Annotated in this window: 61 protein-coding genes (2 of these 61 cut by a window edge); 38 read left to right on the top strand and 23 right to left on the bottom strand. The window is 60.2% G+C overall.

Features of this window, described 5'->3' with window-relative positions:
- A protein-coding gene (locus Q666_RS44295) for a hypothetical protein (RefSeq protein WP_023003176.1) crosses the window boundary here: on the bottom strand, positions 1-1,609 show its start. It extends 4,703 nt beyond the left edge of the window; the window shows 1,609 of its 6,312 coding nt (coding positions 1-1,609); its start codon is at positions 1,607-1,609; its stop codon lies off the left edge, out of view.
- A 411-nt stretch (positions 1,610-2,020) separates the two neighbouring features.
- On the opposite strand from Q666_RS44295, the gene Q666_RS44285 reads away from it, so the two are divergent.
- The 26 genes from Q666_RS44285 (at position 2,021) to Q666_RS44160 (ending at position 28,794) form a co-directional block, all read left to right on the top strand.
- Positions 2,021-2,980 (top strand): NAD-dependent epimerase/dehydratase family protein, encoded by a 960-nt coding sequence (locus Q666_RS44285; RefSeq protein ID WP_023003178.1) that lies wholly within the window; start codon positions 2,021-2,023, stop codon positions 2,978-2,980.
- Between the two features lie 343 nt (positions 2,981-3,323).
- Positions 3,324-4,352 carry a LacI family DNA-binding transcriptional regulator gene (locus Q666_RS44280; protein ID WP_023003179.1) on the top strand — a complete coding sequence of 343 codons (1,029 nt, stop codon included), beginning with the start codon at positions 3,324-3,326 and terminating at the stop codon, positions 4,350-4,352.
- A 225-nt stretch (positions 4,353-4,577) separates the two neighbouring features.
- Positions 4,578-5,897, top strand: a complete 1,320-nt coding sequence (locus Q666_RS44275) for an extracellular solute-binding protein (RefSeq protein ID WP_023003180.1) — start codon at positions 4,578-4,580, stop codon at positions 5,895-5,897.
- 201 nt (positions 5,898-6,098) lie between these two features.
- Positions 6,099-7,046, top strand: a complete 948-nt coding sequence (locus Q666_RS44270; RefSeq protein ID WP_031270370.1) for a sugar ABC transporter permease — start codon at positions 6,099-6,101, stop codon at positions 7,044-7,046.
- A complete protein-coding gene (locus tag Q666_RS44265) occupies positions 7,043-7,984 on the top strand; it encodes a carbohydrate ABC transporter permease (RefSeq protein ID WP_023003182.1) in 942 nt (313 codons plus the stop codon). Before Q666_RS44270 ends, Q666_RS44265 begins: the two co-directional genes overlap by 4 nt.
- Complete coding sequence (locus tag Q666_RS44260; RefSeq protein ID WP_035908047.1) at positions 7,984-8,172, top strand: hypothetical protein; 189 nt, start codon at positions 7,984-7,986, stop codon at positions 8,170-8,172. Before Q666_RS44265 ends, Q666_RS44260 begins: the two co-directional genes overlap by 1 nt.
- 5 nt (positions 8,173-8,177) lie before the next feature.
- On the top strand, positions 8,178-9,275 hold the full coding sequence (locus Q666_RS44255; RefSeq protein WP_023003184.1) for an ABC transporter ATP-binding protein: 1,098 nt from the start codon (positions 8,178-8,180) through the stop codon (positions 9,273-9,275).
- Complete coding sequence (locus Q666_RS44250) at positions 9,268-10,263, top strand: ABC transporter ATP-binding protein (protein ID WP_023003185.1); 996 nt, start codon at positions 9,268-9,270, stop codon at positions 10,261-10,263. The genes Q666_RS44255 and Q666_RS44250 overlap by 8 nt, the downstream gene beginning before the upstream one ends.
- 11 nt (positions 10,264-10,274) lie before the next feature.
- Positions 10,275-11,921, top strand: coding sequence for a dihydroxyacetone kinase subunit DhaK (locus Q666_RS44245; protein WP_023003186.1), 1,647 nt, complete (start codon positions 10,275-10,277; stop codon positions 11,919-11,921).
- Between the two features lie 563 nt (positions 11,922-12,484).
- On the top strand, positions 12,485-13,525 hold the full coding sequence (locus tag Q666_RS44240; RefSeq protein WP_023003188.1) for a TRAP transporter substrate-binding protein: 1,041 nt from the start codon (positions 12,485-12,487) through the stop codon (positions 13,523-13,525).
- Between the two features lie 66 nt (positions 13,526-13,591).
- On the top strand, positions 13,592-14,179 hold the full coding sequence (locus Q666_RS44235; RefSeq protein ID WP_023003189.1) for a TRAP transporter small permease: 588 nt from the start codon (positions 13,592-13,594) through the stop codon (positions 14,177-14,179).
- Positions 14,176-15,492: a TRAP transporter large permease gene (locus Q666_RS44230; protein ID WP_023003190.1), complete on the top strand. Its 1,317-nt coding sequence runs from the start codon at positions 14,176-14,178 to the stop codon at positions 15,490-15,492. Before Q666_RS44235 ends, Q666_RS44230 begins: the two co-directional genes overlap by 4 nt.
- 88 nt (positions 15,493-15,580) lie before the next feature.
- On the top strand, positions 15,581-16,345 hold the full coding sequence (locus tag Q666_RS44225) for an SDR family NAD(P)-dependent oxidoreductase (protein ID WP_023003191.1): 765 nt from the start codon (positions 15,581-15,583) through the stop codon (positions 16,343-16,345).
- A gap of 10 nt (positions 16,346-16,355) precedes the next feature.
- Positions 16,356-17,123 (top strand): crotonase/enoyl-CoA hydratase family protein, encoded by a 768-nt coding sequence (locus Q666_RS44220; RefSeq protein WP_031270371.1) that lies wholly within the window; start codon positions 16,356-16,358, stop codon positions 17,121-17,123.
- Between the two features lie 19 nt (positions 17,124-17,142).
- Positions 17,143-17,613 carry a MarR family transcriptional regulator gene (locus Q666_RS44215; RefSeq protein ID WP_208984233.1) on the top strand — a complete coding sequence of 157 codons (471 nt, stop codon included), beginning with the start codon at positions 17,143-17,145 and terminating at the stop codon, positions 17,611-17,613.
- Between the two features lie 25 nt (positions 17,614-17,638).
- A complete protein-coding gene (locus Q666_RS44210; protein ID WP_031270373.1) occupies positions 17,639-19,453 on the top strand; it encodes a feruloyl-CoA synthase in 1,815 nt (604 codons plus the stop codon).
- A 16-nt stretch (positions 19,454-19,469) separates the two neighbouring features.
- Complete coding sequence (locus Q666_RS44205) at positions 19,470-20,342, top strand: amidohydrolase family protein (protein WP_023003195.1); 873 nt, start codon at positions 19,470-19,472, stop codon at positions 20,340-20,342.
- The gene (locus tag Q666_RS44200) at positions 20,339-20,794 is read left to right on the top strand and encodes a DUF3237 domain-containing protein (RefSeq protein WP_023003196.1); all 456 of its coding nucleotides are present in this window, start codon (positions 20,339-20,341) and stop codon (positions 20,792-20,794) included. Before Q666_RS44205 ends, Q666_RS44200 begins: the two co-directional genes overlap by 4 nt.
- 214 nt (positions 20,795-21,008) lie before the next feature.
- Positions 21,009-22,583, top strand: coding sequence for an acyl-CoA dehydrogenase family protein (locus tag Q666_RS44195; RefSeq protein WP_023003197.1), 1,575 nt, complete (start codon positions 21,009-21,011; stop codon positions 22,581-22,583).
- Between the two features lie 193 nt (positions 22,584-22,776).
- The gene (locus Q666_RS44190; RefSeq protein ID WP_023003198.1) at positions 22,777-23,685 is read left to right on the top strand and encodes a LysR family transcriptional regulator; all 909 of its coding nucleotides are present in this window, start codon (positions 22,777-22,779) and stop codon (positions 23,683-23,685) included.
- Positions 23,686-23,758: 73 nt separating this feature from the next.
- Positions 23,759-24,580, top strand: coding sequence for a putative hydro-lyase (locus Q666_RS44185; RefSeq protein ID WP_023003199.1), 822 nt, complete (start codon positions 23,759-23,761; stop codon positions 24,578-24,580).
- A gap of 25 nt (positions 24,581-24,605) precedes the next feature.
- Positions 24,606-25,643, top strand: coding sequence for a TRAP transporter substrate-binding protein (locus Q666_RS44180; protein ID WP_023003200.1), 1,038 nt, complete (start codon positions 24,606-24,608; stop codon positions 25,641-25,643).
- A 17-nt stretch (positions 25,644-25,660) separates the two neighbouring features.
- Positions 25,661-26,209: a TRAP transporter small permease subunit gene (locus tag Q666_RS44175; RefSeq protein ID WP_023003201.1), complete on the top strand. Its 549-nt coding sequence runs from the start codon at positions 25,661-25,663 to the stop codon at positions 26,207-26,209.
- On the top strand, positions 26,209-27,492 hold the full coding sequence (locus Q666_RS44170) for a TRAP transporter large permease (protein ID WP_023003202.1): 1,284 nt from the start codon (positions 26,209-26,211) through the stop codon (positions 27,490-27,492). Before Q666_RS44175 ends, Q666_RS44170 begins: the two co-directional genes overlap by 1 nt.
- A gap of 108 nt (positions 27,493-27,600) precedes the next feature.
- Positions 27,601-28,086 carry a DUF992 domain-containing protein gene (locus Q666_RS44165; protein ID WP_031270375.1) on the top strand — a complete coding sequence of 162 codons (486 nt, stop codon included), beginning with the start codon at positions 27,601-27,603 and terminating at the stop codon, positions 28,084-28,086.
- A gap of 120 nt (positions 28,087-28,206) precedes the next feature.
- Complete coding sequence (locus Q666_RS44160; RefSeq protein WP_023003204.1) at positions 28,207-28,794, top strand: exopolysaccharide biosynthesis protein; 588 nt, start codon at positions 28,207-28,209, stop codon at positions 28,792-28,794.
- Positions 28,795-29,074: 280 nt separating this feature from the next.
- Here Q666_RS44160 and Q666_RS44155 read toward each other — a convergent pair whose 3' ends face one another.
- Positions 29,075-30,004 (bottom strand): PRC-barrel domain-containing protein, encoded by a 930-nt coding sequence (locus Q666_RS44155; protein ID WP_023003205.1) that lies wholly within the window; start codon positions 30,002-30,004, stop codon positions 29,075-29,077.
- A 126-nt stretch (positions 30,005-30,130) separates the two neighbouring features.
- Positions 30,131-30,316, bottom strand: coding sequence for a PLD nuclease N-terminal domain-containing protein (locus Q666_RS44150; RefSeq protein WP_023003206.1), 186 nt, complete (start codon positions 30,314-30,316; stop codon positions 30,131-30,133).
- Between the two features lie 158 nt (positions 30,317-30,474).
- Between Q666_RS44150 and Q666_RS65495 the strand changes: the two genes are divergently transcribed.
- Entirely contained in the window at positions 30,475-30,645 is a 171-nt protein-coding gene (locus tag Q666_RS65495; protein ID WP_023003207.1) for a DUF1328 domain-containing protein, read from the top strand.
- Between the two features lie 141 nt (positions 30,646-30,786).
- On the opposite strand, the gene Q666_RS44140 is transcribed toward Q666_RS65495, so the two are convergent.
- The 3 genes from Q666_RS44140 to Q666_RS44130 form a co-directional block, all read right to left on the bottom strand.
- Positions 30,787-32,097 carry a DUF2254 domain-containing protein gene (locus Q666_RS44140; protein WP_023003208.1) on the bottom strand — a complete coding sequence of 437 codons (1,311 nt, stop codon included), beginning with the start codon at positions 32,095-32,097 and terminating at the stop codon, positions 30,787-30,789.
- Positions 32,098-32,257: 160 nt separating this feature from the next.
- Positions 32,258-32,812 carry a sigma-70 family RNA polymerase sigma factor gene (locus Q666_RS44135; protein WP_023003209.1) on the bottom strand — a complete coding sequence of 185 codons (555 nt, stop codon included), beginning with the start codon at positions 32,810-32,812 and terminating at the stop codon, positions 32,258-32,260.
- Positions 32,809-33,015 carry a NepR family anti-sigma factor gene (locus tag Q666_RS44130; protein WP_023003210.1) on the bottom strand — a complete coding sequence of 69 codons (207 nt, stop codon included), beginning with the start codon at positions 33,013-33,015 and terminating at the stop codon, positions 32,809-32,811. The genes Q666_RS44135 and Q666_RS44130 overlap by 4 nt, the downstream gene beginning before the upstream one ends.
- Positions 33,016-33,200: 185 nt before the next feature.
- Here Q666_RS44130 and Q666_RS44125 point away from each other — a divergent pair, with 185 nt between their 5' ends.
- Positions 33,201-34,001 (top strand): response regulator, encoded by an 801-nt coding sequence (locus tag Q666_RS44125; protein ID WP_035908044.1) that lies wholly within the window; start codon positions 33,201-33,203, stop codon positions 33,999-34,001.
- Between the two features lie 155 nt (positions 34,002-34,156).
- Here Q666_RS44125 and Q666_RS44120 read toward each other — a convergent pair whose 3' ends face one another.
- Entirely contained in the window at positions 34,157-34,354 is a 198-nt protein-coding gene (locus Q666_RS44120) for a CsbD family protein (protein WP_023003212.1), read from the bottom strand.
- A gap of 179 nt (positions 34,355-34,533) precedes the next feature.
- Here Q666_RS44120 and Q666_RS44115 point away from each other — a divergent pair, with 179 nt between their 5' ends.
- The gene (locus Q666_RS44115; RefSeq protein ID WP_023003213.1) at positions 34,534-36,336 is read left to right on the top strand and encodes a PAS domain-containing protein; all 1,803 of its coding nucleotides are present in this window, start codon (positions 34,534-34,536) and stop codon (positions 36,334-36,336) included.
- Positions 36,337-36,401: 65 nt separating this feature from the next.
- Here the strand turns inward: Q666_RS44115 and Q666_RS44110 are convergent, their stop codons facing one another.
- Positions 36,402-36,638, bottom strand: coding sequence for a hypothetical protein (locus Q666_RS44110; RefSeq protein ID WP_023003214.1), 237 nt, complete (start codon positions 36,636-36,638; stop codon positions 36,402-36,404).
- A gap of 112 nt (positions 36,639-36,750) precedes the next feature.
- The gene (locus Q666_RS44105; protein WP_023003215.1) at positions 36,751-37,266 is read right to left on the bottom strand and encodes a DNA starvation/stationary phase protection protein; all 516 of its coding nucleotides are present in this window, start codon (positions 37,264-37,266) and stop codon (positions 36,751-36,753) included.
- Between the two features lie 357 nt (positions 37,267-37,623).
- On the opposite strand from Q666_RS44105, the gene Q666_RS44100 reads away from it, so the two are divergent.
- The 4 genes from Q666_RS44100 (at position 37,624) to Q666_RS44085 (ending at position 40,033) form a co-directional block, all read left to right on the top strand.
- Positions 37,624-37,884, top strand: coding sequence for a Rho termination factor N-terminal domain-containing protein (locus tag Q666_RS44100; RefSeq protein ID WP_023003217.1), 261 nt, complete (start codon positions 37,624-37,626; stop codon positions 37,882-37,884).
- Positions 37,885-38,084: 200 nt separating this feature from the next.
- Positions 38,085-38,429: a DUF883 family protein gene (locus tag Q666_RS44095; RefSeq protein WP_023003218.1), complete on the top strand. Its 345-nt coding sequence runs from the start codon at positions 38,085-38,087 to the stop codon at positions 38,427-38,429.
- Positions 38,429-38,857 (top strand): hypothetical protein, encoded by a 429-nt coding sequence (locus Q666_RS44090; RefSeq protein ID WP_023003219.1) that lies wholly within the window; start codon positions 38,429-38,431, stop codon positions 38,855-38,857. Before Q666_RS44095 ends, Q666_RS44090 begins: the two co-directional genes overlap by 1 nt.
- Before the next feature lie 42 nt (positions 38,858-38,899).
- Positions 38,900-40,033 (top strand): AI-2E family transporter, encoded by a 1,134-nt coding sequence (locus Q666_RS44085; RefSeq protein WP_051990102.1) that lies wholly within the window; start codon positions 38,900-38,902, stop codon positions 40,031-40,033.
- 320 nt (positions 40,034-40,353) lie between these two features.
- On the opposite strand, the gene Q666_RS44075 is transcribed toward Q666_RS44085, so the two are convergent.
- On the bottom strand, positions 40,354-40,659 hold the full coding sequence (locus Q666_RS44075) for a hypothetical protein (RefSeq protein WP_023003222.1): 306 nt from the start codon (positions 40,657-40,659) through the stop codon (positions 40,354-40,356).
- A 186-nt stretch (positions 40,660-40,845) separates the two neighbouring features.
- Here Q666_RS44075 and Q666_RS44070 point away from each other — a divergent pair, with 186 nt between their 5' ends.
- Positions 40,846-41,208, top strand: a complete 363-nt coding sequence (locus tag Q666_RS44070; protein ID WP_051990105.1) for a response regulator — start codon at positions 40,846-40,848, stop codon at positions 41,206-41,208.
- Positions 41,209-41,266: 58 nt separating this feature from the next.
- Here the strand turns inward: Q666_RS44070 and Q666_RS44065 are convergent, their stop codons facing one another.
- The 11 genes from Q666_RS44065 to Q666_RS44015 form a co-directional block, all read right to left on the bottom strand.
- Entirely contained in the window at positions 41,267-42,013 is a 747-nt protein-coding gene (locus Q666_RS44065; RefSeq protein ID WP_023003224.1) for a Crp/Fnr family transcriptional regulator, read from the bottom strand.
- Between the two features lie 251 nt (positions 42,014-42,264).
- The gene (locus Q666_RS44060; RefSeq protein ID WP_023014501.1) at positions 42,265-42,702 is read right to left on the bottom strand and encodes a DsrE family protein; all 438 of its coding nucleotides are present in this window, start codon (positions 42,700-42,702) and stop codon (positions 42,265-42,267) included.
- Between the two features lie 93 nt (positions 42,703-42,795).
- Entirely contained in the window at positions 42,796-43,917 is a 1,122-nt protein-coding gene (locus tag Q666_RS44055; RefSeq protein WP_031270385.1) for a c-type cytochrome, read from the bottom strand.
- Entirely contained in the window at positions 43,901-45,175 is a 1,275-nt protein-coding gene (soxC, locus tag Q666_RS44050; RefSeq protein ID WP_023003227.1) for a sulfite dehydrogenase, read from the bottom strand. Before soxC ends, Q666_RS44055 begins: the two co-directional genes overlap by 17 nt.
- 33 nt (positions 45,176-45,208) lie before the next feature.
- Positions 45,209-46,903 (bottom strand): thiosulfohydrolase SoxB, encoded by a 1,695-nt coding sequence (gene soxB / locus Q666_RS44045; RefSeq protein WP_023003228.1) that lies wholly within the window; start codon positions 46,901-46,903, stop codon positions 45,209-45,211.
- A 212-nt stretch (positions 46,904-47,115) separates the two neighbouring features.
- Positions 47,116-47,946, bottom strand: a complete 831-nt coding sequence (gene soxA, locus Q666_RS44040) for a sulfur oxidation c-type cytochrome SoxA (protein ID WP_023003229.1) — start codon at positions 47,944-47,946, stop codon at positions 47,116-47,118.
- 173 nt (positions 47,947-48,119) lie between these two features.
- On the bottom strand, positions 48,120-48,446 hold the full coding sequence (gene soxZ / locus Q666_RS44035; RefSeq protein WP_023003230.1) for a thiosulfate oxidation carrier complex protein SoxZ: 327 nt from the start codon (positions 48,444-48,446) through the stop codon (positions 48,120-48,122).
- Positions 48,447-48,543: 97 nt separating this feature from the next.
- Positions 48,544-48,993 carry a thiosulfate oxidation carrier protein SoxY gene (gene soxY / locus Q666_RS44030; RefSeq protein WP_023014500.1) on the bottom strand — a complete coding sequence of 150 codons (450 nt, stop codon included), beginning with the start codon at positions 48,991-48,993 and terminating at the stop codon, positions 48,544-48,546.
- Between the two features lie 23 nt (positions 48,994-49,016).
- Positions 49,017-49,496: a sulfur oxidation c-type cytochrome SoxX gene (soxX, locus tag Q666_RS44025; protein ID WP_023003232.1), complete on the bottom strand. Its 480-nt coding sequence runs from the start codon at positions 49,494-49,496 to the stop codon at positions 49,017-49,019.
- 177 nt (positions 49,497-49,673) lie between these two features.
- Entirely contained in the window at positions 49,674-50,267 is a 594-nt protein-coding gene (locus Q666_RS44020) for a thioredoxin family protein (RefSeq protein ID WP_023003233.1), read from the bottom strand.
- Between the two features lie 32 nt (positions 50,268-50,299).
- On the bottom strand, positions 50,300-51,034 hold the full coding sequence (locus Q666_RS44015; RefSeq protein ID WP_023003234.1) for a cytochrome c biogenesis protein CcdA: 735 nt from the start codon (positions 51,032-51,034) through the stop codon (positions 50,300-50,302).
- 92 nt (positions 51,035-51,126) lie between these two features.
- Between Q666_RS44015 and Q666_RS44010 the strand changes: the two genes are divergently transcribed.
- The 3 genes from Q666_RS44010 to Q666_RS44000 all read left to right on the top strand — a co-directional run bounded on the left by Q666_RS44010 (position 51,127) and on the right by Q666_RS44000 (position 53,194).
- Positions 51,127-51,501, top strand: a complete 375-nt coding sequence (locus tag Q666_RS44010; protein WP_023003235.1) for a regulatory protein SoxS — start codon at positions 51,127-51,129, stop codon at positions 51,499-51,501.
- Between the two features lie 91 nt (positions 51,502-51,592).
- Positions 51,593-51,943 (top strand): metalloregulator ArsR/SmtB family transcription factor, encoded by a 351-nt coding sequence (locus tag Q666_RS44005; RefSeq protein WP_023003236.1) that lies wholly within the window; start codon positions 51,593-51,595, stop codon positions 51,941-51,943.
- Positions 51,944-52,087: 144 nt separating this feature from the next.
- Entirely contained in the window at positions 52,088-53,194 is a 1,107-nt protein-coding gene (locus Q666_RS44000) for a YeeE/YedE family protein (protein ID WP_023003237.1), read from the top strand.
- A gap of 24 nt (positions 53,195-53,218) precedes the next feature.
- Here the strand turns inward: Q666_RS44000 and Q666_RS43995 are convergent, their stop codons facing one another.
- Positions 53,219-54,157, bottom strand: coding sequence for an MBL fold metallo-hydrolase (locus tag Q666_RS43995; RefSeq protein WP_023014499.1), 939 nt, complete (start codon positions 54,155-54,157; stop codon positions 53,219-53,221).
- A gap of 125 nt (positions 54,158-54,282) precedes the next feature.
- On the opposite strand from Q666_RS43995, the gene Q666_RS43990 reads away from it, so the two are divergent.
- Complete coding sequence (locus Q666_RS43990) at positions 54,283-55,389, top strand: YeeE/YedE family protein (protein ID WP_023003239.1); 1,107 nt, start codon at positions 54,283-54,285, stop codon at positions 55,387-55,389.
- Positions 55,390-55,441: 52 nt separating this feature from the next.
- On the opposite strand, the gene Q666_RS43985 is transcribed toward Q666_RS43990, so the two are convergent.
- Positions 55,442-55,670 carry the 3' end of an SH3 domain-containing protein gene (locus Q666_RS43985; RefSeq protein WP_023003240.1) on the bottom strand. It continues 1,271 nt past the right edge of the window, so 229 of the gene's 1,500 nt are visible here — the last part of the coding sequence; the start codon falls outside the window, past its right edge; its stop codon occupies positions 55,442-55,444.

Raw genomic sequence — 55,670 nt, 5'->3', positions numbered from 1 at the left:
GAACCTGCAGCGAGCCGAGAGCGCCGATCTGGGTTTCATCCAGTGCGGCGATCATCGTGGTGCCGATGCCGCGCACCTGGTTGACGCTCAAGGCGCCGATCTGGTCGGTCGACAGGGCGTCGAACTGGGTCTCGTTGAACCCTGCGATCACGAAACTGGACAGGGCGCTCAGGCGTGTACCGGTAAGAAGCGCGATCTGGGTTTCCTTCAGCGCCTTGCCCTGGGTTGCGGTGATCGAGGTCAGTTGGGTCTCGGTCAGCGCCTTGAACTGGTCTTCGGAAAACAGCGACAGGTCGCCGGCGGTCAGTCCCTGGAATTGTGTCGTGGTCAGACTGGCGATGCGGGTCTCGCTGAGGCCGGAAATGACCTCGTTGTTGAGCGAGGTGATCTGCGTTGCCGAGAAAGACGCGAACTGGTCTGCCGTCAGTGAGGCGACCTGCTGAGCCCCGAGGGCAGCCACCGCCGTCCGGGTCAATTGACCGATCTGTGAGAAGTTCAGCGCGCCGAGCTGGGTCTCGTTCAGGTACCGCGTCTGTGTCTGGGTAAGGCCCTGGATCTGTGCCTTGCTGAAATTTGCGATCTGGGGAGCCGTCAGCGCGCCGATCTGCGTGGTCGTCATGGCGCCGATGGAGGTTCCGGAAAAAAACCTGATCTGCCCGGGGCTGAAGGTCTGGATCTGGTCCTCGGAGAAGGACTGAACCTGCCTGGTCGACAGCACGGAGACCTGCTGGGCCGTGAGCCCGGCAAGCTGGGAGGACGTCAGCGCGGATATTTCCGGCAGCGTCAGTCCTTTTACCTGGGTGGTCGACAGCGTGCCGATATGGGTGGCGGTCAGGGCACCGAACTGGGTCGTCGTCAGTGCGGCGATGCTCTGGCTGCTGAGGGCCCGGAACTGGGTGCTGGCGAGCGACAGCAGTGTGTCGACGCTGATCGCCTTCACCTGCGGCATCGTCAGGCTGCCCATGTGGGTGGTCGTCAGCTGGCCGGATTGTTCCGCCGTCATTGCCGCAACCTGGTCCACGGTCAGATTGCGGAATTGCGACACGCTCAGCATGCCAAGCTGGGTGCTGGCCATGCCGGAAAACTGTTCCAGGCTCAGGCCCGCCACTCTCGCGGGTGAAAGAGCCTTCACCTGCAGGCTGGTCAGTGCTGAAATATCGTCAGAGCCGAAATGCGAAAACTGGCTGTCGGAGAACCCGGCAAGGACGGATGTCGCAAAGCTCTTGACCTGACCGGGCGAAAACGCCTCGATCTGTGTTCCGGAAAGATCCTGGATCTGGGTGGCGGAAAGGGCGGCGATCTGGGGTGCCGTCAGTGCCTGCAACTCGCTCGCGGAAAAGGCGGCAAGGTCTTCTGCCATCAGTTGCCGGATCTGGGTGGTGGTCAGCGCGCGGATATGGTCTGCGTCGTCCGAGCTGACTTCCTGGTAGGTGATCGCATCGTAACTGGCGAGCGTCTGGGACGAGGTAAGGGTGCTGGTTCCAGATCCCGTTGTCGTTTGTCCGGAAGTTGTATCGGAAGATGGCTCCTCCGTGGCCGGAGACACCGACGTGCTTGCAGGTGAGACGTAGAAGGTTGCCGCGCTGGGCGTGGCGTTGATTGTCGTCACTTAAGGAGGTTCCAGAAAGCCCCAAAGCGGGCCGCAGGCTGCTCAGCAACTTCCGTGCCAGTGCCTGTTTTTGCGAAAACCGCTGATTTCTCCTGTTGAATGGATGCTGGCTGTTGGTCGCACCGGACAAAGTCTGCCGCTGTCCCCAGGCAAAATTCGCCCGGTGCTGGTGGTGCGCTCGGCAGGAAATGCCCTGGCGCGGCCATGCCATGGGCCGGCATTGGCTGAGGGGCCTCCGAGCAAACGTTGCTTGATTGAGAAGCCGTCTGGCGGAATTGGCCGAGAGATTTTGATCCGCGGCAGCTTTGTGATGCTGCCGGGCATCTTTGGCACGGCGCGTGCTAGGCGCGATTTAACGGCCGAGCGGGTAGGCGGCCGGGCTTTCGCAGCTACCCCGGAACACACCACATCATGTCCCTTCCCATACTGATCACCGGAAGTGCCGGCCTCATCGGGTCCGCCCTTGTGGATACGCTGACGGCGCTGGGCCGTCCTGTCCGTACGTTTGATATTGCCGATGCTGGGCAGGACAGCCGCGACGGCGTTGCGGTTGAAGACGCAGTGCGGGGCTGTGGCGGCGTAATTCACCTGGCAGCAGTGTCACGGGTGCTTTGGGGTGAGCATAATCCCGTGCTGTGCCGGGAGGTGAATGTCGGGGGAACCCGCAACGTTCTTGCAGCTGCTGCAAGTAGCGGGAGCCGTCCCTGGGTTCTCTTCGGCAGCAGCCGGGAAGCCTATGGGCCGGTCACCCGATTTCCGGCAGATGAAGACACTGCACGCTGCCCGATGAATGTCTATGGACGGTCAAAACTGGCAGGCGAGAAGCTGGTGGAGGCAGCCCAGGAGGCCGGTGTCAAGGCCGCTATCCTGCGGTTCTCGAACGTCTATGGCCGGATTTCCGATCATGCGGACCGTGTTGTTCCCGCCTTCGCAAGAGCCGCCACCGAAGGGCACAGATTGCAGGTCGAGGGCCGCAATCATGTCTTCGACTTCAATTATCTGGATGATGTCGTTGACGGTATCCTGAAGATGGTCACTTTCATCGAGGCAGAACGGAAGGCGCCACCGCCTGTGCAATTCGTCTCCGGGGTCGGTACCAGCCTGACCGAACTTGCCGAAGCCAGCGTACGGCTTGCCGGAACGGCCGCCGAAATCCACCATGTCGGGCCGCGCAGCTTCGACGTCAACGGCTTCGTCGGGTCGGGGGAACGCGCCCGGCAATTGCTTGGCTGGCAAACGAAGACAAGCATAGAGGAAGGGCTTGCGCATATGGTTCGGGCCTTTGCGGATGCAAATGGCGAGGCGCAGCTTGCAGAGACTACATGTGCCTTCAGTGCAGGTGCTACTGACCCCGGTCTGTCCGCTGTTTGATTGCTGTTTCTTGAGCTGGTGCTGGTTGAAACGACCGCCCTGGCTTGCCCTGTTGCCATGAATCGGATTAGCTGCAGGAAAGCGTGGCCAATGGCGCCATATTGCTTCTGCAACGCTTGCCCGCGATTTGCAATTGCCTGATATCCTTGGGGAAATTTCTTCCGTCAATCGCCGTAAAGCGGATTTTTGATTGACGTATGTCAGAATGCTGCGCGACATTGTCTCCCTGTCGGTCAGCGGGTGTCCGGTCGATCCAGCGGGGGCGCCCGGACGCTGATCGGCGTTGAAGTGGTGGATCATCTTGTCTGCGTTCACGAGAACGCGGGATGGTCCGGGAGACGTAATGGTCAAGCCAACCGTACACGATATCGCCCGCGAGGCCGGGGTCAGCCTGTCGACCGTCGACCGGGTCTTGAACGGGCGTGCGGATGTGCGCCCGAAGAACGCGGAGCGGGTGAAGGAAGCTGTTCGCAAGCTCGGCTATGTGCGCGATACCAATGCGGCCAATCTCGCCAGGCAGCGCCAGTACAAATTCGTGTTCGTTCTTCCCGAAGGGCCCAATCATTTCGTCGAAACGCTGGTGGCTGCGGTCGAAGAAGCGTCCGGTGCGCAGGTGGCGGACCGGACAGACGTCAGCGTGTTGCTGGTCGACGCCGCCGATCCGCACGCGGTTGTCGACAAGCTGAAGACCCTGGACCTGTCCGAACTGGACGGCGTTGCCATGATGGTTCCGGAAACACCGCAGGTGCGCGATGCCATCGCGCATATCAAGAGTGCAGGTGTTTACGTCGTCGCGCTGGTGTCGGACCTGCCGAACTCGAAATGCCACTATTTTGCAGGTGTCGACAATTTCTCCGCCGGCAAGACCGCAGGGGCGCTGTTGGGCAAGTTTTTGCGCAACGAGACCGGCAGCATCCTGGTGGTGACCAATTCCATGGTGGCGCGTGACAGCATCGAGCGCCGCTTCGGTCTGGACGAAGTGCTGTCGCGGGACTTTCCGCAACTGAAAACCCTGCCGACGATCGAATTCTACGACGATCCGGACCGGATCCATGAAACCCTTGACCACGCGCTCAAGGCACATCCGGAGCTGAAGGCGGTTTATTCCATGGGGTCGGGCAATGCGGCCATGCTGGATGCATTGCGTGAGCATGGCGTTGCCGGACGGTTTGTGGTGATCGCTCACGATCTGACGCCGGTAACGCGGCAGGCTCTTGCCGATGGCGAACTTGACGCCGTCATTGCCCAGAATGTCGGGCATCTCGTGCGCAGTGCCCTGCGGGTCTTGCGGGCCAAATGCGACGGCACGGACATCTATGAGGCTCAGGAAAAGATCCGGATCGAGATCATCATGCGCGAAAACCTCTATTGAGGCTGGCCGCTCCAGCCAAGAGTTCTGTCCCTTAAAAATAAGCAATATCAATATCATGCCCTGTGCTGTCGGCATGGTTCAGGTCTGATTGACTTCGAAAAGAAAGACGTATGTCAGTTTTTTGATTGACGTGACATACGTATGTCAGATAGCGTGAGCCTGCACTTGGAGGAGTGCTGCGGTCCGGCATGCGCCGGCACGCGACCATTCGGGAGGACTTCACCCATGAAAACTGCGAAACTTCTCGCGGCAACCGCCATTGTTGCGGTTAGCGGACTATCTGTTTCCAATGCGCAGGCCGATGAGCTGACGCTGTGCTGGGCGGCCTGGGATCCGGCCAACGCGCTGGTCGAGCTGTCGAAGGAATTTGAAGCCGAATACGGCCACACCATGAATTTCGAATTCGTGCCCTGGCCGAACTTCGCCGACCGCATGCTGAACGAGCTGAACTCCGGCGGCAAACTGTGCGATCTGCTGATCGGCGACAGCCAGTGGATCGGCGGCGGCGCGGAAAACGGCCATTACGTCAAGCTGAATGACTTCTTCGAGAAGGAAGGCATCAGCATGGACGATTTCGCTCCGGCGACAGTCTATGCCTATTCCACCTGGCCCAAGGGCGAGCCGAACTACTATGCGCTGCCGGCCATGGGCGATGCCAACGGCTGGTTCTATCGCAAGGACTGGTTCGAAATGCCGGACATTCAGGCTGCCTTCAAGGAGAAGCACGGCCGTGACCTGGCTCCGCCCAAGACGCAAGCTGAGCTTCTGGAAGTCGCACAGTTCTTCCAGGGGCGCGAGATCGACGGTCAGACCCGGTACGGCGCGTCCATCTTCACCGAGCGCGGCTCGGAAGGCATCACCATGGGCGCGACCAGCGCGCTTTATCCGTTCGGCTTCAAATACGAGATGACGCCGGGCAAATACGACATGGAAGGTGCGGTTAACTCGCCCGAAGCCGTGGCGGGACTGGAGTTCTACAAGGAACTCTACAAGACCGGCACGCCCCCGGGCTACACCGACAGCTACATGGAACAGTCCCTCGATGCCTTCAAGTCGGGGCAGGTGGCCATGGCCATGAACTGGTTCGCCTTCTTCCCCGGTCTTTATGCCGACCCGGATGTGGGCGGGGACAAGATCGGCTTCTTCGTCAATCCCGGCCAGAACCGGGAAGCCTCGACGCTCGGCGGGCAGGGCATCTCCGTGGTGGCCTATTCCGACAAGCAGGATGCGGCGCTTGAGTACATCAAGTGGTTCGCGCAGCCGAGCGTTCAGAAGAAGTGGTGGGATCTCGGTGGCTATTCCTGCCATGTCAGCGTCCTCAGCGATCCGAGCTTCCCGGACAGTGCGCCGTTTGCGTCCGACTTCCTTCTGGCCATGGATAACGTGATGGATTTCTGGCAGGAGCCGGCTTACGCCGAACTGCTGCTGGCGATGCAAAAACGCCTTCATGACTATGTGGTTGCCGACCAGGGCACCGCACAGGAAGCGCTCGACAAGCTGATCGCCGACTGGACCGAAACCTTCGAGGACGAAGGCAAACTCTGACGGCTCCAGGTGAACCCTGACGATGCCAATGCGCTTGTCAGGGTTTGACCTGCCCTTGTCTCAGTGGATGGCCGGTCTTTTGGCGGCCATATCCTGATCCTGCCTCTGCGGACGGCCCGCCTTCTGGCGGGCTGTCTCACCCTGAAAGACCGGCCGTCCCGGCCCGTGCTTTCCGGAACCGTTTCTCAAGAAGAGCGTCTCATGTCCGACACCCCGATAGACCGAGTAGCAAAGGCAACGCCGCCCACCGTTGCCGCGAAAATCCGAGGGCTTTCCGACCGTACGATTGCCTGGCTTTTTGTCGCCCCGACAATTTTCCTGCTGCTTGCGGTCAATATCTTCCCGCTGATCTGGACGATCAATCTCAGTTTCACGAATTTCCGCGCCAATCGGCCCAACCGCGATGTCGAATACATCGGCCTGCGCAATTACGAGCGCATCCTGACCGATGGCGACATCTGGCTGACCATGCAGGCGACCGCGCATTTCCTGTTCTGGACCATCGTCCTGCAGGTGCTGATCGGTTTCACCCTGGCCTGGCTGATCAACCGGAAATTCAAGGGCAACGATCTGTGGACCACCCTGATCGTGCTGCCGATGATGTTGTCGCCGGCCGTTGTCGGCAATTTCTGGACCTTTCTCTACCAGCCGCAGATCGGTCTCTTCAATTACGGTGTGTCCTTCTTCACCGGGGTCGATCCGGCATCCTTCCAGATGATCGGCGACGTGGCGCTCGCGCCCTGGGCCATCGTGATTGTCGATACCTGGATGTGGACCCCCTTCGTGATGCTCATCTGTCTGGCAGGCCTGCGATCGATACCGGACTATATCTACGAGGCCGCGGAAATCGATCGGGCCAGCAAGTGGCGCCAGTTCTGGACGATCACTGTGCCCATGGTGCTGCCCTTCCTCATGCTGGCAGTCCTGTTCCGCGGCATCGAGAACTTCAAGATGTTCGATCTTGTGGTGCAGCTCACCGGCGGTGGCCCCGGCTCCGTGACCGAGCTCACCTCCATCAACCTGAAGCGTGAAGCCTTCGAGAAGTGGCGCACCGGCTATGCCTCCGCCTACGCGATCGTCCTGTTCGTGACTGTCTTCGGCCTCGCCTCGATCTACGTCAAAGCCCTGAACAAGGTGAAGGAAAGATGAGCAGCTATTCCATCACAGAACCGTCTTCGCGGCAGAAGTGGGTGGCCGGGTCGCTGGTCATCGCCTATGCGGTCATCACCCTGCTGCCGCTGGTCTGGATCCTGACGACAGGGTTCAAGTCTCCGGTCGATGCCATCGCCTATCCTCCGAAGGTGCTCTTCGAGCCGTCTCTGGAAGGCTACGTCAACCTCTTCACCACCCGCACCCGCGTATCGCCGGAACAGCTTCAGGCCCTGCCACCGCCCGCTACCTGGTACGAGGAAATCGTCCGCAACCGCGACATGGTGATCGCGGGCCCCTCCCGCTACGGCGAAAGGTTCCTGAATTCGGTCATCATCGGATTTGGCTCCACCTTCCTGTCGGTGTTCCTCGGAACGCTCGCCGCCTATGCCTTTTCAAGGTTCAAGGTGCCGCTGAAGGACGACCTGCTGTTCTTCATCCTGTCGACAAGAATGATGCCGCCGATCGCGGTCGCGATCCCGATCTTCCTGATGTTCCGCACCCTTGGGCTGTCGGATACGCACCTGGGCATGATCCTGCTCTATACGGCGGTCAATATCTCGCTTGCGGTCTGGCTGCTGAAGGGCTTCATCGACGAGATCCCGCGAGAATACGAGGAAGCGGCGCTGATCGACGGCTACACCCGCTTCCAGGCGTTCTACAAGGTGGTGTTGCCGCAGGCGGCAACGGGCATCGCCTCGACGGCCATCTTCTGCCTGATCTTCTCGTGGAACGAATATGCCTTCGCGGTGCTGCTGACCTCCGGTACGGCCCAGACGGCTCCTCCCTTCATTCCGACCATCATCGGCGTCGGCGGCCAGGACTGGCCGGCGGTCGCGGCAGGGGCAACCCTGTTCCTGGTGCCGGTCATGGTCTTCACCATCCTGCTTCGCAAACATCTCCTGCGCGGCATCACCTTCGGAGCGGTCCGCAAATGATCAGCGATTTCATGAGCGGCCTCGTCCGCCTGCGCCGCGGGTCCTGGGAAATGCTCGCATCCCTTCTGATCGCCATTGGTGTGATCATGCTGATGCAGCCGGTCTTCCTGTGGGCCTACACCTATTCCTTCATCGTCACGCTGACCGGAACAGTCATGTTCATCATCGTCAGCCACTTTCCGGAGTGACTGTCTTGGCAGAGATCGTAATCAGAAACCTTCGGAAGGAATTCGGCGACTTCACTGCCGTGCAGTCGTCTTCCTTCAAGATCGAGGACGGTGAGTTCTTCATGCTGCTCGGCCCGTCCGGCTGCGGCAAGACCACCACCTTGCGCATGATCGCCGGGCTGGAGCTGCCGACGTCGGGCGAGATCTATATCGACGGCGAGGAGGTCGGCCAACGGCCGGCGAGCCAGCGCGATATCGCCTTCGTCTTCCAGATGTTCGCCCTCTACCCGCACATGAATGTGCGCAAGAACATCTCCTATCCGCTGGTCAGCCAGGGCATGCCGAAACATCAGGTTGCCGAGAAGGTGGCGGAAGTTGCCCGCATTCTCGGGATCGAGAAGATCCTCGACCGGCCGGTGGGCGGGCTTTCCGGCGGCGATCGACAGCGTGTCGCGCTCGGCAGGGCCATCGTCCGGGATCCGAAAGCCTTCATGATGGACGAGCCGCTCGGTGCGCTCGATGCGGAGTTCCGCGAGCATATGGCCGAGGAGCTGCGGGCGCTGCATGACCGCATGGGCGCCACCACTGTCTATGTCACCCACGACCAGCTGGAGGCCATGCAGATGGGCGACAAGATCGTGGTCATGAACCATGGCGTCATCGAGCAGTTCGGCACGCCGCAGGATATCTACGACAAGCCGGCAACCATGTTCGTTGCCGACTTCATCGGCTCGCCGCCGATGAACTTCCTGCGCTTTCACGGCGAGATCCATGCGGGCGCGTCCAAGGTGATGATGCATCACGAGGAACTGGACGTGCCGCGGCTGATGGAACCCTTTGAAGGCGACATGGTCTTCGGCATCCGTCCGGAGCACATCACGCTCAACGACAGCGGATCCTACCGGGGCGAGGTTCTGGCCGCCGAATATCTCGGCACCACGCAGATCGTCACGTTGAAGACCGCCTCCGGTGAGCTGAAGGCCCGCATTCCCTCAGACCAGACTGTGCGTGCCGGGGAATTTGTCGGCCTCGAATTCAACGGGTCAACGGTGACGCTGTTCGACAATCAGTCGGGGCGGGCGCTGCGGTCGGAACTGAACGAGGGAGTGCTTGCTCATGGCTGAAGTCAGGCTGTCAGGCCTCACCAAGCGGTTCGGCGATACGCTCGCTGTCGATGAGGTGAGCATGAACATCCCCAACGGCGCCTTCGTGACGCTGCTGGGGCCGACAGGGGCCGGAAAGACCACCATCCTGCGTCTGATCGCGGGACTGGAACAGCCGGACGCGGGCGACGTCGTCATCGCGGGGCGGTCGGTGGTTGGCGACACGCCGGCGCAGCGCAACGTCGCCATGGTGTTCCAGCAGTATTCGCTCTATCCACACATGAGCGTGCGGGAGAACCTGGCATTTCCGCTTCGCTCGCCCTTGCTCAAGACGCCTGCGGACGAGATAGACCGCAAGGTTGCCGAAGTGGCCGAAGTCTTGCGCATTTCGCACAAGCTTGCCAACAAGGCGACCAACCTTTCCGGCGGCGAAATGCAGCGGGTGTCCATCGGCCGGGCACTGGTGCGCGATCCGTCCATCTATCTCATGGACGAACCGCTTTCCTCGCTCGACGCCAAGCTGCGTTCGGACCTGCGCATCGAGTTGAAGCGCATCCAGGAAAGCCTGGGGGCGACGTTGCTTTACGTGACCCATGACCAGATCGAGGCCATGACCATGGCAACGCACGTCGGCGTTCTCGATCATGGCCGCCTGGTGCAATTCGGATCTCCGCGCGAGATCTACGAGAACCCGGTCAATCTCTATGTCGCCGGGCGTCTCGGCCAGCCACGCATCAACGTGCTGCCGGCCGATCTTTTCGCCGGTGCGCCGAGCGGTGCCAAGACCATCGGTCTGCGTCCGGAGCATATCGCGCAAGGCGAAGGCAAGGTATCGGAAGTTCGCCGGGTCGAACATCTGGGTGATCAGACCCGGCTGCATCTATCTCTGGATGGACATTCCGTCGTAACGCTGTCAGACAGCCACACCGCCCTGGAACCGGGCGACACTCTCGCCATTCAACCAAGAAATCCGCTTTTCTTCGACGCCAGCGGCGCTCGCATTTCCTGAGGAGACGGGACATGAAGCAATTCATCAATACCAAGGAAACGCTCGTCACCGAAGCGATTGACGGCATGCTGCGCACGGCCGGTGGGCGGCTCGCCCGTCTCGACGGTTATCCGCATATCAAGGTGGTGGTGCGCACCGACTGGGACAAATCCAAGGTGGCGCTTGTCTCCGGCGGCGGCTCTGGTCATGAGCCAAGCCATGCAGGTTTCGTCGGCCAGGGCATGCTCACGGCGGCCGTCTGCGGCGAGGTGTTTGCCTCGCCCTCCGTGGATGCGGTACTGGCGGGAATTCTGGCCGTCACCGGCAAGGCCGGCTGCCTGCTGATCGTCAAGAACTACACCGGCGACCGGCTGAACTTCGGTCTGGCAGCCGAGCGGGCCCGCTCCTTCGGACTGAAGGTCAACATGGTGATTGTCGATGACGACGTTGCCTTGCCGGACCTGCCGCAGGCGCGCGGTGTCGCCGGTACGCTGTTCGTGCACAAGATCGCCGGAGCGCTCGCCGATCAGGGCGCTGATCTGGAGACGATTACCGAGGCGGCGAAGAAAACCATCGGCGGTGCGATCTCGATCGGCATGTCGCTGGACACCTGCACGGTGCCGGGCTCGCCCAAGGAAGACCGGATTGCCCATGGCAAGGCGGAACTCGGGCTTGGTATTCATGGCGAGGCGGGGATCGAGCAGGTTGATTATTCGAATGCCCGCGCCGCCATGGCCATGGTGGTGGACCGGCTTGCACCGAACCTCGCACCTGGACCTCATGTGGCGATCGTGAACAACCTGGGCAGCACGACACCTCTTGAAATGTCGGTGCTTCTGGAAGAGCTCACGGCCTCGCGCATCGGCAGCCAGATCCGCTGGGTCATCGGCCCCGCGGCGATGATGACCTCGCTCGACATGCATGGGTTCTCGGTGTCGCTGCTGCCGGTCGGCAAGACGGAAGAAGCCCTGCTGCAGGCGCCGGTCGCACCCTGGGCGTGGCCCGGCTGCCTTGCGCTTGGTGCTGTGTCGGTGCTGCCGCTGCCGGACGGTCTGACGCCGATCCAGCCGCTGCCGTCCAAGAACCCGGAGACGCGGAAGTTCATCGAACGCTGCTGCGACATCCTGATCGCGGCCGAGGACGATCTCAATGCGCTTGATGCCAAGTCGGGCGACGGCGATACGGGCAGCACGCTTGCCACCGCTGCACGGGCACTGGTGAAGGCACTCGACCGGTTGCCGCTGGCGGATCTCACCCAGCTTTATCGCGCCATCGGTCTGGAACTCAGCCAGACGATGGGCGGATCTTCCGGTGTCCTGCTGGCGATCTTCTTTGCCGCTGCCGGCGATGCGTCCTCCAGCGGCCGTGGGGCCATTGGAGCGCTGAAAGCGGGTCTTGACCGGATCATGCAGGTGGGCGGTGCCCAGCCGGGTGACCGCACCATGATCGACGCCCTGCTGCCGGCGCTCAATGCTCTGGAAAACGGTGTCGAGGCGGCTGCTGCCGAAGCCCGTCAGGGCGCGGACGCCACGTCGCGGATCACGCGGGCGCGCGCGGGCAGGGCATCCTATGTCTCGGAGGCGAGCCTTTCGGGTCACAACGATCCGGGTGCGGAGGCCGTCGCCCGGCTGTTCGAGCAACTGACCCTCTCACCGGCCCTTACCTCCAAGTCCGCGTAGGCCGGCACCTGACCGGCAGGCCGGGCTTCGAGCCCACGGCCTGCCGGTGCTTTCCCTGATTTTCCATTCTATTGAACCAGCCCCTGGTCGCGTGTCCTCGCCAATGGTGTTCCGGCGTTCGGATAACCGGCAAGGCCCGGGACATTGCGACCTCCGGCAGGCTTTCCACAAATTCCCGTTGGCTTGATGCTACCGCCTTGATGCCCTTGCGTTAGGTAAGGTGCCTGTCGGCATGCCGGCTGGCGGGTCTTCCTTTGCAGGAAGTGGCAGGGTTGATGATAAAGACGTTTTCTGTCCATTCTTCTCACGGAAACCCTTGCCTTCGGGATTGATCCATCACAAACTCCGGCAAATTTTACGGGATCTTGTGATGCTTTTGCGGCTGACCAGAATGTATAACTTTCCGATTGGTCGCCTGCATGCAAAGCTCAAGCCGAAGGGAGTGAACCAGGTCGCCAAATAGAGCTTGAAAAAAGTTATGTAATATAACTATTATAGATCATCATCTGATCGGAGGGAGGAATCCGGTCAGGTTTTGAAGTTGATCGAACAGGGAGGAAACCATGATCAACTTGCATAAGCAGTTTGCCAAACTGGCTGTGGCTGCGACTGTCTCCGCAATCGCACTTGGCGGGAGCATGTCGTCCACACTTGCGCAGGAAGTCACGCTGCGCCTGCACCAGTTCCTGCCGGCTCAGGCCAATGTACCCAAGAACGTTCTCGACCCCTGGGCCGACAAGATCGAAGCGGAATCCGGTGGGCGCATCAAGATCGAGCGTTATCCGGCCATGCAGCTGGGCGGTAAGCCGCCGGAGCTGATCGATCAGGTGGTCGATGGTGTCGTTGATATCGTCTGGACCGTTGCCGGTTATACCCCGGGCCGCTTCCCGCGCGCAGAAGTGTTTGAGCTTCCGTTCACGATGACGGATGCGGAGACCATGTCTCGCGCCTACTGGAAGCTTGCCGAAGAAACGATGATGGATGAGGACTTCGCGCGCTTCAAGCCGCTGGCCCTCTGGGTTCATGGACCCGGTGTCATCCACTCCAGCAAGCCGATCGTCGCACTGTCCGACCTGAACGGCGTCAAACTGCGTGCACCGACCCGTGTCACCAACAAGCTGTTCTCCAATCTGGGTGCAACGCCGATCGGCATGCCGGTTCCGGCCATACCGGAAGCGCTCAGCAAGGGTGTTGTCGATGCGACGGTTATTCCGTGGGAAGTCGTCGGCGCGCTGAAGGTGAACGAGCTGGTCAAGAACCACACCGAGTTCCCGGGCAAGGCGCTCTACACCACGTCCTTCATCTTCGGGATGAACAAGGACAAGTACGACAGCCTGCCGGACGACCTGAAGGCCATCATCGACGCAAACTCCGGTGAGGAATTCTCTGCCTTCGCCGGCAAGCAGATGCAGGCCGATGATGCCGGCCCGCGGGCCGCGGCCGTGGAGATGGGCAACAACATCATCACGCTGACGGACGAGCAGGCTGCCGAGTGGGAAGCCGCCGCTCAGGGCACCATCGACGAGTGGTATGCCGAAATGGATGCCAAGGGCATCGACGGCAAGGCGCTGCAGGCCCGTGCCGAAGCGCTGATGGCCAACTGACCGTCATGAAGCAGCCCTCCGGAACCTGGTGTTCCGGAGGGCATCCTTCGACAGGATACACGTAAAATGCTGCTCACTCTGGTGGAGCGTCTCGCGCGCTTCATGGCGATCCTTGGCGGTCTGGTTCTGACAGCGCTGATCGGGCTGACCTGTGTCAGCGTGCTTGGTCGCGGGCTGAATACATTCGGTCATTCCGAATTCATGACCTCGCTGTCCGAAAGCGCCGCCAACGCGCTGATCGCGACCGGTGTCGGTCCGGTTTCCGGCGATTTCGAGCTGGTCGAGGCGGGGATCAGCTTCACCATTTTCGCCTTTCTGCCTATCTGCCAGCTTAAGCGGGGGCACGCCACCGTGGACGTCTTCGCCGGCAGTTTTCCGCGCTGGATGAACCGGTGGCTGGAAGTCGTGTGGGAGGTTCTCCTCAGCTTGCTGATCTTCCTGATCACCTGGCGGCTGTTCGTCGGCATGGAAGACAAGATGCGCTACAACGAAACCACCTTCCTGCTGCAGTTTCCGATCTGGTGGGCCTTCGCGCTCAGCTTTGCCGCCGCCGCTGTTGCCTCCGTCGTCGCGCTCTACTGCGCCGTCGCCAAGGTGCTTGAACTAATCACCGGCCGGCGTTTCACGCCCGATGCCGAGGGAGGGGTCCATTGAGCCTGCTTGAACTCGGCTATCTGTCGTTTCCCGTTCTTCTGCTGCTTATCTTCCTGCGGGCGCCGATCGGCCTTGCCATGATGATTTGCGGTCTGGGTGGTCTCTATCTTGCGACCGGCAGTTCCAACATCATTCTCGCCAAGCTGAAGTCGGAGACCTATTCCACCTTCTCCAGCTACTCGCTGACGATCATTCCGATGTTCCTGCTGATGGGACAGTTCGCGACCCACTCGGGCATGTCGTCGTCTCTCTTCAAGGCCGCCGAAAGCTGGCTCGGCCACCGCAAGGGCGGTGTTGCCATGGCTGCGGTCGGGGCCTGCGCGGGCTTTGGCGCCATCTGCGGATCGTCGCTGGCAACCGCCGCCACCATGAGCCGTGTCGCGCTGCCGGAACTGCGCCGCTACGGCTATTCCGGCGGCTTTTCGACGGCAACGCTGGCCGCCGGCGGCACGCTCGGTATTCTCATTCCGCCGTCGGTCATCCTGGTGATCTATGCCATCCTGACCGAACAGAACATCGCCAAGCTGTTCCTGGCTGCCTTCATTCCGGGCATTCTGGCGGCCATCGGCTACATGATCACCATCTCGATCTATGTCCGCCTCAACCCCGGCTCCGCCGGAACGCGTGAGCCGGTGCCTTATGCGGAGCGCATGCGTGCGCTGATGGACGTCTGGCCTGTGCTTCTGGTGTTCGGGCTTGTGGTCGGTGGCATCTATCTGGGCTGGTTCACCCCAACCGAGGGTGCTGCCGTGGGTGCGGCCGGAACGGGCATCATCGCGCTCATTTCCGGTAACCTGACCTGGAAGGTCTTTGTCGACAGCATGATCCAGACGGCCATGAGTACGGCGATGATCTTCTTCATCGTGCTCGGTGCCGGCTTCTACAACAGCTTCCTGGCACTCAGCCAGCTGCCGCAGGAACTCTCCGGCTGGGTCGTTGGCCAGGGCTTCAGTCCGCTTGTCGTTCTGACACTGATCCTGCTGTTCTACCTGGTCTTCGGTTGTCTCATGGACAGCCTGTCGATGATCCTTCTGACCATCCCGATCTTCTTTCCGGTGATCAGCGTGCTCGACTTCGGCATGAGCCCGGAACACGTTGCCATCTGGTTCGGTATCCTGGTGCTGATCGTTGTCGAGGTGGGGCTGATAACACCGCCCGTCGGCATGAACCTTTTCATCATCAACGCGATGGATCGGTCGACGCCGATGAAGGAAACCTACAAGGCGGTTCTCTGGTTCGTAACGTCCGACATAGTCCGCGTGATCCTGTTGGTCCTCTTTCCGTCAATCACCCTGTTCCTTCTGGCTGGCTAACCCAGCCGGAAGGAGTGCGCCCTTTCGGCGTATCAAAATAGGTATGAGATATAACAATGATGACTAAAACCAATTCAGAGGCTGTGCCATGCTGATATCCGGACAAGCGGCTTTCGTGACAGGTGGCGGCAGTGGCCTCGGGGCCGCGACGGCCCGTCATTTTGCGAGCCAGGGCGCGAAAGTTGCGATCCTTGATTTTAATATCGACCGGGCCCGCACTGTGGCGGAAGAAATCGGCGGCTTCGCCGTTCAGGCCGACGTCAGCGACGAGGCAGCCGTAGGGACTGCACTGGACGAAGCCATCGGGTTGCTCGGTGAAACGCCGCGCGTTGTCGTCAACTGCGCCGGCGTCGGCTTTGCCGCGCGCATCGTCGGCCGGGAAGGCAAGCTCTCCTTCGATACCTTTGAAAAGACGCTGAAGGTCAATCTCTTCGGCACGTTCAATGTCATGAGCCATGCCGCAAGACGCCTCATGGACGTGGAGCCGCTGGAAAACGGCGAGCGTGGCGTGATCGTCAATACGGCATCGGTCGCCTTCGAGGACGGCCAGCTGGGCCAGGCTGCCTATTCGGCGTCCAAGGGCGGCATTGCCGCCATGTGTCTGCCGGCAGCGCGGGAGTTTGCCCAGCACGGCATCCGCGTGATGGCCATTGCGCCGGGCCTGTTCAGAACGCCGATGATGGAAGGCCTGCCGGAAGAGGTCTCAGCCAAGATCACTGCCAACATTCCGTTCCCGCCACGTCTTGGCGAGCCGGAGGAATTCGCCCTGCTTGCCGGGCACATCGTGACCAACCCGTTCCTGAACGGCACGACCATCCGCCTGGATGGCGCCGTGCGTCTGCCGCCGCGCTGAGGAGACACCGATGACAGAACCGATGCTGAAAATTGAGATTTCCGATAGCGTCGCGACCCTGACCATGAACCGTCCGGACAAGCGCAACGCCATGTGCGACGAGCTGCTTGGAGCCATTGACGGCTTTTTCCTGTCTCCGCCCGCCGAGGTGAAGGCGGTGGTCATCACCGGCACGGCCGGGCATTTCTGCTCGGGCCTTGATCTGTCCGAGCATGTGGCCCGCGACGCGGAAGGAACCATGCGCCATTCGCGTGGCTGGCACCAGGTGATGGACCGGATCCAGTTCGGCGGATTGCCTGTGGTATCCGCCATGTTTGGCGCCGTCATCGGCGGCGGTCTGGAACTGGCCAGTGCCACCCACGTGCGCGTTGCCGAAACCTCCGCGTTCTTCCAGCTGCCGGAAGGCCGTAGGGGCATCTTCGTCGGTGGTGGCGCTTCCGTGCGCGTGGGCCGCATTCTGGGAGCGGACCGGATGACCGAGATGATGCTGACCGGCCGCAAGTACAACGCGGACGAAGGCCTGGCTCTGGGTCTTGCTCATTACACCGTCGGCGAGGGAGAGGCGCTGGCCAAGGCACAGGACCTGGCAGGCCGGATCGCTTCCAACGCGCCGCTGTCCAACTACATCATGATCCAGGCGCTGGCGCGCATTGCGGACATGTCCAAGACGGACGGTCTCTTTACCGAGAGCCTGTGCGCCGCCATTACACAGACCAGCCCGGACGCGCTGGAAGGCCTTGCCGCCTTCCTGGAAAAGCGCAACCCGACCTTCAGGTGATCTCATGAGGAAAACCGCGATGGAACCGGAGACCGAGACCGGAATTGTCAACGTCAGCGACAGGACCCTGCGCGCGCTCTACGGCTATCAGATGAAGCGGACGTTCAACGTCATTCAGTCGGACCTGAGCCGCACCCTGAAGCCGTTCGACCTGCGCATGCTGACCTATACCGCCCTTGTGCTGATCGTCGACAACCCGGGCCTGCGACAATCCCAACTGGCCGAGGCCATGGATATCGAACGGCCCAACCTGGTCGTGATTGTCGACGAACTGGAGCGGCGTGACCTGATCATCCGGGACCGGTTGCCGAGTGATCGCAGGGCCTATGCGTTGAAGGCGACACTGGCCGGTCGCCGGTTGTGTGAAAAGGCAATCGCCGCGGTCATGGAGCACGAGAAGATGCTGCTCAACGGTATCAGCAAGGACGCGTTGAGTGTCGCCACCAAGGTGATGCAGATGATTGAAAGCAACCGCCAACGGGAAGACTGACATGAAGTTTCGGGAGGAGACGATCATGAAGCGCACCACGGAATTTCTGCGCCACTCGGTCGAGCGGGAAGATCGCCCGGATGGCAGCATTCTGCTGCGGTCCACCTATCCGCTGAGCCCGGTGGTCGAGCGGACGGGAGACTGGCTGCACCAATGGGCGGGGGAAGCTCCGGACAGGGTGTTTCTGGCCGAACGCAGCGGTGCCGGCTGGCGCGAGGAAAGCTATGCGGGCATCCTGGAAAAGGTTCGGGCGATCGGTGCCGCGCTCCTGGCAAGAGGCATGGGGGCAAATACGCCGATCCTGATCATGTCCGGCAACGGTGTCGATCACGGCATTCTTGCGCTTGCTGCCCAGTATGTCGGAGTGCCGGTGGTGCCGGTGGCCGAGCAGTATTCACTAATTCACGGTGCCCATGGCCGCCTGCGCGAGGCGATCAACCTCATCAAGCCGAAAATGGCCTATGTGGTCGATGCCGACCAATACGGCGAAGCGTTGAATCTGGAAGATCTTGCGTCGGTCGAGATTGTCGCCAGCCGCCCGGGAAGCCGGAACGTTACCGCCTTCGCAGATCTTCTGAAGGGAGACGGCAGCGTCGACGTCGACAGTGCTTTCGCGGCCGTCACGCCGGATACGGTCGGCAAGATCCTGATGACCTCCGGCTCGACCTCCAGCCCGAAGGGCGTTCTGACCACCCACCGGATGATGTGCGTGAACCAGGCCCAGCTTGCTGACTCCATGCCGTTCCTGCGCAAGCGTCCGCCGGTGATCGTCGACTGGCTGCCCTGGAACCACGTTTTCGGCGGCTCGCATAATTTCAACATGATGCTGGCCAACGGTGGCAGTCTCTACATTGACGACGGCAAGCCGGTGAAGGGCCTGTTCGAACGAACGGTGGAGAACCTGTCGTTGAAGACCGGTACGCTGGTGTTCAACGTGCCGCTTGGCTTCGGCATGCTGCTGAAGGCACTGGAGGCGGACGCGGATCTGCGTCAGCGCTTCTTCGAGGATCTGGACCTGATCTTCTATGCAGGGGCCTCCCTGCCGCAGGAGGTCTGGTCCGGATTTGAGCGCATGGCGATGGAGGTAAAGGGCGAGGTGCCCTTGATGACGTCTTCCTGGGGACTGACCGAAACAGCGCCCTCGGCCCTGATGCAGCAGGAACCTGCCCCCCACTCCGGCATTGTCGGTGTTCCGGTGAGCGGCGTCACCGTCAAGCTTTTACCCGATGCGGACATGCGCTGCGAAGTCCGCGTGAAGGGCCCCAACGTGATGCCCGGCTATCTCAACGATCCTGAAAAGACCGCCGCGGCCTTCGATGAAGAAGGGTTCTTCATCACCGGGGATGCGATGCTGTTTCTTGATCCGGCAGACGCAAACAAGGGCATGCGCTTTGACGGCCGGATATCGGAAGACTTCAAGCTGCAGTCCGGCACCTGGGTGCGGGCGGCGCAGCTGAAGCTGGACATGCTGTCCCGTCTCGCACCGCTTGCCGCAGACCTGATCATCACCGGCGCCGATCGGAACCAGATCGGAGTGATGATCTTCCCGAATGTCGCGGAGCTCACCCGGGAAGGCTTTGACCTCAACGATGATGACGGTGCTTTCCGCTGCAAGCTGCTGCAGGGCGAAATCCACCGCCGGCTTTCGGCGCGCGCCCGCGAGATCAGCGGCAGCTCGACACTGGTGTCCCGCGCCATCGTGCTGTCTCAGCCCGCTTCCATGCCCGAAGGCGAGATGACCGCCAAGGGCAATCTGAACATCCGAAAGGTTCTGGCGCGCCGCGAGGCCCTGCTGGAACGGCTTTACACCGACGATGACCCTGCTGTGGTCACTCTCTGATTGAGGAGCGCTTGAAATGGTCGATATCACCAAGGTTCGCGCCATCGACATCCACACTCACGCCGAAGAGCCCTGCGGCTGTCATTCCGACGATGGCTATGACGACCTGCAGGCCACGATGGCGAAATACTTCCGCGCGCCCTGGAGCCATCCGCCGACCGTACCGGAAACGGCAGCCCATTACCGCGAACAGAACATTGCGGCGGTAATCTTTCCGGTCGATGCCGAGCGCGAGACCGGCTACCGCCGCTACAAGAACGAGGAAGTGGCGGAGCTTGCCGCCGAAAACGACGATGTGCTGATCCCCTTCGCCTCCATCGATCCGCACAAGGGCAAGATGGGTGCGCGCGAGGCGCGGCGCCTGATGAGGGATTTCGGCATCAAGGGTTTCAAGTTCCACCCGACGATGCAGGGTTTTTACCCCAACGACCGCATGGCCTACGAGCTCTATGAAGCGATCGCGGAAGAAGGCTCCATTGCGCTGTTCCACACCGGCCAGACGGGCGTCGGCAGCGGCATGCGCGGCGGCAATGGCATGCGGCTGAAATACTCCAACCCGATGTATATGGACGATGTCGCGGTCGATTTTCCCGACATGAAGATCATCCTCGCGCATCCTTCCTTCCCCTGGCAGGAGGAAGCCCTGGCGGTCGCCCAGCACAAGCCCAATGTCTATATCGACCTCTCAGGTTGGTCGCCGAAGTATTTCCCGGAAATCCTGGTGAAATACTGCAATTCGATCCTGAAGAAGAAGGTGCTGTTCGGCTCCGACTGGCCGATGATCACGCCGGAGCGCTGGCTGGCGGATTTCGAGAAGATCGCCATCAAGGACGAGCTGCGGCCGGACATCATCAAGGGCAATGCGGCAAGGCTGCTGGGGCTGGCATGATCACTCCGCAGCTCTCCCATTTCTGCGACCTTGAGGTCGAACTTGGCCCTGTCCGGGAACTAGGCCAGGGCAGGGCGGGTGCGCGGCGGATCATCCCGATTGTCGGTGGCCGGGTGACAGGTCAGGTGTCCGGAACGGTGCTGGACATGGGCGCTGACTGGCAGACGATCCTGGCAAACGGTTCGGCCGACATCGACACCCGCTACGCCTTCGAGACAGACGACGGCGCGGTGATCGAGATCATCAACAAGGGTGTTCGCCATGGTCCGCCGGACGTGCTGAAAGCGCTTGCCCGCGGCGAGGATATCGACCCGACGCTCTATTACTTCCGCACGGCGGCGCGGCTGGAGACCGGAGACCCGCGTTATGTCTGGGTCAACAATACTCTCTTCGTCGGCACCGGCCGGCGGCTTGCCTCCGCCGTGCTTGTGTCCTTGTTTCGGGTGGGGTGAGGGAGCAACAACTTGGCCTTGGACGCCTCTTTGCCAGAAGCCTTTGTCCGGCTGCTTCCTCATCCTGAGGAGGGCGACAGCCCGTCTCGAAGGATGGGCGGCAATCTCCGGCGCAAGCGGCCCATCCTTCGAGACGGACCTGAAGGTCCTCCTCAGGATGAGGGGGAATACAAAGCGAATACCCGATTGAGTATCTGTTGAAAGCCTGGAACTGATGAAACCCTTCACCGCACCGCTTGACGATATCCTGTTCTGCCTGACCCATGTTGCCGGGGCAGCCGATCTGCCGGACTTCGATGCGGATCTTGCCGCCGAGATCGGCGGTCATTTTGCGGCCTTTGCAGAAGAGCAGTTGGCCCCGTTGAACGAACCGGGCGACAGCCAGGGTTGCCGGCTGGTGGAGGGGCGGGTGCGCATGCCGGACGGGTTCCGCGAAGCCTATGCCGCTTATGCGGAGCAGGGCTGGCCGGGATTGACGATCCCGGAAGCACTTGGCGGGCAGGGGCTCGATGCCGGCGTGCTTGCGATCACCTCGGAGATCTTCACCGGCGCCAACCACAGTTTGCAGATGGTGACGAGCCTTGCTGCGGGTGCCGCCCGCACCCTGCTGGCCTTTGGCACGGAAGATCAGCAGGCGCGCGTGATCCCGCAATTTGCCTCCGGCGAGGCCCTCGCCACCATGTGCCTGACCGAACCGGACGCGGGGTCCGATCTTTCCCGCATCCGTTGCCGGGCTGTGCAGGCTGGTGATGGTTGGTCAATCAGCGGTGAGAAGATCTTCATCTCCGGCGGCGATCAGGACATGAGCGAGAAGATCCATCACCTGGTGCTGGCCCGCACGTCAGACGATGGCGTGAAGGGCCTGTCGCTGTTTCTGTGCCCGTGCACCCGCGCGGACGGCAGCCGCAACGCGGTGACCGTGACCCGTATTGAGGAAAAGATGGGTCTGCATGCTTCGCCCACCTGCCAGCTTGCTTTCGACGGCGCCGACGCCGAACTGGTTGGCCGGGAAGGCGAAGGCCTGAAGGCGATGTTCACGATGATGAACCATGCCCGCGTGGATGTGGCCTTGCAGGGTGTTGCCCATGCCGCCCGCGCTGCGGATATCGCCAGCACCTATGCGGCGGAACGCAAGCAGGGCCGGGATGCCGCGGGCAATCCGGTGACGCTGGATGGTCATGCCGACGTACGTCGCATGCTGGACGAGATCGATGCCCTTGCCCTTGGCGGACGAGCAATCGCGCACCTTGCGCTCGTCACGGTCGAAGCAGGCGAGAACCGGGCACTGGCGGAATTCCTGACACCGATCGCCAAGGCTTACTGCACGCAAGCCGGCATGCAGGCAACGGAGCTTGGCATGCAGGTGCTCGGCGGATACGGCTATCTGAAGGAATACGTCCTGGAACAGTGCTACCGGGATGTGCGGATTACCGCGATTTATGAAGGTGCCAACGCCATTCATGAAAGAGCACTGGTCACGCGTCTGTTGCCGGGCAAGGAAAGCGAGGCATTCGAAGAATTCCTGCGGGCCGAATGTCTGCGGAACGACAAGGTTTACCCGCAATTGGGCGAGGTTGTCGCCAACTGGTGCCGGGTTAGGGATCGGGTGTTGCAGAGCGAGGACCCGACAGCCCTTGCCCATGACTTCATGAAACTGACGAGCAAGACCTTGTTGAAGGTCCTGTGGGCACGCATGGCGGAAAAGGCTGACCTTCATCCGGACCCTGAGCGGATCAGGCGGCTTGCGGTGAAAGTACTTGAAAGGCCGGAACTGGCGCTGAGCGCCTGAGCCTGCACAGTGGCGAAGTTCTTTTCCTCAAGGGGCAAGGGGCACGACCCCCTTGGGCAGCAATATCTCGCGAAAAAGGCCGGGGATGAGGTTCTCTCTCGTTCTGCTTTTGCACGCCGGTCTGTTCTCGAAAGCTTTTCAATGTCCGCAGCTTTGCGCAAAGTAGCCCAAACCGATCACGCCGGGACGTTTCATGCATCCGCTCAATCTCGATCAGCTGAGGGCCTTTCTGGCCGTTGTCCGCCATGGCGGCGTCAACAAGGCCGCGGGAAGTTTGAACCTGACGCAGCCGGCGGTGACGACGCGGATCAAGAGGCTTGAGGAAGCCCTGGGGACCGAGCTGTTTGAACGCTCGCCCGGCAGGCTGAAGCTGACCAAGCGCGGCGAGCTGCTGCAGACATTTGCCGAGCAGTTCGAGCGTCTGTCGGACAAGGTCGAGGAGACGGTGGTCTCCCGTGAGGGGATTGACCGGCATCTGCGTATTGGAGCCTCGGAAACCATTGCACAGTGTTGGCTGCCGGATCTGGTTGCCGCGCTGCGGGCCGACTTTCCCAATCTGATCGTGGAAATCAACGTCGATATCTCGGTGAACCTGCGCGCCGGTTTGCTCGACCGGGAAATCGATCTGGCCCTGTTGCTGGGGCCGATTTCGGAATATTCGGTCGACAATATCGAGCTGCCCGGTTTCGACCTCGGCTGGTATGTGGCGGCTGACAGTCCGGCCGAGGGCGCGCAAGCCGAGGCGCTTTTGCGGGAAAAACCCGTGATTACCTACGCCCGGCACACGCGGCCTTACCGCGAGCTGAAAACGCTGTTGTTCGAACGGGTTGCACCGGACGTGCAGATGTTCCCGTCATCGTCTCTGTCGGCCTGTTTCAGGCTGGTGGAAGCAGGGCTCGGGGTCGCGGCACTGCCGAGGGCGCTGGCACGGCCCTATGTCGAGGGAGGAAGCATCGTCGAGTTCGATCCGGGATGGGTACCGGATGCCCTGAGGTTTTCGGCGAGCTATCTCGGTGACCCGCGCAGCCACATCGTCGCGGCCGCTGCGAAGAAGGCGCTGGAGGTTGCGGTCGTCTATTCTGATTATAAAAATCATTTATAAGATCTGCTAAAATCATTCAATTTGAGTTTATAACCGCAATGCGGGAGCCTTTCTCCAATCGAGGAGAGCCCCGGTGCTGCAATCTTATGAAACCCTTCGACAGGAAAACATCGAGACGCTTCGGGCGCAGATAAGGTCCGGCAGCTATCGCTCGCACACGGCGGGGCTCGGCAAGAACCTGCTTCAGGCAAATCTGGCGATCATTCCGGAAGCCTTTGCGCTGGATTTCATGCGCTTCTGCCAGCGCAATCCCAAACCCTGTCCGTTGATCGGTGCTTCGGACACGGGAAATCCCCTCCTGTTCACCCTGGGACACTGCCTCGATATTCGTACCGACGTTCCGGCCTACAACATCTATCGCGATGGCCGGCTGGAAGGCTCCGTGACGGACATAAGCGCCATGTGGTCAGACGATCTCGTGGCCTTTGCGCTCGGCTGTTCCTTCACCTTCGAACATGCGCTGATCGAGGCGGGGATCGACCTCTGGCACATTTCTAACAATGTCACCGTGCCGATGTACCGCTCGAACATGGAAACGACACCGGCCGGGCCGTTCCGGGGAGCGATGGTGGTTTCCATGCGGATGATCCCGGATGAGCGGGTGCGGGACGCGGTTGCCATTTCGGCCCGCTTTCCGTTGGCGCACGGATCACCGGTCCATATCGGCGATCCGGTGGCCATCGGCATTTCCGATCTCGGCAATCCGGACTGGGGCGATGCGGTGCCGGTGGAGGCCGGTTACACACCCGTCTTCTGGGCTTGCGGAGTGACGCCCCAGGCCATCATCCAGAACGCTGCCCTGCCGCTGCTGATTACCCATAAACCGGGACACATGCTGATCACGGACATCCCGGATGACGCTGAAATTCCAATCATAACAAAAAAGACGCTGTAAGCTCGAACCTTCACGGAGTGGACACATGAAAAAGATTCTGACTTTCCTCATGGCCGGTGTCGCCATGTCCTCGGCCGCCGCCGCGGAAGACCTGTCGGTCGTCGGCAGCTGGTCCAGCCTGCCTCTGCACCAGGACTATGAGGCGCCGTTCTGGCAGACCGCCTTGCCTGAGGCATCCGGTGGCACCATCAACACAACCGTCACCACTCACAACCAGATGAACCTCGGCGTTGGCGAAGTGTTCCGCCTGCTTGGCCAGGGTGTTTTCGACGTCGGCATGACGGTGGGCGATTATGCAGTTGCCGATGCACCGGAACTGGAAGGCCTCGATGTGCCGCTGGTGGCCATGTCTGCCGACAAGGCCCATGCGGCGGTCGATGCTGCCCGGCCGATGGTCGAGGAGATCTTCGAAAAACGCTTCAATTCCAAGGTGCTCGCCATTGCGCCCTATCCGCCGCAGGTGGTGTTCTGCAACGCTGAAGTCGGTTCGCTGGACGACCTGAAGGGCAAGAAGATCCGCGCATCCGGCCGCATGACGGCCAAGTTCCTGGAAGCGCTCGGAGCAGAAGGCATTACGGTTGCCTTTTCCGAGGTGCCGGGCGCGCTGCAGAAGGGCGTCGTCGATTGTGCGGTGACCGGGGCAGGCTCCGGCTATAGCGCCGGGTGGTGGGAAGTCAGCACGCATCTTCTGCCGATCCCGCTTGGCGGCTGGGACCCGGTGGTGACAGCGATCAATCTCGACAAGTGGAACGCTCTGTCCGGCGAGACCCGGGCTTTGATCGAAAAGGAAATTGCCGAAAAGTTCGAAGCCCCTGCCTGGGCATCGGCGGAAGGTGCGCTGAGCAATGACATCGCCTGCCTGACCGGCAAGGGGGAATGCGCCTCGGGCGACGTGCGGGACATGGTTCTTGTCGAAGCCAGCGACGGTGACATCGAGCGGGCACGCCAGATCCTGGAAACGGATGTTCTGCCGGAATGGGCGGAGCGGGCCGGCGGTGACTGGGCTGCGCGCTGGAACGACAGCGTCGGCACCGTCGTCGGTGTGCAGATCAAGACCAACTAAGCCCGGGAGACATCGAGGTGGCGGAGAAACTCCTGTCAATCCTGTCGAGGATCAACCGGGCGATAGCGATTTCGGTCGGCGTTCTGTTCCTCACCTGTGCAGGTCTTGTTCTGATTGATATCTGTCTCCGCCGTGTCGGTGCCTCCTTCGGCGGCACCGACGAAATCTCCGGCTACGTGATGGCCATCGGAACGGCCTGGGGCATGGCTTTCGGATTGAGCGAACTTTCGCATATCCGGATCGATTTCCTGCGCCGCTCGGTTGGACTGCCAAAATGGCGAGCGGTGCTGGATCTTCTGTCGATCTTTGCCCTGTCCTCGACCGTCTCGATCGTCGCGCTGAAGTGCTGGCCGGTGGTGGAGACGACACTGCGCAATTCCTCAAGGGCGAACACACCCCTGGAAACTCCGCTCGCGCTGGTGCAATTGCCCTGGTTTGCCGGGTGGGTGTGGTTCGCGGTCACCGCATGGCTGACCTTTGTCGCCGGTGTGCTGCTGGTCCTGCGCGGTGAATTTGCAAAATCCGAGCAGGCGATCGGTGCCTTTCCGGAAGGGGAGACGGCCTGATGCTTTCCTTCGTTTCCGTAGGCCTTCTCGGGCTCCTCAGCCTTTCCATTCCCGTCGGCATCGTGCTGTTCCTGCTGGGGTTTGGTATCGACCAGTTCTTCAGCGCCTTTCCGTTGACACGCGGCCTCGGGTCGATGGTCTGGTCGACGTCGGAAAATGCGGCGCTGATCGCCATTCCGTTCTTTGTGCTGCTGGGCGAGATCCTGGTGCGCACCGGCATTGCCGCACGCACCTACTCGGCGCTCGACCGCTGGGTCTCCTGGCTGCCGGGCGGGCTGGTGCATGCCAATGTGGCAACCGCCACCATGTTCTCGGCCACGTCCGGATCTTCCGTGGCAACGGCTGCCACAGTGGCGACGGTGGCCATGCCGCAGGCTGATCGGCTGGGCTATGACCAGAAGCTCTTTTCCGGTGCGATCGCCGCCGGGGGTACGCTCGGCATCATGATCCCGCCGTCGATCAACCTGATCGTCTACGGTTTTCTGACACAGACCTCGATTCCGCAGCTTTTTCTGGCAGGGCTTCTGCCCGGCATCCTGCTGGCGATGGCCTTTCTGGCGGTGACTGCGCTTGTTTGCCTGGTCAATCCGAAGCTCGGCGGGGCACGGCGGACGTTCCCCTTGCGGGAAATGGCACTCGGGCTCGCGGATCTGCTGCCGATCATTCTTCTGTTCAGTGCCATCATCGGCTCGATCTACAAGGGCTGGGCAACACCAACCGAAGCAGCCTCTGTCGGGGTTGCCGGAGCGCTGGCGATTGCCGCGTTTTTCGGTGGGCTCAACACGCGCATGATCGGCGAAGCGCTGATCGGCACCGTGCGGGTCACGGCGATGATCATGCTGGTGGTTATCGGGGCGTCGTTTCTCAACTTCACGCTTTCGGCTGCCGGCTTGTCGCAGGAATTGCGCGGCTTTCTGGAGGGGCTCGGCTTCGGTCCCCTGCAGACGCTGCTGGTGATCGTCGCGATGTATATCGTGCTCGGTTTCTTCATCGAAACCCTGTCGCTGATGGTCATCACCATTCCCATCGTTGTGCCGATCGTCATCAGCCTGGGCTATGATCCGGTCTGGTTCGGCATCCTGATGATCGTGCTGATCGAGATGGCGCTGATCACACCGCCGGTGGGGCTCAATCTCTTTGTCGTCCAGAGTGCGCGGCGCGGCGGATCCATAGCCGAGGTGATGCTGGGAGCCATTCCCTACGTGTTGGCGATGCTGGCCATGGTCGCGGCGCTGGTCGCCCTGCCGCAGATTGCGCTTTATCTGCCGATGGCCATGCGCTGAGGGGACAAGAGCAGAATTATTTTGGAACTGACAGACCGGGCAGACGTTTCCACCGTGATGAAGGCGGACCGGAGCAATCCGGAGGCCACATACACGAAGGAGACATTGATGACACGGTTTACCAAACTCGCCCTGACCCTGACGGGAGCCACGCTTCTTGCGACCCCTGTGATGGCCCAGGACAAGCCTGCTGGCGTTGAAGTTGGCAAACTGACATGCGTTGTCGAGCAGGAAACCAATTTCATCGTCGGTTCCAAGGCCGTCATGAACTGCACCTTCGACCGGGTCGGTGACGGCCCTGCCAGCTACTACACGGCGACCGTAAGCGAGTACGGGCTTGATATCGGGACCACCGACTCGGCCACGCTGATATGGGGCGTCGTTGCACCGACTGCCGACCTGGAGGTGGGCGCTCTTGAAGGTGAATACGCTGGCGTGACCGCAGGTGCGAGCCTTGGTGCGGGTATCAAGGCCAATGCCCTTATTGGCGGCTTCGACAAGTCGATTGCGCTGAACCCGCTCAGTGTGGAAAGTCAGACGGGCACGAACATCACGGTTGGTGTCAGTCGGATGTCACTGGAAGCGATCAAGTGAACACTGTGACATAACGTCAAGAAGGGTCGGCTTTGCCGGCCCTTTTTGCATTTCCGGACGCGAATTCGGCTGAAAAGAGTGCGGACGTCCGACGATAATTCGAACTGGAGGGATACCTGGATGGCGACAGGTCAGTCGGAGACAATCAAGGAAGTTCTTACAAACTGGGAAGACGAAATTGAAAAGGAAGGCCGCGCCGATGTCGGCTCGCTGTTGAATGCTTCTGGCAGTCGTGCGGCGGGACCTCTTCTGTTTCTGCCGGCCCTTGTGATGATATCTCCCATCGGGGCCATACCAGGTGTGCCGATTGTTCTCACAACATTGACGCTTCTGGTGGCGGGACAGCTTGTGCTTGGCAGAACCTCGATCTGGTTACCGTCTTTCGTGCGCAATCGCGGTTTCCCCAAGCAGAAGGTGAAGTCGATCATCGACAAGCTCACCCCCTATGCCGAACGCGCCGACCGTTACCTCGGGCAACGCCTGGCCATGTTCGCCGGCGAAACCGCGAGCCGGATCGTCGCGGCGTTTTGCATCTTTCTGTCTCTTCTTGTCTATCCCGCCACCCTGCTGCCCTTTGCTGTCGCCTTGCCCGGCTCGGCAATACTTCTCCTGAGTCTTGGGTTGCTGGTGCGCGATGGCGTCGTGACTCTGGTGGGGTTGATGGTGGCCTTGGCAGCGGTCGCCACCGTCGTTTACTGGCTTGCCTGAGAGCTTCTCGTGACGACCTTGTCCATGAGTTCGCCCCGAAACCGGGAGGCCTCCTCGTGACGGACAACCGGGGGAGCGCGGATCAGGGCGGGCCGATGATCCGTTCACGGAACGAAAACAGCGCCAATGCGAGCCAGTTTTCCCGTGTCTTTCTGCCTTGAAGACAACCCATGCGCCATGAAGCCAGCTCCTCCTCGCAGGGAGAGCCACGACCTCTGGTCACGCAAAAAAAACGGGCCGCCGAAGCGACCCGTTTCCTTGATGTCTTTCAGACAGCCGTTCAGCCTTTCAGCAGAACCGCATCCGGATTGGCCTTGTAGGTGGCAGGCTCATAGGTCTGCGCATTCTCAAGCTGTTCCTTGGTGAAAGGGGCGGTGACCAGAAGGTCGCCGTTCTCCGTTTCGAACATCTTCAGGCTGTTGAAGGCAACGGCAACCGGATTTGCATTGAAGCCAAGGAAACCGCCGACATCGATGACAACTGCCTGGGCCTTGCCGTCCTTGCCGATCAGGACCTCGGCGACTTCACCGATGTTTGTGTCCTGGTTGGTGTAGACCGTTGAATCGATCAGCTCGTCCGTGGATACGCTGGCTGCATCGACCTCGGTCTTTTCTTCAGTCCAGCCGGTGGACATGGCTTCATCCAGCTGCTGCCTGGCCGGGTCTATGGCCTCCTTGCGCACGGTCTCATAGGTGGACCTGGCGTTTTCGGTGACCTTGTCCATTTGCTCACGCGCACCTTCCGTCGTCATCCAGTAGGGGATGTAATCCGGGCGCTCATAGGCGGTTGCCGCTTCCAGTTCCTGGCGCGAGACGTCACTGACGACGATGAGTCGCTTGTCCTCACCGGCCACGAAGTTGAGGCGGGCGAAATCGAGGGCGACTTCCTTTTCGCCGATGCCGAGGAAACCGCCGACACCGACAATCACCGCATGCACGGAGCCATCGCGGCCGAAGACCACGTCGTTGATGTCGCCGATTTCTTCCCCTTCAGCATTTCTGCTGGTCACCACAGGCTTGCCGACCATGTTGGTGGCGAGAATGCCGGTGGTCGTATCCGGTGCAAGGGTGTGGAGTTCGAATTCGTATACGCCGGTGTCATCACTTGCACCGGCCTGACCGCCGTCTTTCATCGCAGCGGTCTCACCGGCAACAGCCGCCGTTGAAATGGCAGCTACGATTGCGGTGGTGGCGAGTAGATGGCGAAGCATTTCAGCATCTCCCTTTCGTGTTCTGAAAAGTTGAAAGTGCAGTAGGTAAATGGTTGAACTTTCGGGAAGTTCCGGGAGAAGGCGTCACGGCTGCGCCTGGGGGGCGTTGAGCCGTGACGCGAAAAATCAGGCGAGTTTGCCTGCGCTTTTCGGACCGGCCAGCAGCCAGACAATGAAGCCGACGACCGGGAAAATCAGGATCCCGAGAACCCAAAGCAACTTTGCCCCGGTGGAGGAGCCGCTTCCGAGGACCTGAATGATCGCGTAGACGTCCAGGATGAGGATCAATAGGCCGACAATTCCATATTCCATGACAGATCTCCGATGCTGGTGACTGTGACGGAAACGGCCGGGCGCGAAGAAGGTTCCCTGCGGTGGTCTTGAAGTTATCGAGATAATTTTCAAAAATATTTGGAACGATTTCGAAAACGAAGCGTTTCATCTCCGTATCTCAAATATCGGAGGTTGCTATGCTTTCCTGGGCATTGTTGTTCTTGGTGGTTGCTATTGTTGCAGCCGTACTTGGTTTTGGCGGTATTGCCGGTACTGCGGTTTCCATTGCCAAACTGATCTTCTTTGTCGCCATTGCGCTGTTCCTGATTTCGGCAGTCGCACATGCCATCAGAGGCCGCAGGGTCTGACACGAGAACAAAACGGGCGCTTCGGCGCCCTTTTTTGTGCCTTCCCCAACAGGCATTCAGGCGACGTCAAACGCCTGACAAGAAAACACTTTCCTCGTTCAATGAAATAGGTGATTCAGTCGCCTTGCCGGTATCCGGTGGCTAGCGGGCCTCGGCCTGAATGCGCAGCGTATTGCGGGCAGTCCAGAGCCGTCGGGCGATTTGGTGTCTGTCCGGTCTGCTCTCGATCGAGAAAACGGCATCCTGGGCTATATTGAATAGCTGCTTCGAGACAAGGTGCAGGTGTTCCTTGCGGCAGACCAGGGACGCCTTTTCCAAAGCGCAAATGAGGTGGTCGAGCACCAGGATGTTGCCTCTTGACGCCTGCCTGAGCGGACTGATCGCCGTGTCCAGGAGATCGTGCACTTCCAGGATCGTCAACCACAGGCGAGGGGTCTCATCGTCATCCGTAATGAGCGAGCTGGGAGCGCCGCGCTGCAGGATCCGCGCGGCGGAGGCCGACAGGTGATCGATCGCGCTGATCGCGGTGTAGCTGTCGTTGACCCCAGGCGAGAGCGCACGCAGCGCGATCTCCACCATCAGGTGCACCGAAAACTGGATATCCCCTTCGGGAGCCCGGGCCTTTTCGATCTTGAAGGTACCGTTCAAGGGTTTCAGATCAGGGTCTTCGGCCTCCGTGCGCACCTTTGCGATCGGCATGCCTTCGATGACGTAGGTTCCAGGAATGACGGACACTTCGATAAAACCGTCGAGAGACTTCGCGATGTCTATCAGCCGTTCGCTGTCGATGAAGGTAATGTAGCCGCTGCGCGTGGCTTTGAAGGTGCAGACCGGCAGGTCGGGTATCTCCTCGCGGTCATTCGGCTTTTCACGCGGTTCGTGCGCCAGAAGCTCGTCGATCGAGGATCGCAACGCTGCATGAATGCGGCCGATTTCGGCGTCGACCCGGATACGGCCGGCAACGTCGTTGACGAAATAGACCAGCCAGAAAAAGCTGCTGGAGGCGAGGATTATCGAGAGGATGACGGAAAACCGGAGATCCTTGGTGTCGTCGACACCGAAAAGGACAAGCATGGAATAAAGGAAGGTCGCGCCCAGAAGGCCGATGGTAATCTGGGTGGTTCTGTTGCTGGCGAAGGTTTCCAGCAGGCGGGCCGAAATATTGCCTGCGGCGAGTGTGAATACGACCAGCGTCAGCGAATACACAAGGCTGATGACCGACATCATCGCGCCGGCAATGGTCGACAGGACCGAGCGGGCACCATCGATGCTGATGGAGCTGTAGCCGAAAAAGTCGAAGACACCGGTCAGGAGTTGCAGATCATCGATCAGGAAGGCTGCGAATGCGAGGACAGCCCCCAGAAGTGTGATGCAGACGGGGATGAACAGAAAGCCCTTGGCCAGACGGACGAGGGCTTGTTCGCGGGCGTTTTCCCGATAGGCCAGATCCATTCCCGTTCCCCCTCAAACCGGCAGGGTTCCATCGTCGATGGAACCCTGCCGGTCATTGTTAGCTGTCGTGCGCCAACCGACTTGCCTGATCACACCGGATGCAGTGCGCCGGCCTGTAACGGACGCAGAAGCGGAAAGGTTCCGGTGTAGAAGAGAATGATCAGACGGACAGAGCGTCCCTGATCAGGGAGGCGGATTCGGCGGCGGCGATTTCGGACCGTTCAAATTTCTCGGTCCCGTTCATGAGGTCATCCAGACGAAGGCGTGCACGGGAGACGCGGCTTTTGACCGTGCCGACCTTCACGCCGAGGATGTCGGCTGCTTCTTCATAGGAAAAGCCGCTGGCACCGATCAGGATAAGGGCTTCACGCTGGTCGTCCGGAAGAACCTGAAGGGCGCTCAGGAAATCCTTCAGTTCCAGATGGCCTGCCTGTTGCGGTTTGCTTTCCAGGCTGGCGGCGTGTTCACCGTCAGGGTCGGCGACCTCGCGCTGCATCTTCCGGCCAACAGAATAATACTGGTTACGGAGAATGGTAATCAGCCAGGCGGTGAGGTTGGTACCTTCGGTGAACTTGTCTTTGTTGGCGATCGCCTTTGCCAGTGTTTCCTGGACCAGATCGTCCGCACGGTCGCGGTCACCACTGATCGATCTGGCAAAGGCGCGCAATCGCGGTATGGCGTCGACCAGATCCTGCTTGAACTTTGCGACGTTCATTCGGCGGCCTCCTCGTCAGAGCCTCTGTCGTCCAAGGCGGACAGCAGGTCCATCATGTCATCCGGTATGTCTTCTGATAGGGCCTCGTCGTAAACCTTCTTGAGCTGGTTGCCGATCCAGTCTTCTTTGGACTTGGCTCCGGCGGCCGGTGTTATTACACCAAATCCGGCGTTGGGCCGACTTGGGTTAAGCTTGCTTGCCATGGCAGATTCCCGATATTTGCGTCTTCGACGATAGGCTGATTTGCGACGTAAACGCGGCGGCAAAAAAAAAGTTCCTCGAGTATGGAACTTTTTTTTGCCGAATGCATTTCCAACTTATGGGTGCGCTTGACGCGGGCCCGTCGACCGCTTTCAGGCGGCAACTATTGAGGAACTAATTTATGTCCGTGAGCCTTTCGGAAGAAATCGCGCCGCTCCTGCCGTATCTGCGTAGATATGCAAGAGCATTGGCGGGGAGTCAGAAAAGTGGCGATGCCTATGTCAGGGCCTGCCTGCAGGCGCTGGTGGCAGATCAGACCATTATCGATACATCTCATGGCGTGAAAATCGGTCTGTACCGGCTTTTCCATGTCCTTTGGAACGCGAGCGTCGTTCCGCCCATTGCGAATGACGGGACGGTTTCCATCTTCGAGCAGACCGCTCAGCAGCGGCTGGCGACCATGGCGGCCGAAAGCCGGCAGACCCTGTTGCTGTCCACACTGGAAGGGTTTTCGCTTCCCGAAACCGCCCTCATCATCGAGCGTAGCGAAAATGAAGTGACCCAGCTCGTCCAGGATGCGATCGCGGAAATTGACAGGCAGACCAAGACGGATGTGCTGATCATCGAGGACGAGCCGCTTATTTCCATGGATCTCATCCAGATCGTGGAGTCGCTCGGCCATGGCGTTACCAGCGTTGCCCGGACAGCGAGCGATGCCATCGCAGCGGCCAAGGCGCAGGCCCCGGGTCTTGTGCTTGCCGATATCCAGCTTGCCGACGGATCGTCCGGCATCGATGCGGTGAAGGATATCCTTGCCGAAATGTCCGTTCCGGTCATCTTCATCACGTCGTTCCCCGAGCGTCTTCTGACAGGCGAACGGCCGGAGCCGACGTTCCTTATCACCAAGCCGTTCAATCCGAATACGGTGAAGGCGGGGATCAGCCAGGCGCTGTTCTTCAAAGGGGCGGAAGAGGTGGCAGCTGCCTGAGGGCAGCGCTGCGCGATGAGCACGGGGGGCGTGTTCCACTGCTTTCGTTCTTCGAGAGCGAAGCAAGATGCCGTTTTCGGCGTCTGCCCTTCAGTGCGCGATAACGACAGATCCCGTAGCGGGAGGAAGAGGCGGGCACTGCCCGCCTTCTTCCATCAGTGCCGCGAGATCCAGGTATCGATTTCTCGCTCGGCTTCTTCACGGGTCTTGCCGTATTTCTGCTGGATCAGACCTGCGAGTTCGGTCCGTTTGCCGGCAACACGATCCACATCATCGTCGGTCAGCCTGCCCCATTGGGTGATGGCCTTGCCTTTGAATTCTTTCCAGTTTCCTTCAATCCGGTCCCAATTCATCGGTCGTTTTCTCCTTGTCTTTCTGACATCTGGAAAACGGTTCCTGAGGTCAAAGGTTCCGAATGAATTGCGGTTGCTGCCAGCTTCGAATGTTTGCTGGCGCACCGGCGCGGGGGCGGCTTTTCCGATGCGGGACGGCCGCGAAAGTTTATATGCCCGGATGACGGAGCAAATTCGAAATGTCTGAAATCGTGTCCTATCTGTTTGGTGCGGCCACCTTCATGCCGCATGGATACTGCCTGCTCTGGCGTCCGGATCTCGTGGCCATTCATGCAATCTCCGATGCCCTGATTGCGTTGGCCTATATTGCCATTCCCCTGATGATCTTCGGGTTTCTGCGCAAGCGCCCGGACATTCAAGGCAATTCCCGCAAGATCGGTTACCTGTTCATCGCCTTCATTCTGGCGTGTGCGCTGACCCATCTGACAGCCCTGGTAACGCTCTGGTGGCCGATCTACGGCGCACAAGGTCTGATCAAGCTGGTAACAGCCCTTGTCTCGGTGGCAACAGCCGTGGTTGTCTGGCGGGTGCGGCCGATGCTGCTGGCTATTCCCTCGCTCAAGGATCTGGAGCGGGCCAACGATATGCTGAAGGCTGAAAATCTCCAGCTTTCCGACAAGGTCGGCAGATCGCGGCGGGAGATAAGGCGGATCAACGAGCGGTTCGAGACCGCGTTGACCGGATCCAACATCTCCGTTTTCACACAGGACAAGGATCTGCGCTACACGTGGATCCACAATCCGCGGTTCGGCAAGGAAGCCGATGACGTCATCGGGTGTACCGATCAGGATCTGCTGCCGGAAGAGACCGCGGCGGAACTGGAACCGGTCAAGCGCCAGGTAATGGAAACCGGCGAGACCGCTTCCACCTATTTCGCGCTCGACAGCGAAGAAACGGGAACAGTTTCGCTGGACCTGATCGTGCATCCGACACGCGACAGCAGTGGTGAAATTGATGGTGTGCTGTGCACGGCCATCGATATGACCGAGAAGAATCTCTATGAGATCCGTCTCGCCTCGCTGGCAAGTCAGCTTGCGGAGGCAAACCGGCGTTTCGAAAAGGCGCTCGACGGCTCGCTTACAACTGTGTTCGAACAGGATCTGGACCTGAAATATATTCATGTCGTCAATCCGTCGCCCGGTTTCAAACCGGATTTCTTCATCGGCAAAAGCGATGATGAGCTGTTTCCGGAAGAAGATCAGCTGAAACTCATTCCGGTGAAGAAGAAGGTCCTCGAGACAGGTGAAAGCGCCGTCATCGAATTCGACATGGACATGAACGGGGTCAATCGCAGCTACAACATGCGCATGGAGCCTTCGCGCGACAAGGAAGGCCGGATTGCCGGCCTGATCGGCATCTCCATCGACCTGACCCACAAGCGGGAAAACGAACGTCAGATGCATCTCGTCATGCGGGAACTGACGCATCGCTCCAAGAACCTGCTTGCGGTCATTCAGGCGATGGCACGCCAGACAGCAGCGCGTTCGGACAACACCGAGGAATTTGTCGAAAGTTTTGCCGCACGACTCCAGGCGATGGCGGCCAGTCATGATCTTCTGGTGTCGCAGTCCTGGTACGGCGCTGACCTGAAAGAACTCGTGCTGGCGCATCTGGCGCAATCGATCGACCCGGGAAGCCCGCAGATCGAGATCGAGGGCGATCCGCATTCGATTACGGCGGATGCGGCGCAGAACCTTGGCCTTGCCCTGCATGAGCTGACGACCAATGCCGCCAAATATGGCGCCTTGTCAGTGCTCGGGGGCAAACTGTCGGTGTCGTGGACGACCGTAGATGGAAAGATCAGGCTGGTCTGGAAGGAACGTGGCGGTCCGGAAGTGGTGCCGCCAAGGCGCAACGGCTTCGGGCGGATGTTGCTTGAGCGTTTGGTGGGGCCGGCGCTCGACGGCGACGTTACCATCGACTTCGCTCCCGAAGGCGTGAGTTGCGTCATCGAGTTTCCGGTCAGGAAGACAACTTCTTAGACGCCCGTGCCGTTAACTGCAGGCAGGGCCGACAGAGGTGCGTTACTCCTGCGACGAGCGAAGCTTTATGACCCTTTGCCGAGCGAAGTCTTTTCGCGGCGAAGCGCCTTCAGGGCCTCGTCGATTTCTTCGATCAGTTCGGCTGGAGACCGGCCGTCCCGAGAAATTGCCCGAGGTGCCTTGCGCAGGCTGGCCCGCCAGGCCAGCAAGGCTGTCCGCTTTTGCTCATTCGACAGGTGCCGGTCTTCCAGGACGCTTGCAGGCGTCCGGAACCCGGCAAATCGTTTCGATACGCTGATCATGGTATCACACGGTTGAAACTGAGTTGGTGCATACGCCAAAGGCCGCCTGCCGTCTCGCGGCAGACGGACCTTTGTCGTCTTGCAAGTTATCCGGGATGCCGGTGAGGAACGGTCATTCGGTAATGACGGCCCTCAGCATCCAGGCTGCCTTGTCGTGGAATGTGATGCGCTGGGTCAGAAGATCCTCCGTCACCGGGTCGCTATTGTCGCCGGCGTAGGCTGCCATGTCGCGCATTTCGGCAGCGATCATTTCATGACTGCGAACCAGATCCTCGATCATTTCGAAGGCATTGGGCATGCCGCCGGCCGGCAGGCTGACGGTCAGGTTCAATTTGCCTTCGTCGACATTGACCGGCGCCCGGTGTCCAAGGGCACGAATGCGCTCGGCAAGGTCGTCTGTCGCGGCAAAGAGATTTTCATAGTGCTCTTCGGTGAGGTCATGGATCGACTTGAACAGCGGTCCAACGACGTTCCAGTGGTAAAGGTGCGATTTCACCGTGAGCATATAGGTTTCGGCCAGAATGACCGAGAGATGCTTCGCCAGTTGTTCGCGCACCTCGGCAGAAACACCCGTCTTGATCTGGTCGACCTTCGGGGTTTCGATGTTCAGAACCTGAGACGTCGACATAGTTCTTCCTTTCGTGCTTTCGATTGGCGATCGATGTGTCCGGGTGTGCTGCTGACAAGAGCGTGGCCCGGACGTTCGATAGGAAAAGTCTTCAGCTCGTCCTCAGTTCCATGTTTTTGAAAATATTTCGATTTTTGACAGTATGGAAAATGTGATCTGAAATTATTTCAAGAATAGCATTTGTATTTTTTATAAGTCTGAGCTTTCGGGCGGCATAGTTCATTTTTATCACTTCGATAAAAGGATCTATATCCAGTCCTTTCATCGAAGAGATATTGGAACGATCCTGCGCGAGACGGCGTTTTTCATTTGAGGTTGTTTTGAAAACAGCGGAACAACAAATGAAAGGACACGGCCATGGCTTCCAAAAACAGCTCCAGCATCAAGAAGGAAGACACCTACGACGCCCTGCGCGACAAGGGCTACAGCAAGGAAAAGTCGGCGAGAATTGCCAATGCGCAGGCAAACGACCACCAAGCGCCGTCGCGCAAGGGTGGCAAGGCCGCACCTTATGAAACCTGGACCAGGGATGCGCTTTATGAACGGGCACAGGAGCTCGACATCAGCGGCAGGTCTTCAATGAACAAATCCGATCTGATCGAGGCCTTGCGCGGCTGACGGGCAGCCGTGAAGACGCCGCTGCAACAATTCATGCTGTGTTGTCTGGAACCAAATGAGCGCAAGGCCGTTTACAAGCCAGACCGCGCAATTTGGTTCAGCGCGGTGTCCAAGTGTCCGAATTCCGGGCTTGATTCCATTCACGCGATGCGTGTCGCCCGTCATCAGGGCCTCACGCGATTGAAAACAGGAGCGACAAGATGGCAACTGCGAAGACTGCCACGGCATCGACCGCCAATCCTGCCAATGACACCGTTAGCGCTCGTGAGATCGAGGAAAACATCGAACGCATTCGCGGCGATATTGCCTCTCTCGCCGGCTCCTTGAAGAAGTACGGCGCGGGCAAGACGGATGAATACAAGACCAAGGCCGCCGAAGCAGGGCAGGATCTGACCAAATTGTCCCAGGACGCCTTGAGCGATCTGTCTGCTGAGCTGCAGAATTACGAACGCGCCTTCGTTGCTGAAGTGCGCCGTCGTCCGCTGCAGTCGATCGGAATTGCCGCCGGTGTCGGCTTCCTGATTGCAGCGCTGGTGCGCCGCTGATGCTCCTGCGCGCCCTACCGCTGGCCTTCGGGGCTGTTTCGCGAGACTTCAATGGCATGGTTCACCGTGCCAAGCGCAATGCCGTGTTGGGCGGCATTGCGGCAGTCTGTTTCGCAACAGCCTATGTGGCCGGCGTGGTGGCAGCCGGCGCCTTTCTGGCGCCGGTGTTCGGCCCTGCGATGGCGGCTTTGCTGATTGCCGTCTTCATGGCCGTAACGGGACTGGTCTTCGTGGCGGTGCTCAGCTTCCTGAAGCACAAGGACCGAAGACGCAAGGCGCATAGTCAGGCCGCGCAGCGACTGGGCCTGGCCGCTGCCATTTCCGTTCTGCCACAGCTCACAAAATCAAAAGGCCTGATGATCACCGCCGCTTTGGGCGGTCTGGCCTTTCTGGCAGCGCAGGCACGAGGTGACGAAGAGCGCGGCTAACCCATTGCCGCGCCTTCTTGCCGGCCACCGGAGCAAACAGTGATGACAGCGCAGCCAGACCGACCCGCAGTAACAGGACTCGTTCCCCCCGTAACAGTGGGCGAGGCTGTCAGATCGGACCCGGTTGTCCGCTACTCCGCGGCCATCCTGTGTGGCATCGTGGTGATTGCTTCCCTTGATCTTGCACAAGTGTTTTTCGCACCGGTTTTCCTGTCGGTGGTTGTCGGCACGATCTTCGGACTTCCCATGGAAAGATTGTCTCGCCTGGGCGTGCCGAGCTGGCTCTCGGCAGGGGGGATGGTGCTCGTCTTTATCGCTCTGATCCTGACCGCCGGGGCGGCTTTCGTCGTACCGCTGTCGGACTGGCTCGACAGGCTTCCGCTCATCTGGTCACGGCTGCAGGCGCAACTGGTCAGTTGGCAGGGGTTCTTTTCGTCTGTCGCGAGCCTGCAGGAAGACCTTCGCAGTGCCATGGGCCAGAAGGGCGGCATGCAGGTGAGTGTCGATGACAACTCCGCGGTAGAAAGCGTTTTCTATTTCGCACCGGCCTTCATGGCCCAGGTGGTCCTGTTCCTGGCAAGTCTCTATTTCTTTCTGCTGACCCGCCCGCATCTGCGCAGGGCAGCGCTCCAGCTGTCTCCCGACAGTGAAGGCAGACGTTGCATCGTGACCGCGTTTCGGACGATCGAAGCGCGTCTTTCCACCTATCTCATCTCCATCAGCGTTATCAACGCGGGGCTCGGCGTGGCCGTGGCGCTGACCATGTGGCTGCTCGATGTTCCCTCGCCGCTGTTGTGGGGAATGCTTGCCGGCGTCTTGAACTACGTCGTCTATCTGGGGCCGGCGATCATGGTCCTGGTGATGAGCGGCATCGGACTTGCGACGGGATACACGGCGGTGGAGATCCTGACGCCGCCGCTGGCCTATCTGGTTCTCAACCTGATCGAAGCGCAGTTCGTCACACCAACCGTTCTCGGCCGGACGATGACGCTGAACCCCTTTGCGGTTTTCCTGGCAATTGCCTTCTGGATCTGGCTGTGGGGACCGATCGGCGGATTCATAGCCGTGCCGTTGCTGCTGGTTGTGGTCAGTGTGCTGGAGATCATCAACAACACAGCTCAGTCCGAAGAGCCCGGGCGTTCCGAACCTGAGCCCGAGGCCGACGCATCTCACTGACAATTGCAATCCTGCGAACCCGCGGACATGACAAAGGCCACCCGTGCCGGCGTTCCAATGCCCGCGGGTTCAACGTTGTCGCGGGTTTCTTCTTTCAGGAGCGGATGGAAGGTGGCACCCAGGCTGCAATTGTCCGACGCCGTGGGTGAGGGGGCACCGGTTCCAGGTTCCAACAGGTGATACGGACAATTTGTCAGTTGCCAAAACGCTTGCCGGGTGGGGCCCTTCCAGCGGGGTCGTGTGTCGTTCGCCACGGATCAAGGCAAAATAAAAGCCGCCTGAAAAAGGCGGCTTTTCAACGATTTTGCGTCATGAACTCTTTACTCGGTATTGAATGCCAGCATGCCGTGGGAAATCGGCCAGCCGGTACAGGTGGTTACGCGCGTTCCGGAGACGCAGCGCATCGGGCGGCCATGCACGTCGGCAAGCTCAACCTTCAGGTCGCCTTTGGGAGCGGCCTTCTGTTCAACTTCTACCGGTGCGGGCGTGTTGCTGTTGTGAGCGGTTTCCGCGACCGCTTCGTTGGTGAAAAGGGGTTCAGCCACAATCAGGCTGGAAGCCAGAAGGGCGGCAACGGCGATTGCCGTAGGGGCGTTGGTCGGAATTCGTTTGCGATGCGTGAACATGGTGTCTACCTCCGCCTAGTAAACTCCCGAGTTAAGAAAAGGTTTCACGCCTCTTTTCGATAAAGGAGGAGGTTGAGATCAAAGTGGAAAATTAACTGCACCGATAACTTATGTTAATGCGGAGCGATTGATTTCGTGTCATCGTGCGGAAAGTCAACAAGTCTGACGATGAGAACCCTCGTGACAATGGAACCCACTATTGCCGTGCTGGCAACGCGCGGCGCTGCCTTGGTTGTCGAAGACAACCCGATCATCGCGCTCGATACGCAGATGATGCTGGAAGAGCTCGGGTTCTCGCCGGTACAGACGCTCGCAAATCTTGCGGAAGCGGCGGAAACACTGGCAGCTCAGCTGTTCAGCTTTGCCATTCTGGATGTGAAGATCGGCGACGATACCAGCCTGGCTTTCGCCAGCCAGCTGCTGGAAAAGGGGACGAAGTTCATCTTCGCCAGCGGTTACAGCGATCTCGACCCGCTGCCCACGGCGTTCGAGGGGCAGGTGGTCCTGAGCAAGCCCTACACCAAAGCCCAGATCAGCGCCCTGATCTGACGCGCTCGTTTTCGCTGGAAGATGCCTTTCAAGCAAACGTGAAGATGTCGGCCGCCGCTCAGATGAGCGGGCGGCACTCATCGTCCATGCTCTCGTATGAGGCAAGTTTTTCCAGAGCATCCCTGTCCAGGATCCGGATGCGGTCCTTGGCCCAGCTGATCAGCCCCTTTTCCTGAAGCTTGCGGAGCGTACGGCTGGTGTGAACCGGTGTGATGCCAAGCGCATCTGACAGGTGACTTTGGGAAAACGGTGCATCCAGCGCCTGATTGCTCGCATAGCCGATGGTCTCTGCGCGGTCGTAAAGATGCAGGATGAGATAGGCGAGCCGTTCCAGGGCAGAACGTTGACCGAGGCTGATGATGTGCCCGTCCAGGATCTGTTCCTCACGGGCTGCGATCCAGGTCATTGAAAAGGCCAGGCTCGGGTAGTCCTTGAAGATCGACCAGACCCTGTCGCGCTGAAAGACGCACAAAGTGGTGTCGGTAAGGGCGGTGACCGTGTGCTGCATCTCGTTCAGGACGGCAAGCTGAAGGCCGACAAGATCGCCCGGAAGGGCAAAGTTCAACACCTGCCGTCGGCCGTCCGCCAGAGCCTTGTGCCGAAAGGCCCAGCCATCCAGAATGGTGTAGAGATGCGGGCTCTTGTTTTCTTCCTGAACAATGGTTGCTCCGGCTTCGACCGTCAGTTCACCGGTCTTGAAATCCGAAATGAAGTCCAGTTCCTTGTCTTCCAGCGAGCGGAATACGGATTTCCGTCTCAGGGGGCAGGTTTGGCAATTGGTTTGAAACGGGACTGTTTCGGTCATTCAAATGGCATCTCCATTGGCAATCCATCAAAACGCCTAGAACTGCTGCTGGTTCCCATTTGAGGCAGAAGGACAGGGGAAAGCAAGTCCGTCCGATGCCGGACGCGAATGCTTCGTGCAAAAGAAAGACCTGCAACGGCTGACAATTGATTGCGGAAATGCAAAAGCCGGGCGTTCCGGCGGGCTACATGCCGAAAGGGACGAAGCCGTACGGACCTTGCAACTGTCCGCACGGCGGGTCTTGTGACTGTCTAGGGCCGCAGGATGGTGTAGCCGTCTTCGTCCAGCTCCATCAGAGTGACGGCACCAGCGGGAACGACTTCGACACCTTCCAGAAACTCGATGTCCTTGCCTTCCTTTTTGGCCATGGCCTGGCGGGTGTTGTCGCAAGCCTCGAAGGCGACATTCGGCATGCTCTCCACGAAGGATTTCATGCGGTCCGAAACGGGGGACGTATCCGCCCGGAACATGTGCAGGCCCGCATTGAAGGCAACAATCTTGATATCGGCCTCCTCGCCGATTTCAGAGTAGTGGCGCGCCACATTGGACGCGACGTTCAAGACGGTGTTCATCTTCTGCGGATCATTGTCGCTGATCTGCAGGGCAAGTTTGTGAATGCCGTCGCCTGCCAATACGGCAGAGCCAAGCATCAGCAGGGCCGAAGTGGCCACTGCCAGTCTTGAAAACATTCCCATCGTTTCCTCCTCCTAACGCCGCAGGATAGCCTGCGGCGGCCTTGCGCGGGCGGCCTTTCTTTCACGGGCCGTTGCCGCAAAACGATGTCAGTCGACGCCTCCCATGCCGGAGGCCTCGTCGTCGTCGACAGATCCCGGGGTCACGTCGAGAATACGGGCGCGCATGGTGATCTCGACCGCGCTGTCCTTGCAGTCGCTCATGCAGGGTTCGGCCTTGGCAGCATAATGCGGCTCTTCGGCGCGATCGTCAGCGATGAAGTTTTCCTCGTTGGGAAGACGGATCTCCAGGAAGTTGTCTTTCGACAATTCGAAGTCCTCGTCCTCGACGATGTCGTTCAGATAAAGGAGATAGGCCGTCAACGCGTAAACGTCGTCATCCGACAGGGAACGGGCGTTGCCGTAGGGCATGGCGCGGCGGACATAGTCGTAGACCGTGGACAGATACGGCCAGTAGGAGCCGATGGTCTTTTCCGGGCGTTCCTCGGTCAGGGTGTCCTGGCCACCGGCCAGAACCGGCCAGCGGCCGACACCTTCGCCAAAATCGCCGTGACAGACGGCGCAGTTGTCCGTGAACAGCACTTCGCCATCGGCCACCGTACCGGAGCCGTCCGGCAAGCCGCTGCCGTCTGGGCGAACGTCGATGTCCCAAGCGGCGACCTCGTCTTCCGTCGCCACACGGCCAAGGCCGAAGATGCCACCTTCACGGACTTCGGACACTGGTACGGCTGGAGCCTCCGCTGCCGTGTCGGCGCTGGCGGTTTCCGTTTCAGTGGCAGCAGGTTCTGCGGCGCCCTGCTGGTCGGCGGGAGCAGCAGCGCTGGAGAAGGTGGCCAGATAGGCAATCACGTTGTCCAGGTCTTCCTGCTTCTTCAGACCGGCAAAGGCCATCTTGGTGCCTTTGACCATGTCCTTGGGCTTGGTCAGATAGGTCGTCAGTGTTGCCTCGTCCCAGACGAGCCCGCCGCCACCGGCCTCGATCATCGCCTTGGAATACTTGTAGTCCTCAAGCGATCCTGCGGTACGGCCGAAAATCTCGTTCAGTTCCGGACCGACCTTGTTCTTTGCGCCTTCCCCGACCGCGTGGCAGGCAGCGCATTTCTTGAAGACCTTCTCACCTTTTTCTGCATCTCCCGCCTGGGCCGTCGCGGCAAGCAGGGGCAGGGTGGCGAGCACGGTTCCTAGGCTGAGGGCTTTAAGAAACTTCGACATTTTCCACCATCCCGTCTGCTTTGACATACCAGGTCTGGATGCCGTTGTTGTGGTAGATCGAGTTTTCGCCGCGGGCGGCACGCAGCTCGTTCTTGGTCGGCTGGAAGAAGCCGTGCTCGTCCATCGCGCGGGACTGGATCAGCATGTCCGAGCCGTCCCAGTCGATGTCCAGGTAAAAGCGATGCATGGCTTTCGACAGGCTCGGGCCGTCGAGGCGGGCGGTTTTCCAGTTCCGGCCGCCATCAAGCGACACATCCACCCGCTTGATCCGTCCGTTGCCGGACCAGGCGACACCGGAGATGACCATCGGTCCCTTGCCGTGGCTGATCGGGGCCTGCGGGCTAGGTGACGTGATGACGGACTTGGGATCCATCACCCAGGTGAAGCGGCGGGCCTTGCCGTTCTCCAGAAGGTCCGTGTATTTGGACGTTTCCTCGCGCTGGTGCCACGGTTCGTCGCCGACTTCGATCCGGCGTAGCCATTTCACCCACATGTTGCCTTCCCAGCCGGGGACGACCAGGCGCAGCGGATAACCTTGTTCCGGGCGCAGAGCCTCACCGTTCATCTTGAAGGCAACCAGGCAGTCGTCGAGGGCCTTTTCCATCGGGATGGACCGGGTCATGGCCGAGGCATCGGCGCCTTCCGGCATCACCCATTTGGCATTGGTCTTCAGGCCAGCCTCTTCCAGGATCAGTTTCAGCGGCACGCCGGTGTACATCACGCAGTGAACCATGCCGTGGGTGTACTGACAGCCGTTGAGCTGGGAGCCGCGCCACTCCATGCCGGAGTTGGCGGCACATTCCAGGAAGTAGACCCGGTTCTCGCGCGGGAAGCGCTTCAGGTCTTCCATGGTGAAGACGAGGGGGCTGTCGACCAGACCGTTGATCATCAACCGATGATCTGCAGGATTGATGTCGGCAATGCCGCCGTGGTGGCGCTCGAAACACAGGCCATTGGGCGTGATGATGCCGTCCAGTTCGTGCAGCGGTGTGAAGTTCACCGAACTCTCGGTGGAGGCCGTCAGCCACTCCACGTCGCGGCGGACCACATGGGCCTCGTATTCCGACGGCGTGCCATAAGGGCGCGCCTGCACACCGTCACCGAGGTACCGGTTCCAGTCCTGTATCTCGGTAATCAATGGATCGCCCGCCGCGCGCGCGGCACCAGCCGTGCCTGCAACGGCGCCTGCGGCGAAGCCTGCTTTCAAGAGGGAGCGCCTGGAAAGACCCGGCGTCTTGGAGTTGGTTTTGTCAGTCATGATCGTGTCCTCAGGATCTCTGAAGAAATGGCGTCATCCTGCCAGCTTGACGGACTGGTTGTCCGGCAGGCTGACCACGGGATTGCTTGTGAGATAGGCTTCAACGACTTCGGAGATGGGCGGGCCTTCCGTGCCCTCGTTGACCGAGGCCCAGCCGGCAACGACATATTCCCTGGCGGGGTCGATGGCTTCTCCGGTGGCAAGCAGGGTCATGCCCGAGATGCGCTCGCCGATTTCCTTGCCGGGATCGATGGTGTAGCCCATGCCGCCAACGCGGACCATGTCACCACCCTGCTGGTAGTAGGGGTCCTTGTTGAAGAGGTTGTCGCCGACATCCTCCAGAATGTCCTTCAGCATCCGGCCCGTCATCGATGAACGGTAAGCGGCCGGATAGGTCATGGCGCAGGCGTTATGGACATCCTCGAAGGTGATGTCCTGGCCCGGCAGAAGCGATGTCCCCCAGCGGAAGCCGGGTGAGAGGGCAATTTCGGCGTCGCGTTCGGTCAGGAGTGCCTGGCAGATCAGATCGTCGAAGGTGCCGTTGAAGTTGCCGCGCCGGTAGAGAAGGTTCTCGGTCTTGCCGAGAACGCGGGCGAGGTCCGCTTCGTAGGGCGCGCGAACCTCATCGATGAGCGCAGCCATGTCCGCATCTGGCGTGATGACGTCGGAGAAGATCGGGATCAGGCGATAGGCATACCCGGCCAGCTTGCCGTCCTGAACGTCGAGATCGACCCGGGAGACAAACTTGCCGTTGGAGCCGGAGGCAATCACCAGCGTGTCATTGACGATGACCGGTTCCGGCAGGGCGTCGTGCGTGTGGCCCGTCAGGATGACGTCGATGCCGTCAACGCGCGAGGCGAGCTTCCGGTCGACGTCAAAGCCGTTGTGCGACAGCAGCACGACGATTTCAGCGCCCTCGTCGCGAGCTTCGGTCACATGTTTGGCAATGTCTTCCTCGCGGATGCCGAAGGACCAGCCGGGGATCATCCAGCGCGGGTTGGCAATCGGCGTATACGGGAAAGCCTGACCGATGACGGCGACCTTGGACCCGCCACGTTCAAACATCTTCCAGGCTTCGAAGGCGGGCTCGTCCCATTCGTTGTCGTAGATGTTGGAGCCGAGGAAGGCGAAGGGCAGACTGTCGATGACTTCCTGAACCCGGTCGGTGCCGTAGGTGAATTCCCAGTGCCCGGTCATGGCGTCGGGCTCGAGCGAGTTCATGATCGTGATCATGTCTTCGCCCTGGGTGACGTTGGATGTGTAGCTGCCCTGCCAGGTGTCGCCGCCATCCAGCAGGAGAACGTTGTCGGCGCCGCGTTCGGCGCGAATGCGCTTGATCACGGTTGCGACCCGGTCCATGCCGCCCATCTTGCCGTAGCTCCTGGCAAGGGAGACGAAGTCTTCCGAGGTCAGCGCATAGGCATCCGGCGACCCGGCTTCGATGTTGTAGAGCTTCAGGAAATCGGCACCGGTCACGTGTGGAGGTTTGCCGTTGACGTCGCCGATGCCCAGGTTGATGGATGGTTCGCGAAAGTAGATCGGCTTCAGCTGGGCGTGGATGTCGGTGATATGCACCAGCGTGAGCTTGCCTTTCGGGTCCATCCCCAGGAGCTGGTCTTCCGTCAGGGCTTGCTGGGCCATCAGCCGCGACCACGATCCTGCCATGCCCGATCCGAGCAAGGCACTTGTCGCGGTTGCCGCCATCAGGAACTCACGTCTTGAGAACATCCTCAGTTACTCCAAACCAACGGCCGATGCCCGGCCGGTTGCACAGTTTTCCCGTTGAGGCACGGCGACGCCGTGCACCCCGGTTATCCCACGTTCGGGACATTGATGTTTTCAGCCCTCTGTTTCCGCCTGCTGGCCGGGCGGGACTTCGCCGGCGACAGGAAAGAAACCGGCGCGGTGGCTGCGACCGCGCCGGAGTTTAAACGGTCAGCCTACTGGCGAACCGCCGGGGTTTCGATGCCGAGCCCCGAGCCACGCCAAGTCACATAGACCTCCAGAGCCATCAGCTCATCGGAGAAGGCGGCCGGGAAGGCTGCCCGCGTATCCCGGATACATCCGCGGAAGCGGTTGTGCAGGGAGACAAGGTCCGCCTGCTTCAGACGATAGGTCGGGAACCCGTTGACGTTGCCCTGGCTGAGATGGTCAGCCCGGATGTAGTTGCCGTTGTAGTTCTCGTGGCAGGTGGCACAGGACAGGTTCAGCTGACCCGTGCGGGTGTAGTAGAGCTCCTTGCCCTTGTCCCACCAGGTCTGCATTTCGCCTTCGCTCAGATCGACTTTCATCGGCATGCCAAGCGACTGGTGCTTGATGTAGGTCGTCAGAGCCTTCTGATCGGCCGCGTCGAACTTGTAGGGCTCTGCCTGCATGTTCTGTTCACGGCACTGGTTGATCTGAAGCTCGATGTTGAAAGGCTTGCCGGCGTCCTCATTCCACTTGGGATAGCTGGCGCCGAGACCCTTGAGGAACTCCTCGGAATCCTCGTGGCAGGAGGCGCAGGACTTGCCAGCAGCACCGTCCACGGTGTTCCAGATTTCCTCGCCGCGCTCCACATAGAGCATACCCGGGTTCTGGAAGCTGTCGGCCTCCAGATCACGCGTTTCTTCCGTGCGGTAGTGCCAGCCCGAGATCAGTTCGTCGAACGGGTGCCCTTCCGGCGCCGGTACACGGGTCATGATCTCCACTTCCCCGTCGATAACGAGCTTTTCGTCAACCGGCCCCCCGGCCAGGCTTGCGCTTGTGCCGACCATCGTTATTGCGAACATGGTGGCTATGCGTTTCGTTCTATTGGCCAAATCGTCTCCTCCCGATTTGAGCGATCCCTGGAACATCCTGCCTTCAACCGACTGCAGATACGATGTCCCGACACTCTCGATGCACCCTGTCCCAGGCTTTTCAGTCCGTGCGGACGTCACAGCCGCGGATGCAGGGCCGCCGCCTATTCAACAGTGATCTTGTTCTCGGATTCGTAGACGCTGCCGTCGTCATCGACCCAGGTGAACTTGAACGTGCCGGTTTCATTCACCTTGGCGCTGAACTCCATGTAGGGGTTCGCCGAGACGGCCGGGTCCATGTCACAGGAAAACACCACCTGTCCGTTGAACTCGCAGGTGAACTTGTTGATGATCTGGCGCGGAACGAGGTTACCCTCCTTGTCCTTGCGCTGACCGGATTCCATCGGGTGGCTGATAAGCGTCTTGATGGTGATGACTTCGCCCGCAGCTGCCTTCTTGGGCACTTTCACGCGCGGTTTCGGATCTGCCATGATTTGGTTCCTTCGTATCCCTGATCTGCTTGCCGGGCGGCGGTTCGGCTAAAGGCCGGTGCCAGTCCTGCGGACAAGCCGCTTGCGCTGTTGCTGATTAGCCGCCGCAGCCGCCGATGGTGACTTTCACTTCCTTGCGGTCGATGAAGGTGGAGCCATCGTTCATCTTGGCGACCGCGATGACGTTCTGCGTCTTGGCGAGCCGGATGCGGGTCTTGGCTTCGGCAACACCGCTCATGGCAGTGAAGTGGAACGTGGCAACAGCCGGGTTGGGGTTGCCGTCGGCCAGAATCAGGACAGATTCAACGAAGCTGTCTGCCGTCATCGGGCTGTCGACGGATACGCCGACCGGCACCGTGTTGCCGTTCTCGGCAATTTCCGGCGTGTCGAGGGAAACTGTTCCCTCCTTGGGATCTGCTCCGCCGGTGAAGGCCTTGATGGCCTCTTCGGTCTGGTCGGTTGCGGCGAAGGAAACCCGCGATCCGGCGGCCACGAATGCAGCGGCTCCGATCGTGAGACCAAACACCTGGCGTCTTGTAAAGCTCATCTCTTGCTCCTTGAAACCCGAGATCAATTCTCTTTCAGCGTCATGAGATAGGCGACAACGTCCTCTACCTCTTGCGCTGACAGGATGGTTTTGCCGGCGAATTCCTCGTCGACGTTGATGCCCACCTTCAGGGTGTAGAAACCGGGCATGATGGTCTGTTCGCCGAAGACGTCCTTGCTGTTGACCACGATGGCGCGCAGTTGCGCCTCGCTCCAGCGGTCGGCAGCACCGTCGAGGACGGGGCCGACTTCGCCGTGGAACAGCTGGTCGTTGAGATCGGCATTGGCATGGCAAGCCAGGCAGTTGCCCTTCTTGCGATCGGCGAAGGCTTCGCGTCCGGCCTGCGGGTCTCCCTGAACGCCCGTCAGGGATTCGGACAGTTCCATATCGACGATGGGAACGCTGTCCGGAGCAACCGTTCCGGCGGCCGCTGCGGAAGCGGCCAGGACGGCTAGGCCGGCAAAGGCCGCCGGCAGGCTGAAATGTGTCGCGCCCTTGAACATTGTGTCGGCTTTCCTCCTCAGTGCGGAACGGCCGGCTGTGGTGCCGTTTGCGTTCCTTCGGCAGGTCCGATTCCCCAGCCTGCCTGTCCTCCTCATATTAAAAGATATGATTTTTTGCATATGTTATGCAATAGGCCTTTTGCCGTATCCGGCATAAACCTGTTTTATCCGCTCGTCCTATTCCGCGTCGAGGCGGCCTTTTTCGCGCAACTCGTTGATTATGCGGGCATGATACTTCTGGAAATGCTCGTCGCCTTCGTAGCCTTTTTCCTGAACCCAGCGAAACATGTTCAGGAAAGTCCACTTGCCGAAGGCGCCAGGCATCGTCGCAACGGCCACTTCCGACACGGTTCCCTCGCTCGGAACCTCCTCCGGCAGGAACACGATTGTGGGTGTGAAGACATAGCCCCATTTGCGCGCGGCGGTCTTTTCGGTCAGTTCTTCGCCGTCCAGGTCAATCACTTCCTCGTCGCCGAACATGTTGTATTGCACGACCATGAAGTTCTCTTTGATGTAGTCGGTCACTTCCGGGTCGGAGAGGATCTTTTCGTGCATCTGGCGGCAATAGATGCAGCCACGTTGTTCAAAGATGATTGCAAGGCGCTTGCCTTCTCCTGCCGCGGTTTCAATGTCTTCGCCTATGTCGCGGAAGGTTACGGTGAACCAGGGCTGCTTGTGCAGGCCATCGTCGCCGAGCGTTGCGGCGAGCGCCGTTGTGGTCAGGGCCGCCAAGAGCTCGACTGCCAGCACCAATTGTTTCCAGATACGCATGTCATTGTCCTCCCTGGACCGGAAATGGCCGGTCAGCCGATTTGTGAGAAAACCGGGAAAGTTTCGAGTAGCCAGAAGGCGATTGCCGACATTTGCCCGGTGATGAACAGCAGGCCGGTGAGCACCAGGAGGCCGCCCATGATCTTTTCCACCGTGCCCATGTGTTTGCGGAAACGGCCGGCCAGTTTCAGGAACCGGCTGGCAAATGCTGCCGCCAGGATGAAAGGCAGACCGATGCCGAGTGCATAGACCGCAAGCAGTCCGGCGCCGTGCCAGGTGGTGTCCGACGATCCGGCAACGAACAGGATTGCCGCCAGAACCGGGCCGACGCACGGTGTCCAGCCGAACGCGAACGCCAGGCCCATGACGAAGGCTCCAACCAGACCCGCGGGCTTGCGTTCCACATGAATGCGGGCTTCGCGGAACAGGAGCCCGATGCGAAAGACACCGAGAAAATGCAGGCCCATGACGATGATGATCGCGCCTGCAACATAAGACAGGATATCGTAGTAGCGGGCGATCGACTGGCCGATGACGCTGGCCGTTGCACCGAGGGCGACAAAGACGAGCGAAAAGCCGAGCACGAAGGCGATCGCCGCCAGAATCACCCGGCGACCCGTTTCGGCCGTGGCCGTGTCGCCCTTCAGTTCATCGACGCTGACACCGGCCAGGTAACACAGGTAGGGCGGCACAATCGGCAAGACACAAGGCGAAATGAATGAAAGCAGACCTGCCAGAAAGGCAGCGCCCAGAGAAACATCGAGCATTCATTTCCTCCCAGAGAAACTCGATCTTCGGTTGCTTTAAAATATTCAAAAGTTCCTATATATTGCAATGGAAGAAATGTGGAGACTGCAAAATGTCCGTCGCGACACGTGCGATGATCCTTGCCGGAGTGTTGGTTTCCGGCCTGTTTCAGGCGTTGCCCGCCTGGAGTGCCGAGCTGGTCATGCTTGAGCAGCCGGGGTGTGTCTGGTGCAAACGCTGGAACGAGGAAATCGGCATCGCCTATCCGAAGACGTCGGAAGGCCGGCAAGCGCCGTTGCGCCGCGTCGATATTACCGACGCCTGGCCGCAGGACCTGGCCGGCATACCGAAAGAGCGGATGACTCCAACCTTCATTCTGGTGGCCGACGGCGTTGAAATCGACCGTTTGCGCGGCTATCCGGGAGAGCACTTCTTCTGGCCGCTGCTGACCGATATGTTGGGAAAGCTTCCGGACACGAGCAAGTGATGCTGTTGATCCGGTGCTGAAGTTGAGGCATGAATCTGAAAAGCGGTTTTGTGCGCTGCAATGGCAATGCTGAAAAGGGTATGGGTTCCGGATGATACTGCCGGCCTTTGACAAGAACCTGGATGCGAAGGACCTCGACCTGCTGATGGAGCAGGCGCGGAAGGCGAGCGATCTGCTCAAGGCCCTTTCGCACGAAGTACGCCTTGTCATCCTGTGTCTGCTGTCTGAAGGCGAAAAGTCGGTTTCCGAGCTCGAAGAGATCCTGACAATGCCGCAGGCCGCGGTTTCCCAGCAGCTTGCACGGCTTCGCCTGGAAGGCCTTGTGCAGTCGCGGCGCGACGGGCGGATGATCTACTACAGCCTCATGAACGATGAGGTAAGTTCGATCATTTCGAGCCTTTACGAGCTGTTCTGCAAGGACGTGCGTGCACCTGAAAAATAAACGCAGGTAGCGCAACATACGGGCGTGCGATGCAGCAACGAGATCGATTGCTCCAAATTTCGCTGCCTGCTACGGTTTGAAAAATCGCCGAAAGAGCGAGTACGGGAAACGCGGCCGGAATAACCGGCGGAGGGTAGGACGCGCATGGTCAATCTCGATCCGGCGGTGCTGACACCGCTTCTGGGTGTGCTCGCGGGGTGCGTGCTGGGGTTCGTTGCCAGGTCAAACCACTTCTGTACGCTGTCGGCCCTGGAAAGACACTGGTACGCGGGCGACAGCAGCGCGCTCAGGACCTGGGTGCTTGCTTCCGTATCCGCACTGATCGGCACACAGCTGCTCGTCGCCTTCGGCATGGCCGACACGGCTGCCTCCTTTTACCTGTCACCGCAATTTGCCTGGACGGGCGCCATTCTCGGCGGCTTCATGTTCGGCATCGGCATGGCGCTTGTCGGCACCTGCGGCTTCGGTGCCGTTCTGCGTCTGGGAGGCGGAAGTCTGCGGGCGCTCGTGGTGCTGACGGTCATCGGCCTGTCGGCACTGGCCGCCCAAAGGGGCATCGTCGGCATCGTGCGGGTGCCGATCGTCGATGATCTTGCCGTTTCCTTCACCGCAAGCGGCAGCCAGTCCATGGGCGACATTGTCTCGACCCTGGTGGGCATGAAGCTGCAGGGTGTGGTTGCCATCGTGCTCGCTTTGGCCGGTCTGTTCTGGATCTTCAAATCGGCGTCCTATCGCCGGCAATGGAGCAAGATCGGAACCGGTGTTGTCATCGGCAGCGTGATCGCCTTCGGCTGGTGGGCGACAACCTTCCTTGCGGGACGCTCCTTCGATCCGATCCAGATCGAGGCCGGATCCTTCGTGGTACCGGTCGGTGACACCATCATGCAGCTGATCACCTATACGGGGACCCTGCCGGATTACGGCGTCGGTCTGATTGCCGGTACGCTGGTCGGCGCCGTGGTCGCGGCCATGTGGAAACGGGATATCCGCTGGGAAGCGTGCGACGATGCACGCGAACTCGGCCGCCATCTTCTGGGTGGCACCCTGATGGGTGTCGGCGGCGTGTTTTCCATGGGCTGCACGGTGGGGCAGGGCATTACCGGCTTTTCCACGCTGGCGATTTCTGCGCCCATCGTGATGGTATCCATGGCACTCGGTGCGCGGGTCGGGCTTGCCTGGCTTGTGGAAGGCAACGTCCTTGCCGCCTTCCAGCGCAACCAGGGCAGTGCCCATCACTCGGCGGCGGAGTGAAACCGGCACCTTTCACCCGGCAGTTCAGGCTGCGACGAAACTGTAGGCATCGCCGGTGCGTTCCACGTGCCCTCCACCGGGGTGGGGGAAGTGGTAACCGATGACGCGGGAGCCATCTTGCGCCAGGCGGTCGAGCAGCGCCTTGCGGGTGGCAATGCCCATGTCGCGGTCCTGATCGGAGCCGGAAGCCCAGCCGGGTTTTTCGAAAGAAATCACCGTGTTGGAAATCGCGTCGCCCACCACCATCAGGCTTTCGGATCCGCCGTGCAGCATGTAGGACATGTGCCCCGGAGTGTGGCCCGCCGTGTCGATTGCCTCAACGCCTGAAAGCACTTCCTGGCCCGGCTTGATCATGTTCACCCGGTCTTCGATCACGTCGAAACGCGCCTGTGCCCCGACCACGAAACTCTTGCGCTCCTCCGGCGTCTTGGCCAGCGTATCGTCGGCGCGCCAGTAGTCCCATTCGGCCTGTGGCATCCAGATCTGCGCTTCCGGGTAAAGCGGATCGTCGAAATCGTCCAGGATGCCCCAAAGATGGTCCGGGTGGGCGTGGGTGAAGACAATGTCGGTGATGTCCGACGGATCGATACCGGCTTCCGCCAGGTGGCCCGGCAACTCACCTGCCGTCGACTGGAAATTGGCGCCTGATCCGACGTCGAAGAGGACTGTGCGGTCGCCGGTCCGGAGCAATGTGATGTTGCAATCCGGCGTCAGAGCGTCCGTGGCAAGGCCATGGGGTTTCAGCAGCGCCGCGATCTCTTCTTCGCTTTGTTCTGGCAAAATGAAGTTCATCGGCAGGGTCAGATGACCGTCGGAAAAGACGGTGATGTCGTGTGCTCCGAGGGTCAGGTTCGCGGCTGCGAAGGCAGGCGTTATCCGGCTGGCAAAACCCGCGGTCGCAAACGCGAGGCCTCCGGCAAGAACGTTGCGTCTCGTCAGATCTTTCCGAAATTGCCCGGACATGGCATCCTCCACATATTCAAACTTTTGAATTTATCTATGTTTCATTGAGAGAGGTCAATGCCCGTTGAAGCGAAAGGGCACCAAGCTGGTGGCAATCGAGGACGCAGTGTGCCCGGGAGGGGCCCATGGACCTGACATTTCTTCTGGACGAAATTTCCGAGCCCTGGTTGCTGGCAATCGGCGGGCTGGTTGTCGGCGTCCTTTTTGGCGCCTTTGCCCAGCAAAGCCGCTTTTGCCTGCGCGCTGCCAGCCTGGAATTCTCTCGCGGTGCGCCGAAGGACCGGTTGCCTGTCTGGCTCCTGACCTTTTCCGCGGCGGTTCTGTGCACGCAAGTGTTGATCCACCTGGGCGAAGTGCAGGCAAATGAAGCCCGCCAGTTGGCGTCGCCGCAAAGTCTCTCCGGAGCTTTGCTGGGCGGGTTGATGTTTGGCACCGGCATGGTGCTGGCGCGCGGATGCGCAAGCCGTCTGCTGGTGCTTTCGGCCACCGGCAATCTGCGGGCGTTATTGTCCGGGCTTGTCTTTGCCGTCGTCGCCCAGGCGAGCCTGCGTGGCCTGTTGAAACCGGTGCGCGAATGGTTTGCAGGTCTTTGGACGACAGGGGATATCGGCGGCAACAATCTGACCGAGATGCTGGGATTGAGCACATCCGTGACGCTTGGCTTCACGGCGCTCTGGCTGGTGGCGGGGCTTGTCTTTGCCTGGCGGTCGAGGGTGAAGGTCTGGCAGCTGGTGGCGGCAGCGGGCGCGGGGCTGGCAATTCCCCTGGCCTGGTGGTTCACATCCGCCATGGCCCGGCAGGCTTTCGACCCCGTGCAGGTGGAAGGCGTAACCTTCACCGGACCGTCCGCCGATGCCCTGATGCTGGTTCTGTCACCACCGGGTGATCTGCTTGATTTCGATGTCGGCTTGGTGCCCGGCGTCTTTCTGGGCTCGTTCCTGGCGGCCTTCGTGACGCGGGAACTCGCCCTGCAGGGGTTCGAAGGCGGCAAGTCGATGGCGCGCTACCTCACCGGAGCAACGCTCATGGGCTTCGGCGGCATGCTTGCCGGCGGCTGTGCCGTCGGGGCCGGTATCACGGGAGCTTCCATCTTCGCGCTGACGGCGTGGATCACCCTGACCGCCATCTGGCTGTCTGCCGGCATTGCCGATCGCCTGCTGACAAGCTATGACGCCCGGCAGCAGACAGTCGGTGGGTCTCCTGCAGCAGAACAGGTGAAAACCGCAGCCTGAAGGCAAAGCAGGAAGAGGCCTTGCCTGCCGGGAGCTGACGGGTTCAAGGCCCTTATCGGCCTATCATGGTTTCTTCTGTTGCCGGACGGGTGAACTGGTCGAATTCGGAAACGAAGCGGGCACTGATCCAGCCGCCGGTGGACAGTTGATACCAGACACCTTGCGGCCCCGAGACGATACGGCAATCGGAAATCTTGACCTTGTCGCCGATCTGCACCCGGCCAACGGCTTCCGCGTCGAGAGAAGGGTTCTGGCGAACGTTGACGTCCCGCGCGATGGTG

Origin of the sequence: Labrenzia sp. C1B70 (genome assembly GCF_000475395.1) — a bacterium.
Lineage (GTDB): Bacteria > Pseudomonadota > Alphaproteobacteria > Rhizobiales > Stappiaceae > Roseibium > Roseibium algicola.
This window is presented reverse-complemented; position numbering and strand designations above follow the sequence as displayed.

Coding starts and splice junctions, on each gene's coding strand:
- Q666_RS44285 (WP_023003178.1), top strand. CDS start 2,021: ATGTCCCTTCCCATACTGATCACCGGAAGTGCCGGCCTCATCGGGTCC.
- Q666_RS44280 (WP_023003179.1), top strand. CDS start 3,324: ATGGTCAAGCCAACCGTACACGATATCGCCCGCGAGGCCGGGGTCAGC.
- Q666_RS44275 (WP_023003180.1), top strand. CDS start 4,578: ATGAAAACTGCGAAACTTCTCGCGGCAACCGCCATTGTTGCGGTTAGC.
- Q666_RS44270 (WP_031270370.1), top strand. CDS start 6,099: ATGTCCGACACCCCGATAGACCGAGTAGCAAAGGCAACGCCGCCCACC.
- Q666_RS44265 (WP_023003182.1), top strand. CDS start 7,043: ATGAGCAGCTATTCCATCACAGAACCGTCTTCGCGGCAGAAGTGGGTG.
- Q666_RS44250 (WP_023003185.1), top strand. CDS start 9,268: ATGGCTGAAGTCAGGCTGTCAGGCCTCACCAAGCGGTTCGGCGATACG.
- Q666_RS44245 (WP_023003186.1), top strand. CDS start 10,275: ATGAAGCAATTCATCAATACCAAGGAAACGCTCGTCACCGAAGCGATT.
- Q666_RS44240 (WP_023003188.1), top strand. CDS start 12,485: ATGATCAACTTGCATAAGCAGTTTGCCAAACTGGCTGTGGCTGCGACT.
- Q666_RS44235 (WP_023003189.1), top strand. CDS start 13,592: ATGCTGCTCACTCTGGTGGAGCGTCTCGCGCGCTTCATGGCGATCCTT.
- Q666_RS44225 (WP_023003191.1), top strand. CDS start 15,581: ATGCTGATATCCGGACAAGCGGCTTTCGTGACAGGTGGCGGCAGTGGC.
- Q666_RS44220 (WP_031270371.1), top strand. CDS start 16,356: ATGACAGAACCGATGCTGAAAATTGAGATTTCCGATAGCGTCGCGACC.
- Q666_RS44215 (WP_208984233.1), top strand. CDS start 17,143: ATGGAACCGGAGACCGAGACCGGAATTGTCAACGTCAGCGACAGGACC.
- Q666_RS44210 (WP_031270373.1), top strand. CDS start 17,639: ATGAAGCGCACCACGGAATTTCTGCGCCACTCGGTCGAGCGGGAAGAT.
- Q666_RS44205 (WP_023003195.1), top strand. CDS start 19,470: ATGGTCGATATCACCAAGGTTCGCGCCATCGACATCCACACTCACGCC.
- Q666_RS44200 (WP_023003196.1), top strand. CDS start 20,339: ATGATCACTCCGCAGCTCTCCCATTTCTGCGACCTTGAGGTCGAACTT.
- Q666_RS44195 (WP_023003197.1), top strand. CDS start 21,009: ATGAAACCCTTCACCGCACCGCTTGACGATATCCTGTTCTGCCTGACC.
- Q666_RS44190 (WP_023003198.1), top strand. CDS start 22,777: ATGCATCCGCTCAATCTCGATCAGCTGAGGGCCTTTCTGGCCGTTGTC.
- Q666_RS44180 (WP_023003200.1), top strand. CDS start 24,606: ATGAAAAAGATTCTGACTTTCCTCATGGCCGGTGTCGCCATGTCCTCG.
- Q666_RS44170 (WP_023003202.1), top strand. CDS start 26,209: ATGCTTTCCTTCGTTTCCGTAGGCCTTCTCGGGCTCCTCAGCCTTTCC.
- Q666_RS44165 (WP_031270375.1), top strand. CDS start 27,601: ATGACACGGTTTACCAAACTCGCCCTGACCCTGACGGGAGCCACGCTT.
- Q666_RS44160 (WP_023003204.1), top strand. CDS start 28,207: ATGGCGACAGGTCAGTCGGAGACAATCAAGGAAGTTCTTACAAACTGG.
- Q666_RS44155 (WP_023003205.1), bottom strand. CDS start 30,004: ATGCTTCGCCATCTACTCGCCACCACCGCAATCGTAGCTGCCATTTCA.
- Q666_RS44150 (WP_023003206.1), bottom strand. CDS start 30,316: ATGGAATATGGAATTGTCGGCCTATTGATCCTCATCCTGGACGTCTAC.
- Q666_RS65495 (WP_023003207.1), top strand. CDS start 30,475: ATGCTTTCCTGGGCATTGTTGTTCTTGGTGGTTGCTATTGTTGCAGCC.
- Q666_RS44140 (WP_023003208.1), bottom strand. CDS start 32,097: ATGGATCTGGCCTATCGGGAAAACGCCCGCGAACAAGCCCTCGTCCGT.
- Q666_RS44135 (WP_023003209.1), bottom strand. CDS start 32,812: ATGAACGTCGCAAAGTTCAAGCAGGATCTGGTCGACGCCATACCGCGA.
- Q666_RS44130 (WP_023003210.1), bottom strand. CDS start 33,015: ATGGCAAGCAAGCTTAACCCAAGTCGGCCCAACGCCGGATTTGGTGTA.
- Q666_RS44120 (WP_023003212.1), bottom strand. CDS start 34,354: ATGAATTGGGACCGGATTGAAGGAAACTGGAAAGAATTCAAAGGCAAG.
- Q666_RS44115 (WP_023003213.1), top strand. CDS start 34,534: ATGTCTGAAATCGTGTCCTATCTGTTTGGTGCGGCCACCTTCATGCCG.
- Q666_RS44110 (WP_023003214.1), bottom strand. CDS start 36,638: ATGATCAGCGTATCGAAACGATTTGCCGGGTTCCGGACGCCTGCAAGC.
- Q666_RS44105 (WP_023003215.1), bottom strand. CDS start 37,266: ATGTCGACGTCTCAGGTTCTGAACATCGAAACCCCGAAGGTCGACCAG.
- Q666_RS44100 (WP_023003217.1), top strand. CDS start 37,624: ATGGCTTCCAAAAACAGCTCCAGCATCAAGAAGGAAGACACCTACGAC.
- Q666_RS44095 (WP_023003218.1), top strand. CDS start 38,085: ATGGCAACTGCGAAGACTGCCACGGCATCGACCGCCAATCCTGCCAAT.
- Q666_RS44090 (WP_023003219.1), top strand. CDS start 38,429: ATGCTCCTGCGCGCCCTACCGCTGGCCTTCGGGGCTGTTTCGCGAGAC.
- Q666_RS44085 (WP_051990102.1), top strand. CDS start 38,900: ATGACAGCGCAGCCAGACCGACCCGCAGTAACAGGACTCGTTCCCCCC.
- Q666_RS44075 (WP_023003222.1), bottom strand. CDS start 40,659: ATGTTCACGCATCGCAAACGAATTCCGACCAACGCCCCTACGGCAATC.
- Q666_RS44070 (WP_051990105.1), top strand. CDS start 40,846: ATGGAACCCACTATTGCCGTGCTGGCAACGCGCGGCGCTGCCTTGGTT.
- Q666_RS44065 (WP_023003224.1), bottom strand. CDS start 42,013: ATGACCGAAACAGTCCCGTTTCAAACCAATTGCCAAACCTGCCCCCTG.
- Q666_RS44060 (WP_023014501.1), bottom strand. CDS start 42,702: ATGTTTTCAAGACTGGCAGTGGCCACTTCGGCCCTGCTGATGCTTGGC.
- Q666_RS44055 (WP_031270385.1), bottom strand. CDS start 43,917: ATGTCGAAGTTTCTTAAAGCCCTCAGCCTAGGAACCGTGCTCGCCACC.
- soxC (WP_023003227.1), bottom strand. CDS start 45,175: ATGACTGACAAAACCAACTCCAAGACGCCGGGTCTTTCCAGGCGCTCC.
- soxB (WP_023003228.1), bottom strand. CDS start 46,903: ATGTTCTCAAGACGTGAGTTCCTGATGGCGGCAACCGCGACAAGTGCC.
- soxA (WP_023003229.1), bottom strand. CDS start 47,946: ATGTTCGCAATAACGATGGTCGGCACAAGCGCAAGCCTGGCCGGGGGG.
- soxZ (WP_023003230.1), bottom strand. CDS start 48,446: ATGGCAGATCCGAAACCGCGCGTGAAAGTGCCCAAGAAGGCAGCTGCG.
- soxY (WP_023014500.1), bottom strand. CDS start 48,993: ATGAGCTTTACAAGACGCCAGGTGTTTGGTCTCACGATCGGAGCCGCT.
- soxX (WP_023003232.1), bottom strand. CDS start 49,496: ATGTTCAAGGGCGCGACACATTTCAGCCTGCCGGCGGCCTTTGCCGGC.
- Q666_RS44020 (WP_023003233.1), bottom strand. CDS start 50,267: ATGCGTATCTGGAAACAATTGGTGCTGGCAGTCGAGCTCTTGGCGGCC.
- Q666_RS44015 (WP_023003234.1), bottom strand. CDS start 51,034: ATGCTCGATGTTTCTCTGGGCGCTGCCTTTCTGGCAGGTCTGCTTTCA.
- Q666_RS44010 (WP_023003235.1), top strand. CDS start 51,127: ATGTCCGTCGCGACACGTGCGATGATCCTTGCCGGAGTGTTGGTTTCC.
- Q666_RS44005 (WP_023003236.1), top strand. CDS start 51,593: ATGATACTGCCGGCCTTTGACAAGAACCTGGATGCGAAGGACCTCGAC.
- Q666_RS44000 (WP_023003237.1), top strand. CDS start 52,088: ATGGTCAATCTCGATCCGGCGGTGCTGACACCGCTTCTGGGTGTGCTC.
- Q666_RS43995 (WP_023014499.1), bottom strand. CDS start 54,157: ATGTCCGGGCAATTTCGGAAAGATCTGACGAGACGCAACGTTCTTGCC.
- Q666_RS43990 (WP_023003239.1), top strand. CDS start 54,283: ATGGACCTGACATTTCTTCTGGACGAAATTTCCGAGCCCTGGTTGCTG.